This window comes from Amycolatopsis sp. NPDC051903 (assembly GCF_044452505.1).
Taxonomy (GTDB): domain Bacteria; phylum Actinomycetota; class Actinomycetes; order Mycobacteriales; family Pseudonocardiaceae; genus Amycolatopsis.
In genome coordinates this window covers 10,634-68,304 of record NZ_JBITBT010000038.1, presented here as the reverse complement: position 1 = coordinate 68,304, position 57,671 = coordinate 10,634, and the positions used below count along the sequence as shown (strand labels likewise).

General features: G+C 71.3%; 24 protein-coding genes and 1 pseudogene (1 of these 25 cut by a window edge). 10 read left to right on the top strand and 15 right to left on the bottom strand.

Translation table 11 applies throughout. The annotated features are described in order from the left end of the window. The 3 genes and pseudogenes from ACIA77_RS42775 to ACIA77_RS42765 all read right to left on the bottom strand — a co-directional run. Positions 1-2,205 (bottom strand): annotated as a pseudogene (locus ACIA77_RS42775) (SDR family NAD(P)-dependent oxidoreductase); its annotated part reaches 2,829 nt to the left of the window's first position; the annotation flags it as partial. A 118-nt stretch (positions 2,206-2,323) separates the two neighbouring features. Beyond that, a complete protein-coding gene (locus ACIA77_RS42770; protein WP_395891881.1) occupies positions 2,324-12,331 on the bottom strand; it encodes a type I polyketide synthase in 10,008 nt (3,335 codons plus the stop codon). A 37-nt stretch (positions 12,332-12,368) separates the two neighbouring features. Then, a complete protein-coding gene (locus ACIA77_RS42765) occupies positions 12,369-30,467 on the bottom strand; it encodes an SDR family NAD(P)-dependent oxidoreductase (RefSeq protein WP_395891880.1) in 18,099 nt (6,032 codons plus the stop codon). An 838-nt stretch (positions 30,468-31,305) separates the two neighbouring features. Here ACIA77_RS42765 and ACIA77_RS42760 point away from each other — a divergent pair. Further along, a complete protein-coding gene (locus ACIA77_RS42760) occupies positions 31,306-32,760 on the top strand; it encodes an acyl-CoA carboxylase subunit beta (protein WP_395891879.1) in 1,455 nt (484 codons plus the stop codon). 51 nt (positions 32,761-32,811) lie between these two features. Here ACIA77_RS42760 and ACIA77_RS42755 read toward each other — a convergent pair whose 3' ends face one another. Together ACIA77_RS42755 and ACIA77_RS42750 are read right to left on the bottom strand one after the other, a co-directional pair. Further along, the gene (locus ACIA77_RS42755; protein WP_395891878.1) at positions 32,812-33,027 is read right to left on the bottom strand and encodes a hypothetical protein; all 216 of its coding nucleotides are present in this window, start codon (positions 33,025-33,027) and stop codon (positions 32,812-32,814) included. Positions 33,028-33,082: 55 nt separating this feature from the next. Then, complete coding sequence (locus ACIA77_RS42750; RefSeq protein ID WP_395891877.1) at positions 33,083-33,367, bottom strand: hypothetical protein; 285 nt, start codon at positions 33,365-33,367, stop codon at positions 33,083-33,085. A 237-nt stretch (positions 33,368-33,604) separates the two neighbouring features. Here ACIA77_RS42750 and ACIA77_RS42745 point away from each other — a divergent pair, with 237 nt between their 5' ends. Together ACIA77_RS42745 and ACIA77_RS42740 are read left to right on the top strand one after the other, a co-directional pair. Continuing rightward, positions 33,605-35,044 (top strand): NF041680 family putative transposase, encoded by a 1,440-nt coding sequence (locus ACIA77_RS42745; RefSeq protein WP_395891892.1) that lies wholly within the window; start codon positions 33,605-33,607, stop codon positions 35,042-35,044. 130 nt (positions 35,045-35,174) lie between these two features. Beyond that, entirely contained in the window at positions 35,175-36,614 is a 1,440-nt protein-coding gene (locus tag ACIA77_RS42740) for an NF041680 family putative transposase (RefSeq protein ID WP_395891891.1), read from the top strand. A gap of 808 nt (positions 36,615-37,422) precedes the next feature. Here ACIA77_RS42740 and ACIA77_RS42735 read toward each other — a convergent pair. From ACIA77_RS42735 to ACIA77_RS42715, 5 genes are all read right to left on the bottom strand, one after another. Further along, a complete protein-coding gene (locus ACIA77_RS42735; RefSeq protein WP_395891876.1) occupies positions 37,423-38,421 on the bottom strand; it encodes a DUF6454 family protein in 999 nt (332 codons plus the stop codon). A gap of 1,277 nt (positions 38,422-39,698) precedes the next feature. Further along, the gene (locus tag ACIA77_RS42730) at positions 39,699-40,307 is read right to left on the bottom strand and encodes a response regulator (RefSeq protein WP_395891875.1); all 609 of its coding nucleotides are present in this window, start codon (positions 40,305-40,307) and stop codon (positions 39,699-39,701) included. Then, the gene (locus ACIA77_RS42725; RefSeq protein WP_395891874.1) at positions 40,304-41,449 is read right to left on the bottom strand and encodes a sensor histidine kinase; all 1,146 of its coding nucleotides are present in this window, start codon (positions 41,447-41,449) and stop codon (positions 40,304-40,306) included. The genes ACIA77_RS42730 and ACIA77_RS42725 overlap by 4 nt, the downstream gene beginning before the upstream one ends. Then, positions 41,446-41,874: a hypothetical protein gene (locus ACIA77_RS42720; RefSeq protein ID WP_395891873.1), complete on the bottom strand. Its 429-nt coding sequence runs from the start codon at positions 41,872-41,874 to the stop codon at positions 41,446-41,448. The genes ACIA77_RS42725 and ACIA77_RS42720 overlap by 4 nt, the downstream gene beginning before the upstream one ends. A gap of 776 nt (positions 41,875-42,650) precedes the next feature. Then, positions 42,651-43,673 (bottom strand): TerC/Alx family metal homeostasis membrane protein, encoded by a 1,023-nt coding sequence (locus ACIA77_RS42715; RefSeq protein WP_395891872.1) that lies wholly within the window; start codon positions 43,671-43,673, stop codon positions 42,651-42,653. A 770-nt stretch (positions 43,674-44,443) separates the two neighbouring features. On the opposite strand from ACIA77_RS42715, the gene ACIA77_RS42710 reads away from it, so the two are divergent. Then, positions 44,444-44,788: a hypothetical protein gene (locus ACIA77_RS42710; RefSeq protein WP_395891871.1), complete on the top strand. Its 345-nt coding sequence runs from the start codon at positions 44,444-44,446 to the stop codon at positions 44,786-44,788. An 18-nt stretch (positions 44,789-44,806) separates the two neighbouring features. On the opposite strand, the gene ACIA77_RS42705 is transcribed toward ACIA77_RS42710, so the two are convergent. Genes ACIA77_RS42705 through ACIA77_RS42695 form a run of 3 tightly spaced genes read right to left on the bottom strand, consistent with a single transcriptional unit; the run spans position 44,807 to position 47,210 of the window. Next, positions 44,807-45,538 carry a GNAT family N-acetyltransferase gene (locus ACIA77_RS42705; protein ID WP_395891870.1) on the bottom strand — a complete coding sequence of 244 codons (732 nt, stop codon included), beginning with the start codon at positions 45,536-45,538 and terminating at the stop codon, positions 44,807-44,809. Then, the gene (locus tag ACIA77_RS42700; RefSeq protein ID WP_395891869.1) at positions 45,535-46,527 is read right to left on the bottom strand and encodes a transporter substrate-binding domain-containing protein; all 993 of its coding nucleotides are present in this window, start codon (positions 46,525-46,527) and stop codon (positions 45,535-45,537) included. Before ACIA77_RS42700 ends, ACIA77_RS42705 begins: the two co-directional genes overlap by 4 nt. After that, positions 46,524-47,210, bottom strand: a complete 687-nt coding sequence (locus tag ACIA77_RS42695; protein WP_395891868.1) for an amino acid ABC transporter ATP-binding protein — start codon at positions 47,208-47,210, stop codon at positions 46,524-46,526. Before ACIA77_RS42695 ends, ACIA77_RS42700 begins: the two co-directional genes overlap by 4 nt. A gap of 183 nt (positions 47,211-47,393) precedes the next feature. Between ACIA77_RS42695 and ACIA77_RS42690 the strand changes: the two genes are divergently transcribed. Further along, positions 47,394-47,684: a hypothetical protein gene (locus ACIA77_RS42690; RefSeq protein WP_395891867.1), complete on the top strand. Its 291-nt coding sequence runs from the start codon at positions 47,394-47,396 to the stop codon at positions 47,682-47,684. Positions 47,685-47,818: 134 nt separating this feature from the next. Here the strand turns inward: ACIA77_RS42690 and ACIA77_RS42685 are convergent, their stop codons facing one another. After that, the gene (locus ACIA77_RS42685) at positions 47,819-48,904 is read right to left on the bottom strand and encodes an IS630 family transposase (protein WP_395891866.1); all 1,086 of its coding nucleotides are present in this window, start codon (positions 48,902-48,904) and stop codon (positions 47,819-47,821) included. Positions 48,905-49,195: 291 nt separating this feature from the next. Continuing rightward, positions 49,196-51,958 carry a BTAD domain-containing putative transcriptional regulator gene (locus ACIA77_RS42680; RefSeq protein ID WP_395891865.1) on the bottom strand — a complete coding sequence of 921 codons (2,763 nt, stop codon included), beginning with the start codon at positions 51,956-51,958 and terminating at the stop codon, positions 49,196-49,198. A gap of 264 nt (positions 51,959-52,222) precedes the next feature. Between ACIA77_RS42680 and ACIA77_RS42675 the strand changes: the two genes are divergently transcribed. From ACIA77_RS42675 to ACIA77_RS42655, 5 genes are read left to right on the top strand one after another with little or no spacing between them, the layout of a single operon-like run. After that, positions 52,223-53,161 carry a ParB/RepB/Spo0J family partition protein gene (locus tag ACIA77_RS42675; RefSeq protein ID WP_395891864.1) on the top strand — a complete coding sequence of 313 codons (939 nt, stop codon included), beginning with the start codon at positions 52,223-52,225 and terminating at the stop codon, positions 53,159-53,161. After that, positions 53,158-53,988 carry an LLM class F420-dependent oxidoreductase gene (locus ACIA77_RS42670; RefSeq protein ID WP_395891863.1) on the top strand — a complete coding sequence of 277 codons (831 nt, stop codon included), beginning with the start codon at positions 53,158-53,160 and terminating at the stop codon, positions 53,986-53,988. Before ACIA77_RS42675 ends, ACIA77_RS42670 begins: the two co-directional genes overlap by 4 nt. A gap of 21 nt (positions 53,989-54,009) precedes the next feature. Beyond that, the gene (locus ACIA77_RS42665) at positions 54,010-55,233 is read left to right on the top strand and encodes a JmjC domain-containing protein (protein ID WP_395891862.1); all 1,224 of its coding nucleotides are present in this window, start codon (positions 54,010-54,012) and stop codon (positions 55,231-55,233) included. Beyond that, positions 55,230-56,432, top strand: coding sequence for a hypothetical protein (locus tag ACIA77_RS42660; protein ID WP_395891861.1), 1,203 nt, complete (start codon positions 55,230-55,232; stop codon positions 56,430-56,432). Before ACIA77_RS42665 ends, ACIA77_RS42660 begins: the two co-directional genes overlap by 4 nt. Next, on the top strand, positions 56,429-57,499 hold the full coding sequence (locus ACIA77_RS42655) for a JmjC domain-containing protein (protein ID WP_395891860.1): 1,071 nt from the start codon (positions 56,429-56,431) through the stop codon (positions 57,497-57,499). Before ACIA77_RS42660 ends, ACIA77_RS42655 begins: the two co-directional genes overlap by 4 nt. The last annotated feature ends 172 nt before the right edge of the window (positions 57,500-57,671 follow it).

The following is a 57,671-nucleotide window of genomic DNA, read 5'->3' as shown; positions in this document are numbered from 1 at the left end:
AGCGATCCCGCTGATCGCCGCACGGAACTCGGCCAGCATCGGATCCATGAGCGCCGAGTGGAACGCGTGGCTGACGCGCAGCCGCGTGGTCTTGTACCTCCGCTCCCCCAGCACCCGACGGAGGTCCTCGATCGCTTCCCCGGCCCCGGACACCACCACGGACTCCGCGGCGTTGACGGCCGCGAGGTCGACGTCGTGGCCGGCCAGGACACTCGCGAGTTCGGTTTCCCCGGCCGCGACGGCCAGCATCGCCCCACCATTCGGCAAGGCCTGCATCAAATCGGCGCGCGCGGCCACGAGCGTGCACGCGTCCTCCAGCGAGAACGCCCCGGCCGCGTGCGCCGCGCTGATCTCGCCGATCGAATGACCCAGCACGAAGTCCGGCCGGACACCCCACGATCCCAGGAGCCGGAACCACGCCGTCTGCCACGCGAACAACGCCGGCTGCGTATAGCCCGTCCGGTCGAGCGGTTCGGGCTCCGCGAACATCACGTCCCGCAACGGCTTTTCACCCGCCAGCACCGGATCCAGCAGCGCACACACCTCGTCGAGCGCCTCGGCGAACACCGGGAACCGCGCCGACAGCGAACGACCCATTCCGACCCGCTGCGCACCCTGCCCGGAAAAGACGAGCGCGACGCGGCCCACCGCCCCCGCCGTCCCCGACACCACGGCCGGGTCGGGAGCCCCGGTGGCCAGCGCCCGCAGTCCCGACAGCGCCTCGGCCCGATCCGCGGCCACCACCACGGCCCGGTGATCGAAACTCGAGCGCGTGGTCACCGACGACCACGCCAGGTCCGTCACTCCCAGCTCGGGTTCCCGCTCCAGCAACGACGTCAGCCGACCCGCCTGGTCACGCAGCGCCTGCGCCGACCGACCCGAGACGAGCACCGGCTTCGGTGCGCCGTCGTCCGAGGTCGCGGCCGGCTCCGGGACCTCGGGCGCCTGCTCGAGAACCACGTGGGCGTTCGTGCCGCTGATGCCGAACCCCGACACCCCGGCCCGGCGTGGCCGGCCCGTGTCCGGCCACGGGAGCTGCTCGGTCAGCAACCGCACCGAACCGGCACTCCAGTCCACCGCGGTGGTGGGCCGGTCGACGTGCAGCGTCCGCGGCAGCACACCGTGCCGCATGGCCTGGGCCATCTTCACGATGCCCGCGATCCCGGCCGCGGCCTGCACGTGGCCGATGTTGGACTTCACCGACCCGAGCCACAGCGGATTCCCCTCGTCCCGGCCCTGCCCGAGGGTGGCGAGCAGCGCCTGGGCCTCGATCGGGTCCCCGAGCCGGGTCCCGGTGCCGTGGGCTTCGGCGACGTCGATCTCGGGCGCGGACAGCCCGGCGTTGGCCAGCGCGTCGCGGATGACCCGCTGCTGCGAAGGGCCGTTGGGGGCCGTGAGGCCGTTGGACGCACCGTCTTGGTTCACCGCCGAACCCCGCACCACGGCCAGCACCCGGTGCCCCAGCTCCTGCGCCCGCGACAACCGCTCGACGACCAGGACTCCGGCGCCCTCGGCGAACCCGGCCCCGTCCGCCGCTTCGGCGAACGACTTGCACCGCCCGTCGGGCGCCAGTCCGCCCTGCAGCGAGAAGTCGATGAACACCTCCGGCGTGGACATCACCGAGACGCCGCCGACCAAAGCGAGATCGCACTCGCCGAGCCGCAGCGACTGCGTCGCCCAGTGCAGGGCGACCAGCGACGCCGAACACGCCGTGTCGACCGTGACCGCCGGGCCTTCGAGGCCCAGCAGGTAGGCGACCCGACCCGACAGCACGCTCGACGAGCTGCCGGTGAGCAGGTAACCCTCCAGCTCGTCGCGCGCCTTCAGCGAGGTGTGGACGTAGTCCTGCGCGTTCGACCCGACGAACACACCGGTCCTGCTGCCGCGCAGCACCTCGGGCCTGATCCCCGCTCGTTCCAGGGCTTCCCACGTGGTCTCCAGCAGCAGCCGCTGCTGGGGATCCATCGCCATCGCCTCACGCGGCGGGATGCCGAAGAACCCCGCGTCGAAGTCGGCGGCGTCGTGCAGGAAGCCGCCGCGTCCGGTGGCCGACCCGCCCGCACGCAGGCTCGCCGCGTCCCAGCCGCGGTCGGTGGGAAAGGCCGACGTCACGTCGCGGCCGCCGGCCACGACGTCCCACAGCTGCTCGGGGGAAGTCACGTCACCCGGGAACCGGCAGCCCATGCCCACGATCGCGATCGGTTCACGCAGGCCGGATTCGGTCTCATGCAGTCGATCCCGCGTCTCGCGCAGCTCCTCGATCGCCCGCTTCAGGAAGTGCCGGAGCTTTTCCTGCTCGTCGCTCATGCTTTCTCCTCCGAAGTCAGGAAATCCCGAATTCCTTGCCCATCAGTTCGAACAGCTGGTCGTCGGTCGCCTCGTCCAGTGCCGCACCGGACTCCGGCTCCTCCGATCGCCATTCGCTCAGCAGCTGCTGCAGCCGATCGGCGATCAGCGCCCGTTCGGACGCGGCGACCTCCACCGACCGCAGCTCCGATTCCAGCGCCGCCACCTTGCCCAGCAGCACCGAGTTCCCGGGCCGGCCCTCCTCGCCCAGCAGTTCGTCGAGCAGGTGCTGGGCGAGGTCGGTGGGCGTCGGGTAGTCGAAGACCAGGGTCCGGGGCAGGTCCAGGCCCGTGGCCATGCTCAGGATGTTGCGCAGCTCCACCGCCGTCAGCGAGTCGAAGCCCAGATCGCGGAACGCCCGGTTCTCCGGGATCGGAGCCGAGTCGGTGTAGCCGAGCACGGCCGCGAGCTGGACCCGCACGAGGTCGAGCACCGTCCGGATCCGGTCGGCGTGCGCCAGCGCGGCCAGCCGGGTCCGCAGGCGCACGGCCGGGTCGACCGCCAGGCCCGCGTCCACCTGCTCCGCCGACCGGTTCACCTCGGGCAGATCGCCGAGCAGCGCACTCGGCCGGGCCGCGGTGAAGATGGCGAGGAACTGCTTCCAGTCCACGTCGGCGATCACGGCCGTGGCGTCGCCGCGTTCCAGCACGCGCCGCATGCCTTCCACCGCCATGGCCGGGGAAATCCCGATCAGGTCGAAGGTGCGCAGGCTGCGCCGCGTCGCTCCCTCGCCGCGGCCGTCGCACGCGATGGCGGTGGCGGGAAGCCCGTGCGCCCGGCGGTACTGGGCCAGCCCGTCGAGGTAGGCGTTGGCCGCCGCGTACGAGCCGAGCCCGACCCCGCCGACGGTCCCGATGACCGACGAGACCATCACGAACATCGCGAGGTTCAGTCCCTGGGTGAGCTCGTGCAGCACCATGGCGGCATCGACCTTGGGCCGGAACACCGTGGCCAGCTCTTCGCCGGTCACGCCGTCGATGGTGCCGCCCTGCAGCACGGCGGCCGTGTGCACGACCCCCGCCAGCGGGTACTCCGCGGGAATCGCGGCGATCGTCTTCGCCATCGCTTCCCGGTCGGCGGCGTCGCCCGCCACGAAGGTCACCCGCGCGCCGAACGCGCCCAGCTCCGCCTCCAGTTCCCGCGCACCCGGGGCCAGCGATCCTTCGCGGCTCACGAGCACGAGGTGCGGCACTCCGCCTTCGGCCAGCCACCGGGCGGTCTGCGCGCCCAGCGCACCGGTCCCGCCGGTGACGAGCACGCTGCCCTCGGCGGGCATCTCCCACGTCGGGTCCGGCACCGGATCGATCGCCCGGTGGGCCAGGCGCCGGGCCCAGGTCCCGGACGGCCGCACCGCCAGCTGGTCCTCCTGCCCGCCGCCGGACACGAGGACCGCCGCGACCTGCCCGGCGACCGCGTCCGGATCGGCGGTCTCGGGGACGTCGATCAGGCCACCCCAGCGCTGGGCGTGCTCGACCGCCGCGGTCCGGCCCCAGCCCCACACGGCGGCCTGGGCCGGACGCGAAACCTCCCGCGAGTCGTCGACGGCGACCGCGCCCCGGGTCACGCACCACGCCGGCGCCGCCACCGCGGCGTCTCCCAGCGCCTGGACCAGCAGTGCCGTCAGCTTCAGGCCGATCGGCACATGACTGTCCGCATCGGCCGCTTCGTCGTGCCAGGCCAGGAACGACACCACTCCGGCCGGCGCTTCCCCGAGAGCCGTGATCCGCGCGGCCAGCGCTTCCCGATCGACGTCCTCGGCCCGGACCTCCGTCGTGGTCACCGCCGCGCCGGCGTCGGTCAGCTGCCGGCGCAGGCCGGCGATCACCGGCTGGTCGTCGTATCCGGCCGGCACGAACACCCACCACGGAGCGGGCGCCCCGGCCGAGGCCGGCGGCGCGACCGAGGTCCAGGTGACCTCGTACCCGGCCCCGGCCAACGTGGCCCGGTCCTCCTGCCGCCGGCGCCAGGACGACAAGGCCGGCAACAACGGCGCCAGCGACGATTCCTCGAGGGACAGCTCCGCCGCGAGCCGCGTGGTGTCCCCGCCGTTCACCGCCGCCCAGAACTCGGCGTCCACTTCGGACCCCGGGTGGACGGTGGCCGGCTCCGCGGTGATCTCGGGCCAGTAGCGCTGGTGCTGGAACGCGTAGGTCGGCAGGTCGACCTTCCTCCCGCCGGAGAAGACCGCGGGCCAGTCGACGGCCACGCCGGCGGTCTGCAGAGTGGCCAGCGAGGTCAGCAGCCGGTGCGCGGATCCCTGACCCCGGCGCAGGGTGCCGGTCACGACGGCCCCCGATCCGGCCGCCTCGGCGGTCTCCCCGAGGGGAACGGTGGTCACCGGGTGCGCGCTCACCTCGGCGAAGGCGTGGTGGCCTTCGGCCAGCAAGGTCCGCACGGCGGGTTCGAACAGCACGGGCCGCAGTGCGTTCTGGTACCAGTACTCGGCGTCCAGCTCGGCACCGTCCAGCCAGTCGGCCCGGACCGTGGAGAAGAACCGGACGTCGCCCGTGCGCGGCGTGACCGGCGCGAGCAGCTGCAGCAACTGCTCCCGGTACGGCGCCACGCGTTCGCAGTGCGTCGCGATCGAAGCCGGTACCCAGCGGGCCCGGATCCCGTCGGCTTCGCAGTCCGCCATGAACCGCTTCAGCGTCTCGGTGTCACCGGCGACGCCGACCGAGGTGGGCCCGTTGATCCCCGCGATGGCGAGGCCGTCGACGAGCCGCTCCCGCACGTCGTCCGCGGGCAGGGACACCAGGACCACTCCGCCGTCGCCGACCATCGCGGACAGCACCTGACTGCGCAGGGCGATCACCCGCGCACCGTCCTCGAGGGACAGCGCGCCCGCGAAACAAGCCGCGGCGATCTCGCCCTGGCTGTGCCCGATCACGGCATCCGGCTCGACCCCGTACGACCGCCACACCTTCGCCAGCGAGAGGTTCATCGCCCACAGCACGGGCTGAACGACGTCGAGCCGCTCCAGCAGGTCCGCGCCGGCGGGATCGGTGAGCACGTCGGTCAGCGACCAGGAGATCCACGGCGCCAACGCGTTCTGACAGTCCTCGATGGACTCGCGGAACACGGCCGAGGTCTCCATCAGCTCCCGGCCCATGCCGGCCCACTGCGAACCCTGGCCGGGGAACACGAACACCAGGCCGCCGGCTCCGGTGACTTCGCCTGTCACCACGGCCGGTCCGGGCTCGCCCGCGGCCAGCGCCCGCAGCCCGGACAGCGCCTCGTCGCGGTCCGCGGCCACCACGGCCGCGCGGTGGTCGAACGCCGACCGGGTCGTGGCCAGCGACCACGCCACATCGGCCAGCGCCAGGTCGGTGTCCCGTTCGACGAGCTCGACGAGCCGGGCCGCCTGCTCGCGCACCGCGGGAGCGGACTGGCCCGACACCACGATCGGCACCGGCCCGTCGGCGGCCGCGGCGGCCGCCGGCTCGTCCTGCGGGGGCGCCTGTTCGAGGATGATGTGCGCGTTGGTGCCGCTGATGCCGAACCCGGACACCCCGGCGCGCCGCGGCCGGCCCGTCTCAGGCCACGGGATCTGCTCGGTCAGCACGCGCACCGCGCCGGCGTCCCAGTCCACGTGCGTGGTGGGCTCGTCGACGTGCAGCGTCCGCGGCAGCACGCGGTGCCGGATGGCCTGGACCATCTTGATGATCCCGGCGGCGCCGGCCGCGGCCTGGGCGTGCCCGATGTTGGACTTCACCGACCCGATCCACACCGGATGGCCGTTTTCCCGTCCCTGCCCCACGGTTTCGATGAGCGCGTGCGCTTCGATCGGGTCACCCAGGCGCGTGCCGGTGCCGTGCGCTTCCACGGCGTCGATCTCCGTCGGCAGCACCCCGGAGCGAGTCAGCGCGTCCGTGATCACCCGGCGCTGGGAAGCCCCGTTCGGCGCGGTCAGCCCGTTCGACGCGCCGTCCTGGTTCATCGCCGAGCCGCGCACCACCGCGAGCACGCGGTGCCCGCGTTCCCGCGCCGTCGACAAGCGCTCGACCGCGAGAACACCGACGCCTTCGGCGAACCCGGTGCCGTCCGCGGTCTCCGCGAACGCCTTGCACCGGCCGTCCACCGACAGCACCTTCTGCCGGCTCAGGCCGACGAACACCCGCGGCTGCGACATCACCGAGACGCCGCCGACCACCGCCAGGTCGCACTCACCTGACCGCAGCGACTGCGTGGCCAGGTGCAGCGCCACCAGCGACGACGAGCACGCGGTGTCGATCGTGACCGCGGGCCCCTCCAGCCCCAGCGTGTAGGCGATCCGGCCCGACATCACGCTCGACGTGCTGCCCGTCAGCAGGTGGGCTTCCAGCTCGTCGCGCAGTGAGCTCTTCTCGTCCAGGTAGCCGTAGTGGGAGGCGCCGACGAACACACCGGTGCGGCTTCCCTTCAGCGTCCGGGGATCGATGCCCGCGCGTTCGAGGGCTTCCCACGTGGTTTCGAGCAGCAGCCGCTGCTGCGGGTCCATCGCCAGCGCTTCGCGCGGCGAGATCCCGAAGAACCCGGCGTCGAACTCCGCGGCCTCGTAGAGGAACCCGCCCACGAGGGTGTCGGAGTCGCCGTCGCGCAGCGCGCCCAGGTCCCAGCCGCGATCGGTGGGGAACCCGCCGATCACGTCGCGCCCGGACGCGACCAGGTCCCACAGGTCTTCCGGCGAGGTCACGCCGCCCGGGTACCGGCAGCCCATCCCGACCAGCACGACCGGGTCGTCGTCGCGCGGCGCCAGGACCGGTGTCTGCTCGACGGTCGCGGCGGGATCGGCCACCAGATCGGCGAGCAGGGACTCCGACAGCAGTGCGGCGGTGGGGTTGTCGAAGGCGATCGTGGGCGGCAGCCGCAGGCCGGTGAGCTCGTTGAGCCGGTTGCGCAGCTCGATGGACGCCAGTGAGTCCAGGCCCAGCTCCTTCAGCACCTGGGTGGGCTGCACCTCGTCCGGCGTCGCGTGGCCCAGCACAGCGGCAACTTCGGCACGCACCAGCTCGGTCAACCGGCGCAGCCGCTCAGCCGGCGGCATGGCCGAAAGCCGCTGCCCCAGCGAAGTCCCGGCCGTGGCCTTCGCCGCCGCGCGGACGGGTGCGCGCGTGACCAACGCGTCGAGCACGCGGGACGACGGCGCGGACACCGCCGAGCGGTCGAGGCGCGTGGCGGCCAGCACGGGTTCACGGGCGGCCATCGCCTGATCGAACAGGGCGAGCCCCTGTTCGATGCTCATCGGCGGGAACCCGGCGCGGGCCATGCGCTGGATGTCGGCCTCGGACAGCTCGCTGGTCATGCCGGTTTGCTGCGACCACGCACCCCAAGCCAGTGAGACGGCTGGCTGCCCGTGGGCCCGCCGGTGCGAAGCGAGGGCGTCGAGGAACGAGTTGGCCGCGGCGTAGTTTCCTTGCCCGGCCGCGCCCAGGAGGCCGGCCATGGACGAGAACACGACGAACGCCGACAGGCCGGCTTCGCGAGTGAGCTCGTGCAGGTTCCACGTGCCCCGGACCTTCGGCTCAAGCACCCGCTTGACGGCCTCGGGGGTCAGGGACGTGATCGTCGCGTCCGCGAGTACCCCCGCGGTCTGGACGACGGCGGCTACCGGGTGATCAGCCAGCACCGCGGCCAGTGCGGCCCGGTCGGCGATGTCGCAGGCCGCGATGGTGACATCGGCACCCAGTTCGGTCAGTTCGGTTCGAAGTTCGGCTGCGCCGGGGGCTTCCGGGCCGCGTCGGCTGATCAGCAAAAGCCGGCGCGCACCGCGCTCGGTCACCAAGTGCCGCGCAAGGGCGGCGCCCAAGCCGCCGGTCCCGCCGGTGATCACCACGGTTCCCCGCCCCCACGAGTCCGTCGTGGTTTCCGGCGTCGACGCCGGCACGAGCCGGGGCACGGTAACGCGGTCCTCGCGCATCGCGAGTTGCGGTTCCGCGAGGGCCGTGTCCGCCAGCGTGGACATCGGTGCACCGTCGTGGTCGACGAGGACGAACCGATCGGGGTGTTCGGTCTGGGCGGACCGGACCAGGCCCCACACCGCGGCGGCGGCGAGATCCGTCACCAGTCCGGTGCCGGCGGCGTTGCTGGTCAGGAACACCAGCTTGGCCGCCTCCAGCTCCGGCCGGGCGAGCCACGACCGCAGCAGATCCAGCACCGCCGTGGACGCCGTTTCGACGGCTTCGGCGACGTCTTCGCCGCGACCCTGCACCGGAACCAGCACCACGTCCGGGACACCCGCGCCGACCAGTTCGTCGAGGCCGTGCACGACGTCACCCGGCTCAGCCGGGAGCTCACCCAGGTCCGCGTCCAGCGTCACCCAGGTCGCCGAAGGCGCCCCGGAGGCCGGCTGCGTTTCCAGCCATTCCAGGCGCAGCAGCGTGCCCGGCGCCGCATCGGTCAGCCGGTCGGCGGTAATCGGCCGCAGCACCAGAGAGGTCAGGGTGGCCACCGGAGTACCGACCGGATCCACGGCCTCGACGGAGACCGTATCCGGACCGGTCACGGTCAACCGGACCCGCAGGGTGGTCGCACCGGCCGCGCGCACCGCGACACCGGCGAAGGAGAACGGCATCCTGCCGTGCTCGACCGGTGCCAGCGGAGCGAACACGCTCGCTTGCAACGCCGCGTCCAGCAACGCCGGGTGCAGGCCGAACCGGCCCACCTGCTCGCGTGCGGACGGCGGCAACGCGACTTCGGCGAATACCTCATCGCCCCGCGTCCACACCGTTTGAAGACCCTGGAACACCGGCCCGTAGTCGAACGCCGACTCCCCGGCCACACCGGTCTGCTCGTAGAACCCGTCCAGTGCGACCGCGACGGCGTCCGCCGGCGGCCACGCCTGGTCGGCCCAGCCCACCACTGCCTCGGCCGGCGCGGCGGTGACCGTCGCACTCGCGTGCCGGGTCCACGGCTGGTCCGCCGCAGTCCGCGAGTGCACCAAGACCGGCCTGTCCCCGTCTCGCTCCGGCGAGCCCACCAGCACCTGCAAGTCGATTCCGTCGTGTTCCGGCAGAACCAGCGGCTCGTGCAGCGTGAGGTCACCGATCCGCGCGCACCCGAGCGCGGCGCCGGCGTGGCCGACCAGCTCCACGAACGCGGTGCCCGGGAGAATCACCACACCGTTCGCGGCGTGATCGGCCAGCCACGGATGCGTGTCCACCGACACCCGCCCGCTGAACACCTGGCTTTCCACGCCGGGCAGCGAGACACCCGCGCCCAGCAACGGATGGTCGACCACGTCCAGCCCGGCCGCGCCCACGTCACCCGCGGGCACCACCACACCCGGCCAGAACCGCTCGTGCTGGAACGCATACGTCGGCAGCGGTACCCGACGCGCCTGGGCACCCATTCCGGCGAACACCGCCGGCCAGTCGAGCTCGGCGCCGGCCGTGTGCAGGTGGGCGAGCGCGGTGATGGCTCCGGCGGCCTCGTCCTGGTCCTTGCGGACCGCGGGGATCACCGTGGCCGCCTCGGCGTCGAGGGTGGTGTGGATCATTGCGGACAGGGCACTGCTCGGTCCGCCTTCGACGAACACGGCAGCACCTTGGCGGTCCAAGGTGGACACTCCATCGGCGAAGCGCACCGGCTCCCGCACGTGCCGGACCCAGTAGTCCACGGTGGCCACTTCGGCACCGGCCAGTTCACCGGTGAGGTTCGAGACCAGCGGCACGGCCGGTTCCTGGAAGGAAATCCCCGCGATCGCCGCCCGGAACCCGCCTAGCATCGGGTTCATCCGCGCCGAGTGGAACGCGTGGCTGACCCGCAACCGCGTGGTCTTGTACTCCTGATCGCTCAGCACCCGGCCGAGGTCCACGACAGCGTCCTCGTCCCCGGAAAGCACCACGGAGTGCGGGGCGTTGACCGCCGCGATGCCGATGCCGTCGACGTCGGCCAGCAACGACGTGATCTCGGCTTCCTCGGCCGCGACCGCCAGCATGGCCCCGCCTTCCGGAAGAGCCTGCATCAGGTTGGCGCGCGCAGCGACGAGCGTGCACGCGTCTTCCAGAGAGAAGACTCCGGCCGCGTGCGCCGCGCTGATCTCACCGATGGAATGCCCCATCACGAAGTCCGGCCGGATCCCCCACGACCGCAACAGCCGCAACCACGCCGTCTGCCACGCGAACAACGCCGGCTGCGTATACCCAGTCTGATCCAGCAGACCCGCGTCCGGGGTCTCCGCCTCGGCGAACATCACATCCCGCAACGGTTTTTCGCCCGCCAGCACCGGATCCAGCAGCGCACACACCTCGTCGAGCGCCTCCGCGAACACCGGGAACCGCGCCGAAAGCTCACGACCCATCCCGGCCCGTTGGGCACCCTGACCGGAGAACACCACCGCCAGCCGGCCCAGGCCCCGGGTCTCGTTCGAGAACACGGCCGGATCGGCGACATCGTCGGCCAGCGCCCGCAGGCCCGACAGGACCTCGGCCCGGTCCGTCGCCACCACGACCGCGCGGTGCTCGAAACTGGAGCGGGTCGTCGCCGACGACCACGCGAGATCGGCCACCGTCAGCTCGGGGCGGCGCTCCACCCAGGCCGCCAGCCGGTCCGCCTGGTCACGCAGCGCCTGCGCCGACCGGGCGGACACCAGCACGGGTTTCGGCGCACCGTCATCGGGCGTCGCCGCAGGCTCCGCGCCGTCGGGGGCCTGTTCGAGGACGACGTGCGCGTTCGTCCCGCTGATCCCGAACCCCGACACCCCCGCGCGGCGCGGGCGACCTGTCTCCGGCCACGGGATCTGCTCGGTGAGCAGCCGCACGTCGCCGACACTCCAGTCCACGTGCGTGCTGGGCCGGTCGACGTGCAGGGTCTTCGGCAGGACGCCGTAGCGCATCGCCTCGACCATCTTGATGACACCGGCCACGCCGGACGCGACCTCGGTGTGCCCGATGTTCGACTTCACCGAGCCGATCCACAGTGGACGGCCCTTTTCGCGCCCCTGCCCCAGGGTGGCGAGCAGCGCCTGGGCTTCGATCGGGTCCCCGAGCCGGGTGCCGGTGCCGTGGGCCTCGACCGCGTCGATCTCCAGCGGCGACACCCCGGAGCGGGCGAGCGCGTCGCGGATCAGGCGTTGCTGCGACGGGCCGCTGGGCGCGGTGAGCCCGTTGGACGCACCGTCCTGGTTCACGGCCGAACCCCGGACCACCGCCAGCACCCGGTGTCCCAGTTCCTGCGCGGTGGACAGCCGCTCGACCGCGATCATGCCCACGCCTTCGGCCCACCCGGTCCCGTCGGCGGCCTCGGCGAACGACTTGCACCGGCCGTCCTCGGCCAGGCCGCCGTGGCGGGTGAACTCGACGAACACGTCCGGCGTGGACATCACGGTCACGCCACCCACGAGCGCCAGATCACTCTCGCCCAGCCGTAGCGACTGCGCGGCCAGGTGCAACGCGACCAGCGAGGACGAGCTCGCGGTGTCCACGGTGACCGACGGACCTTCCAGCCCCAGCAGGTACGAGATGCGCCCCGACATCACGCTCGCGGTGCCGCCCGTCAGCCGGTAGCCCTCGAGGCCCGGGGCCTTCGCGGTCTTCTCCTCCAGGTAGCTGCGCGTGGTGCCGCCGACGAACACGCCCGTCCGCGTCTCCTTGAGGGAGCCGGTCGGGATCCCGGCGCGTTCGAGCGCCTCCCACGCGGTCTCCAGCAGGATCCGCTGCTGCGGGTCCATCGCGAGAGCCTCCCGCGGCGAGATCCCGAAGAACGCCGCGTCGAACTGGGTGGCGTCGTACACGAACCCGCCGAGCTGGGTGGCCGAGCCGCCGTTGCGCAGCGCGGCCAGGTCCCAGCCGCGGTCGGTGGGGAAGCCCCCGATCGCGTCCCGGCCGGACACCACCACGTCCCACAGGTCGTCCGGCGAGTTCACCTCACCCGGGAACCGGCACGCCATCCCGACGATCGCGAGCGGCTCCCGGCTCGCCGACTCGACCTCGGAGAGCTGCCGGCGGGTCTGGAGCAGTTCTTCGGTGGCCCGCTTGAGATAGTCGCGAAGCTTGTCTGCGTCTGACATGGATCTCCTGCACTCCTGTTCCGATGGCCTCGCGGACTCACTGCCCCAGCTGGTCGTCGAGCATGGCGAAAAGGTCTTCGTCGGACGCCGTGTCCACAGTGGACGCCGGCGTGGTGGTGGTCGTGGTGTCGTCGCCGATCCGGCCCAGCAGCGCCCTCAGCCGCTTGCGCAGCATCGGGTGGGCGGAGGGGTCGAGCGCGACGGTCAGGACGGTCGTCTCCAGCGCGTCCAGCCGGGTGGTGAGCGACCCCGTGACCTCGACGGCCACCGCGGTGGTCCCGATCAGTTCCCCGACCAGGTGGCCGGCGAGGACTTCCGGGTTCGGGTTGTCGAACGCGATCGTGGTGGGCAGCCGCAGCCCCGTGGCCTCGTTGAGCCGGTTGCGCAGCTCGACTGAGGTGAGCGAGTCCATGCCGATGTCCTTGAACGCCTGGGTGGGCTGGACGTCGTCCGGATTCGCGTGCCCGAGCACGGCGGCGACCTGACCGCGGACGAGGTCCGTCATCGTCCGGACCCGGTCGGCCGGGGTCATGCCGGCGAGCCGTTCGGCCAGCCGCGGTCCGGCGTCGGTCTCCGCCGGTGCGCTCGCCGGCTCGGCCCTGCGCACCACGAGGTTCTCGAGCAACCGCGACGGCTGGGCGGCCGCCGCGACCCGATCGACGCGAGCCGGCGCCACCACCGCTTCCTCGACGGTCACGGCCCGGTCGAACAGCGCCAGGCCGGCGTCGATGCTCATGGCCGGGAATCCGGTGCGGGCCAGCCGGCGCAAGTCCGTTTCGGACAGTGCGCTGGCCAAGCCCACGTCGGAGCTCCAGGTGCCCCAGTCCATCGACACGGCCGGCAGGCCGGCCGCCCGCCGTTGCCGGGCGAGGGCGTCGAGGACCGTGTTGGCGGCGGCGTAGTTTCCTTGCCCCGGTGTGCCCAGCACCCCGGCCATGGCGGAGAAGAGCACGAACGCCGCCAGGTCGTCGTCCCGGGTCAGCTCGTGCAGGTGCCACGCTCCCCGCACCTTGGCTTCGAACACGCGGCCGACCGCTTCCGGCGTCAGCGACTCGATCGTGCCGTCCGCCACCGTCACCGCGGTGTGCACGACCGCCGCGATCGGCCGGACCGCGTCGAGCGCCTCGGCCACGCGAGCCCGATCGGCGAGATCGCACGCCGCGATCGTGACCTCGGCACCGAGCTCGGTCAGGTCCGCGAGCAGCTCCGGCGCGCCCGGGGCGTCGAGTCCTCGCCGGTTGACCAACAACAGCCGCGTCGCCTGGCCGCCCGCCGCCAGGTGCCGCGCGAGCGCGGCACCCAGCCCACCGGTCCCGCCGGTGATCACGACCGTGCCCTGGTCCCAGCTCACCGGTGCCGGTGACTCCGGCTCGGCCGCGGGCGCCAGCCGCGGGACTGTGACCCGGTGGTCGCGGATCGCGACCTGCGGTTCCCCGGTGGCCAAGGCCTCGGCCAGCAGACCCGCGGAGAGCGGACGCCGGTCGTGGTCGACGAGCGTGAACCGGTCCGGGTGTTCGGCCTGCGCCGACTTGACCAGGCCCCAGACCGCGGCGCCCGCGAGGTCCGCCGTGGCCTCGGAGCTCACCGCGTCCCGGGTCAGGAACACCAACCGGGTCTCGGCGAACTCCGGCTTCGCCAGCCACCGCTGCAGCAGGCCCAGCGCCTCGACGGTGCGGTCCTCCACGGCGGCGGTCACGGCACCGTCCGCGCCGCCGACCGGCACCAGCAGCGCGTCCGGGACCCGGTCGCCGGTGTCGAGCAGCTTGCCCACCTCGACGAGGTCGTCCACCACCCGCGAGACCCCCAGCTCGGCGGGCAGGTCCGACGCCCCGAGCCGGTGGTCGTCGAGCAGCCACCAGATACCCGCTCCGGCACTCGCCGGGGCCGGCTCCGTGGTCCAGTCCAGGGTCAGCACCAGGTCTTCCACCGGTGACCCCGGCGCGGACCGCACCGCGATCTCCGGCCAGTAGCGCTGACGCTGGAACGCGTATGTGGGCAGGTCGACCGGGTTGCCACCGGCTCCGATGCCGGCGAAGACCGCCGCCCAGTCGAGGTCGATCCCCTCGGTGTACAGCCCGGCCAGCGAGGTCAGGAACCGCTGCGGCGAACCCTGCTCCCGGCGCAGGGTGCCGGTCACCACCGCCGGGGTGCCCGCCGTTTCGGCGGTTTCGGTGAGGGGCACCGTGGTGACAGGGTGCGAGCTCACCTCGACGAACGCCCGATACCCGTCGGCCAGCAACGCCCGCACGGCCGGTTCGAAGCGCACCGTCCGCCGCAGGTTGCGGTACCAGTAGCCCGCGTCGAGCTCAGTGCCGGTCAGCCACTTCTCGTCCACTGTGGAGAAGAACTTCACCTCGGCCGGCCGAGGGCTGATCGGCGCCAGCTTCTCCAGCACCTGATCCCTGACCCGCTCGACCTCCGGGGAGTGCGAGGCGTAGTCCACCTCGATCCGGCGGGCCCGGATGTCGTGGCTCGTCAGGTCGTTCTTCAAGTCGGTCAACGCCGCCGCGTCGCCGGCTACGACCACGGAGGTCGGCGCGTTGACCGCGGCGAGGGTAAGCCGGCCGTCGTAGCGAGCCAGCCATCCCTGGACGTCGTCCTGCGACAGCGCGACCGAGAGCATTCCGCCCTGCCCGGCCAGCACCCGCAGTGCCCGCGCGCGCAAGGCGACCACCCGGGCCCCGTCTTCCAGCGAGAGAGCACCCGCGACGCAGGCGGCGGCGATCTCGCCCTGGCTGTGGCCGATCACAGCACCCGGCTCGACTCCGTGGGCCCGCCACACCTTCGCCAGCGAAACGTTCATCGCCCACAGCGCCGGCTGGACGACGTCGACCTGCTCCAGCAGATCCGCCCGGTCGAGCACCTCGGTCAGCGACCAGGACACCCACGGAGCCAACGCGTCCTGGCAGTCCTGAATGGACGCCCGGAACACCGCTGAGGTTTCCAGCAGCTCGCGGCCCATGCCGGCCCACTGCGAACCCTGACCGGGGAACACGAACACCACTCCCCCAGACGCACGGGCCGCACCGGTCACGACCGCCGGACCCGGCTCACCCGCGGCCAGCGCCCGCAAGTTCATCAGCGCCTCCCCGCGATCGGCCGCCACCACCACGGCCCGATGCTCGAACGCCGACCGGGTCGTCGCCGACGACCAGGCCACGTCCGGCACCACCGCGGCGTCGCGGTCCACGAACTCGGCCAGCCGGGCCGCCTGCGCCCGCACCGCGGCCGCGGACTGCCCCGAAAGCACGAGCGGCACGGGCGCGGTGGATTCCGCCGGCACGACCGCGGGTTGCCCGGGCGCTTGTTCCAGCACGACGTGGGCGTTGGTGCCGCTGATACCGAACCCGGACACCCCCGCCCGGCGCGGCCGCCCCGTCTCCGGCCACGGCATCTGCTCGGTCAGCACCCGCACCGCGCCGGCATCCCAGTCCACGTGCGTGGTGGGTTCGTCGACGTGCAGCGTCCGCGGCAAGACACCGTGGCTCATCGCCTGGACCATCTTGATGATCCCCGCGACGCCCGCCGCGGCCTGCGTGTGCCCGATGTTGGACTTCACCGACCCCAGCCACAGCGGGCGGCCGTCCGCCCGGTCCTGGCCGAGGGTGGCGAGCAGCGCCTGGGCCTCGATCGGGTCGCCCAGCCGCGTTCCCGTGCCGTGCGCTTCCACGGCGTCGATCTCGTTCGCCGACACCCCGGCCCGGGCGAGCGCGGCCGCGATGACCCGCTGCTGAGACGGCCCGTTCGGCGCCGTCAGGCCATTCGACGCACCGTCCTGGTTCACCGCCGAACCCCGCACCACCGCCAGCACCCGGCGCCCCGCCGCCCGGGCCGACGACAGCCGCTCGACCGCGAGGACACCGACGCCTTCGGAGAAGCCGGCGCCATCGGCCGTCTCGGCGAAGGCCTTGCAACGGCCGTCCGCGGACAACGCGCCCTGGCGGGTGAAGTCGAGGAACAGCTCCGCCGTGGACATCACGGTCACGCCTCCGGCCAGCGCCAGATCACACTCGCCGGACAGCAGCGACTGTGCGGCCAGATGCAGCGTCACCAGCGAGGACGAGCACGCCGTGTCGACGGTGATCGCCGGGCCTTCGAGGCCGAGCAGGTACGCGACGCGGCCCGACAGCACGCTGGACGAGCTCCCGGTGAGCAGGTAGCCCTCGAGGTCGTCGCGGACCTGCATCGACGCGTGGATGTAGTCCTGGATGCTCGAGCCGACGAAAACGCCGGTGCGGGTGCCGCGCAACGAACCGGGCTTGATCCCCGCCCGTTCCAGCGCTTCCCAGGAGGTTTCCAGCAGCAGCCGCTGCTGCGGGTCCATCGCAAGGGCTTCCCGAGGCGAGATCCCGAAGAACCCGGCGTCGAACTCGGCCACGTCGTCGAGGAAACCGCCGAGGTGCGTCGTCGACCCGCCGGCGCGCAGGCCCGCCAGGTCCCAGCCGCGGTCGGCGGGGAACTCCACGATGGCGTCGCCGCCGGAGACGACCAGCTCCCACAGGTCTTCCGGTGAGCTCACCCCACCGGGGAACCGGCAGCCCATCCCGACCACGACGATCGGGTCGTCCGAGTGGACCGATGCCGCAGCCGGAACCACGGGTCCTTCGGCATCGGTTTCCGAGAGCTCGTCGAGCAGGTGCCGGGCGAGGTCGGCCGGGGTCGGGTAGTCGAACACGAGCGTCCGCGGCAGGTCCAAGCCCGTGGCCATGCTCAGGATGTTGCGCAGCTCCACGGCGGTCAGGGAGTCGAAGCCGAGGTCCCGGAACGCCCGGTTCTCCGGGATCGGGTCGGAGTCACCGTATCCGAGAATCGCCGCCAGCTGCACCCGTACGACGTCGAGCACCACGCGAACCTGGTCGGCGTGCGCCAGCCCGGCCAGCCGGGTCCGCAGCCGCACCGACGGATCGAGCGCCAGGTTCGCACCGGTGTCGCCGGAGTCCGTTGTGGACTGGCGCGTTTCCGGGAGGTCGCCGAGCAACGCGCTGGGTCGTGCCGCCGTGAAGACCGCGAGGTACTGCTGCCAGTCGACGTCGGCGATCACCGCGGTCGCGTCGCCGCGTTCGAGCACCCGGCGCAGGCCGTTCAGCGCCGGCTCCGGCGCCATGGTGATCATGCCGAACCGGCGCAGGTTCTGCTGGGCGGCGCTCGCGGACGCCAGGCCGTCACCCGACCACGTGCCCCACGCGACGGAGGTCGCGGTCAGCCCTCGCGCCCGGCGGTACTGGGCCAGCCCGTCGAGGTAGGCGTTGGCCGCCGCGTAGGTGCTGAGCCCGACGCCGCCGAGGGTGGCGCTGATCGAGGAGAACAGCACGAACATCCCCAGGTCCAGATCCTGAGTGAGCTCGTGCAGCACGACCGCGGCGTCGACCTTGGGCCGGTACACCGTGGCGCGTTGCTCACCGGTGACGGTGTCGATGATCCCGTCGTCGACCACCACCGCGGTGTGGACGACCCCGGCCAGCGGGTACTCAGCAGGGATCGCGGCGATCACGGCCGCCATCGCTTCCCGGTCGGCCGCGTCGCGGGCCACGATCGTCACGCGGGCGCCGAGTCCGGTCAGCTCCGCCTCCAGTTCGGCCGCGCCCGGCGCGTCCGGGCCCTGCCTGCTCACGAGCACCAGGTGCGGGACCCCGCCGGTGGCGAGCCACCGGGCGACGTGGCCGCCCAGCGCACCGGTCCCGCCCGTGACGAGAACGGTGCCCTCCGCCGGCATCTCCCACTCGGGGCTGTCGGCCGGGGTGAGGGCGCGGCGTGCGAGCCGCCGGGCCCAGATCCCGGACGGCCGCACGGCGAGCTGGTCTTCCGCGCCACCACCGGACATCAGGATCTGCGCCAAGCGGGCGGCCGCCGTTTCGTCGGCATCGTCCGCAGGCACGTCGATCAGACCACCCCACCGCCGCGGGTACTCCACCGCCGCGGCGCGGCCCCAGCCCCAGATCGCCGTCTGGGCCGGGCGGGACACCTCCGCGAGGTCGGCCACGCTGACCGCGCCGCGGGTCACGGCCCACAGCGGAGCCTGGATCGACGCGTCGCCCAGTGCCTGCAGGAGTGTCGCCGTGAGCGCCATCCCGAGCGGAACCTCGGAGCCCTCCTCGACGGGCGTTTCGGTCCAGGCCAGGAACGACACCACTCCCGTCGGCGCGGGCAGGTCGCCGAATCGCGCGGTGAGCGCGGCCCGCTCGGTCTGCTCCGGGGAGACCAGGACCACGTCCGCCGTCGCGCCGGCGGCGGCCAGTTCCCGGCGCAGCCCGGAGATCGACGGCGACTCCTCGGAGCCGGCCGGCACGACCAGCCACCACGAACCGGGCGGTGGGGTCGAGGCCGGCTGCGGTGCCGGCGTCCAGACGACGTCGTAGCCCCAGCCGGTCAGTGCGTCCGCCGGTGCGGACGTCGGCCAGAAGCGCTGGTGCTGGAACGCGTAGGTGGGCAGTTCCACGCGGCGGCCCGCGGTTCCGAACACCCGGGGCCAGTCCACCTGCACACCGGCCGTGTGCAGCGTCGCCACCGAGGTCAGCATCCGCCGCCACGAGCCCTGGTCGCGACGGAGCGTCCCGGTCACCACGGCGTGTGCTCCGGCGTCCTCCACGATCTCGGCGAGCGGGACCGTGAGCACAGGATGCGCGCTCGTCTCCACGAAGGCTTGGTATCCGTTGGCCAGCAGTTTGCGGATGGCCGGCTCGAACCGGACTGTCCGGCGGAGGTTCCGGTACCAGTAACCGGCGTCCAGTTCGGGGCCGTCGTACCAGCAGGAGTCCACTCCGGACAAGAACTTCACGTCGGTGGTGCGCGGGGTGATCGGCGCCAACGCTTCCAGCACCCGCTCCCGGACTTGTTCGACGTGGGGAGAGTGCGACGCGTAGTCCACCTCGACGCGTCGAGCCCGAATCCCCTGGTCGATCATCTCGGAGCGCAGCCGTTCCAGCGCCGTCGCGTCGCCGGCGAGTACGACGGACCTGGCGGCGTTGATCGCGGCGAGCGACACTCGGCCTTCTTCGCGATCGAGCCAGCCCTTGACTTCTTCCGGCGACAGGGCGACCGAGAGCATGCCACCACGTCCGGTGATTTCCCGCAGTACCTGCGAACGCAGCGCCACGACCCGCGCTCCGTCCTCGAGCGACAGTGCGCCGGCGACGCAGGCCGCCGCGATCTCGCCTTGGCTGTGGCCGACCACCGCCTCGGGATGGATGCCGCAGGAGCGCCACAACCCGGCCAGCGAGACCATCACCGCCCACAGCACCGGCTGGACCACGTCCACCCGATCGGCCGGTTCGGTGCTGTCACCGGTGAGGACGTCGGTCAGCGACCAGGTCACCCACGGCGCCAGCGCGTCCTCGCACTTCAGGATCCACTCCCGGAACGCGGCTGAGGTCGCCAGCAGCTCGCGGCCCATGCCCGCCCACTGGGAACCCTGGCCGGGGAACACGAACACGAGCCCGCCGGAATTCGCTGCGACGCCGGTCACCACGGCCGGGTCCGGCTCACCGGCGGCCAGCGCCCGCAGCTTCGGAGCCAACTCGGCACGGTCCGCGGCCACCACCACGGCACGGTGGTCGAAGCTCGACCGCGTGGTCGCGAGCGACCACGCGAGGTCCGCCACGGCCGGCGCGGGAGCACCATCCAGCAGGCTCACCAGCCGCGCCGCCTGGTCGCGCAGCGCCGGACCGGACCGGCCGCTCACCAGGACCGGCACCGGCGTCTCGGTGTCCACTGTGGTCGGTGGTTCGGCTGCGGCGGGCGCCTGCTCCAGGATGACGTGGGCGTTGGTCCCGCTGATCCCGAACCCCGACACCCCCGCCCGCCGCGGGCGACCGGTCTCCGGCCACGGCACCTGCTCGGTCAGCACCCGCACGGCACCGGACGTCCAGTCGACGTGGGTGGACGGCTCGTCGGCGTGGAGGCTGCGCGGCAGAACCCCGTGCTCCATGGCCTGGACCATCTTGATGATCCCGGCGACCCCGGCCGCGGCCTGCGTGTGCCCGATGTTCGACTTCACCGACCCCAGCCACAGGGGCCGGCCGTCTTCCCGGCCCTGGCCGAGCGTCGCGAGCAGCGCCTGCGCCTCGATCGGGTCGCCCAGCCGCGTCCCCGTGCCGTGCGCTTCCACGGCGTCGATCTCGGTCGGCCTCACTCCGGCACGGGTGAGCGCGGCTTCGATGACCCGTTGCTGAGACGGCCCGTTCGGCGCGGTCAAGCCGTTCGACGCGCCGTCCTGGTTCACCGCCGAACCCCGCACCACCGCCAGCACCCGATGCCCGGACACGCGGGCGGCGGACATCCGTTCCACGACGAGGACGCCGACGCCCTCACCCCAGCCGGTGCCGTCCGCCGACTCGGCGAACGGCTTGCACCGGCCGTCGGCGGAAAGCCCGTCCTGACGGGAAAATTCCTCGAAGATGTCCGGGGTGGACATCACGGTGACGCCGCCGACCAGCGCCAGCTCGCACTCGCCGGACCGCAGCGACTGCATGGCCCAGTGCAGGGCAACCAGCGACGACGAACACGCGGTGTCCACGGTCACGGCCGGGCCTTCCAGCCCGAGCGAGTACGCGATCCGGCCCGACAGCACGCTCGACGTGGTGCCCGTCAGCAGGTAGCCGCCGAGCTCGTCCCTGGCCGCGGTCCGCTCCCGGAGGTAGTCCTGGTGGTAGGCGCCGACGAACACACCGGTCCGCGTGCCGCCGACCGAGGCGGGCGCGATGCCCGTCCGCTCCAGCGCCTCCCACGAGACTTCCAGCAGCAGCCGTTGCTGCGGGTCCATGGCCAGTGCTTCACGCGGCGAAATCCCGAAGAAGTCCGCGTCGAACTCGGGCGCCTCGTGGAGAAAGCCGCCCTGCTGGGTGGCCGATCCCCCGCCGCGCAACGCGGCCAGGTCCCAGCCCCGGTCCGCCGGGAAATCGGAGATCGCGTCCCGCCCGGACGCGACGAGGTCCCACAGGTCTTCCGGAGAAACGACGCCGCCGGGGAACCGGCAACCCATCCCCACGATCACGATCGGGTCGTCGTCGGGGACCACAGCCGAGGCCACCGGCGCACGCACGGCTTTCTCCCGCAGGAGGCCGAGCTCGATCCCGATCCGGTCGCTCAGCTGTGCCGTCGTCGGGTGGTTGAAGATCTCTGTGGCCGGCAACCGGGTCCCGAACACCTTGTTCACGCGATTGCGCAGCTCGACCGACGTCAACGAATCCAGGCCCAGGTCCTTGAACGCCTGGGCGGGGTCGATGTCGTTCGGGGCCGCGTGGCCGAGCACCGCGGCCACCTGCGTGCGGACCAGATCCGTGACGGCCCGCGTCCGGTCGATCGGCGTCATGGCGGACAGGCGCCGCACGACCGAGGCTTCCGAGGTGTCCGTCGCCGCGCCGATCCGGGCCGGGCGCCGGGCGGTGAGGGCGTCGAACAGCCGCGACGACCGTGCCGACACCGCCTCGCGGTCGAGCCGGGTCGCGACCAGCATCGGCCGGTCCGCGGCGACGGCGCGGTCGAACAGCCCGAGCCCCTGCTCGACGGTCATCGGCGGCAGGCCCGACCGGGTCAGCCGGTCGAGGTCCACTTCGGACAGCGCTCCGGTCATCCCCACCTCCGGGGACCACGCACCCCACGCCACCGACACCGCCGGCCGGCCCTGCCCGCGGCGGAGCGACGCCAGCGCGTCGAGGAACACGTTCGCCGCGGCGTAGTTGGCCTGCCCGGCGGCGCCCGTGACGCCGCCGACTGAGGAGAACACCACGAACTCCGCCAAGTCGGTGTCACGGGTGAGCTCGTGCAGGTTCCACGCGCCCCGCACCTTGGGCGCCAGCACGCGGCCGATCGCCTCGGGGCTCAGCGACTCGACAGTCGCGTCCGCCACGACGCCCGCGGTGTGGAGCACTGAGGTCACCGGTTGTGCCGCGGCCAGCACCTCGGCCAGCCGGTCGCGGTCCGCGACGTCGCACTTGGCGATCGTGACCTCGGCGCCCAGCTCGGTCAGCTCGGTCCGCAGCTCGGCCGCACCCGGAGCCGATTCCCCGCGCCGGCTGACCAGCACGAGCCGGCGCACGCCCCGCGTTTCGGCCAGGTGCCGGGCCAGCACGGCGCCCAGTCCGCCGGTGCCGCCCGTGATCACCACAGCGCCCTGAGGGTCCGGCGGCCGCGGGATCGTCAGCGCGACCTTCCCGACGTGCTTGGCCTGGCTGACGAACTGGAACGCTTCGCGGGCGCGCCGAACGTCCCAGGTCGTGACCGGCAACGGGGTCAGCGCACCGGTGGCGAACAACCCGGAGAGCTCGACGAGCATCCGGTGGATCCGGTCCAGGTCGACCTCCATCAGGTCGAAGGCCTGGTAGAACACGCTCGGATGGGCCGCGGCGATCTCGGGCGCGGCGCGGAGATCGGCCTTCCCCATCTCCACGAAGCGGCCACCGGGCGCGAGCAGCCGCAGGGACGCGTCCACGAACTCGCCCGTGAGGGAGTTGAGGACCACGTCCACCCCACGACCCCGGGTGGCCGCCGAGAACTGTTCTTCGAAGTCCACGGTGCGCGACGAGGCGAGGTGGTCGTCGGGCAGGCCCAGGGAACGCAGCACGTCCCACTTGCCCGGGGCGGCCGTCGCGAACACCTCGGCGCCCAGGTGCCGGGCCAGCCGGATCGCCGCCATCCCGACCCCGCCGGCGCCGGCGTGGACCAGCACCGACTCACCGGCCCTCAGCCCGGCGAGATCGCGCAGCCCGTGCCACGCGGTCAGGAACACCACCGGTGCCGTCGCCGCCTGGGCGAACGACCACTGGCGGGGCATCACGACGAGCGACCGCTCGTCGGCCACCGCGACCGGACCGAACGCTCCGGTCGCGATGCCCAGCACCCGGTCTCCGGCCTTCAGCCCGGCGACGTCCGGGCCCACTTCGGTCACCACGCCGGCGACTTCGAGGCCCAGCGGAACCGGGTCGCCCGGGTACATACCGAGCGCGTTGAGGACGTCCCGGAAGTTCAGTCCGGACACGCGCACCGCGATCCGGACCTGTCCGGGGTTCAGCGGTTCGGCCAGGTCCGGCGCCGCCCGCAGCACGAGGTTGTCGGCCGTACCCTGCTCCGACACCTCCAGCCGCCACGTGTCGTCGGCGTCCTCGGGGACGGCCAGCACCTCGTCGCCGGACGGCACGCTCAGCCTCGGGACCAAGGCCTGGCCGTCGCGAAGGGCGATCTGGGGTTCGGCGGTCGCGAGCTGGGCCGCGGTGACGGGCCGGTGATCGTGGTCGAGGAGCGTGAACCGGCCTGGATGCTCCGTCTGGGCTGACCTGACCAGGCCCCACACCGCAGCGGCCACGAGGTCCTTGACCGGCTCGGTTTCCTTGGTACCGACTGCGTTGCGCGTCAGGAACACGAGCCGGGTCTCGGCCGGCTCGGAGCGGGCCAGCCACGCCTGCAGCAAATTGAGCACGGCGACGGTCATCGCTTCGGCTTCTTCGACGACGTCCCCGCCCGCGCCCCCGACCGGGACCACGACGTTCTGGGCTCCGGCGAGCTCGGCCAAGCTGCCCGCGACTTCCAGCCCCGCCGGGATTTCCCCGTGGTAGCCGTCCAGCGCGTGCCAGGTCGCGGGGGTGCTGTCGGTCGCCTCCGGTGCGGGTGTCCATTCGAGCCGGAGCAGCGTCTCCGGAGCACCCTGCACCGCGGCGCGGGTGAGCAGTTCGGGCACGAACGGCCGCAGCACCACTGAGTCGAGGACGATCACCGGGGACCCCGCCGGGTCGACGGCCTCGATGCGAACGGTGTCGGCGCCGGTCGCGGTCAGCCGGACCCGCAGCGTGGTCGCGCCGGTCGCGTGCAAGGCGACACCGCTGAAGGAGAACGGCATCCTGCCGTGCTCGGCCGGAGTCAGCGGGGCGAAGACGTTGGCCTGCAACGCCGCGTCCAGCAGCGCCGGGTGCAGGCCGAACCGGTTCACCAGCTCGCGCGCCGCCGCCGGCACCGTGACTTCGGCGAACACCTCGTTGCCGCACGTCCACACCGCTCGCAAACCCTGGAACATCGGCCCATACTCGAACGCCGACCCGCCGGTGCGGTCGTAGAACCCGTCCAGTGACACCGGAACCGCGTCTCGGGGCGGCCAGGACAGGTCACCGGTCGGCTCGGCGCCGGTCGCGGGTGTCACCGTGCCGCTCGCCTGCCGGGTCCACGGCCGGTCCTGCCCGGCGGGCCGGGAGTACACCGTGACCGGTCGTCGGCCGCCGTCGGCCTCCGGACCGTCGACCAGCACCTGCAGGTCGACGGCGTCCTGCCCGGGGAGGACAAGCGGCTGGTGCAGGGTGAGGTCGTCGATCCGGCCGCACCCGACGGCGTCGCCGGCCCGGATCACGACCTCGACGAACGCCGCCCCCGGAACGATCACGGTCCCGTCGGCCGCGTGGTCGGCCAGCCAGGGCTGGGTCGCCACCGACAACCGGCCGCTGAAGACGTAACCGTCGGCGCCGGGCAACGGAGCGGCGGCGCCGAGCAGCGGGTGGTCCACCGCGTCCAGCCCGGCCGCGGCCACGCCCTCCGTCGAAACTGTTGCGGCAGGCCAAAACCGCTCGCGCTGGAACGCATATGTCGGCAGCGCGACCTTACGGCCTTCGACGCCCAGCCCCGCGAACACGGCGGCCCAGTCGACGAAGGCCCCCACCGCGTGCAGCCGGCCGACCGCGGCAACGGCACCTGTGACCTCGTCCTGGTCCTTGCGGACCGCGGGAATCACCGTCGTGCGCTCGGCCTCGAGCTCGGCGCCGATCATCGACGACAGCGTGCTCGCCGGTCCGGCCTCGACGAACACGCCGGCGCCCCGACCATCCAAAGTGGATACTCCGTCGGCGAAGCGCACCGGCTCCCGCACGTGCCGCACCCAGTAGTCCACAGTGGCCACTTCGGCGCCGGCCGGCTCGCCGGTGAGGTTGGAGATCAGCGGGACAACCGGCTCGTGGAATTCGATCCCGCCGATCGCTGCCCGGAACTCCGCCAGCATCGGATCCATCCGCGCCGAGTGGAACGCGTGGCTGACCCGCAACCGCGTGGTCTTGTACCCCTGTTCGCCGAGCACCCGGCCGAGGTCCGCGACAGCGTCCTCGTCCCCGGAAAGCACCACAGCGTGACCGGCGTTGACCGCCGCGATCCCCACGGCTCCACCGTGGTTTTCCAGCAGCGGCAGGAGGTCACTCTCCGCGGCATTCACCGCCAGCATGGCGCCGCCGCTCGGCAACGCCTGCATCAGGTTCGCCCGCGCCGCCACCAGCACACACGCGTCCTCCAGAGAGAAGACTCCGGCCGCGTGCGCCGCGCTGATCTCACCGATGGAGTGCCCCATCAGGAAGTCCGGCCGGATCCCCCACGACCGCAACAGCCGCAACCACGCCGTCTGCCACGCGAACAACGCCGGCTGGGTGTACCCGGTCTGATCCAGCAGGCCCGCGTCCGCGAACATCACGTCCCGCAACGGCTTTTCGCCCGCCAGCACCGGATCCAGCAGCGCACACACCTCATCGAGCGCCTCCGCGAACACCGGGAACCGCGCCGAAAGCGCACGACCCATCCCGATCCGCTGCGCACCCTGCCCGGAAAAGACGAGCGCCAGCCGGCCCCCGTTCCCGGCGACCACACCCGCCTCATCGCCCTCGGCCAGTGCCCTCAGCGAGGACGCCAGCTCGGCCCGGTCCGCAGGCACGAACACGGCGCGCCGGTCGAACGTCGACCGCGCGGTGGCCAGGGTCCAGGCCAGGTCCGCCTGCGACACCTCCGGCGTGTCTCCGACGAACGCCGCCAAGCGAGCCGCCTGCTCGCGCAGCGCCGGCTCCGACTGGCCGGACACCACGATCGGCACCGGAACGTCGACGCCCGGCCGCACCACGGCGGCACGCTCCGCGGGCGCTTGTTCGACGATGACGTGGGCGTTCGTGCCGCTGATGCCGAACGCCGACACCCCCGCGCGGCGCGGGCGGCCGGTCTCCGGCCACGGCACCTGCTCGGTCAGCACCCGCACCGCGCCGGAGCGCCAGTCGACCCGGGTCGTCGGCCGGTCGGCGTGCAGGCTCCGCGGGAGCACGCCGTGGCGCATCGCCTCGACCATCTTGATCACGCCCGCCACGCCGGCCGCGGCCTGCGTGTGCCCGATGTTGGACTTCACCGAGCCCAGCCACACCGGTTCGCCCTCGCCGCGGTCCTGTCCCAGCGTCGCCAGCAGGGCCTGAGCTTCGATCGGGTCGCCGAGCCGGGTGCCCGTACCGTGCGCCTCGACGGCGTCCACCTCGGCAGCCGACAGGCCCGCGTGGGAGAGCGCGTCGCGGATTACCCGCTGCTGCGCGGCGCCGTTGGGCGCGGTGAGGCCGTTGGAGGCGCCGTCCTGGTTGACCGCGCTCCCGCGCACGACGCTCAGGACCCGGTGGCCTCGCGCCCGGGCCGTCGACAGCCGTTCGACGACCAGGACCCCGGCGCCCTCGCTCCAGCCGGTGCCGTCGGCCGTGTCGCCGAACGGCTTGCACCGGCCGTCGGGCGCCAGCCCGCCCTGGCGGGAGAACTCTTCGAAGATGTCCGGCGCCGACATCACCGTCACGCCGCCGACCAGCGCCAGATCGGATTCACCGGTCCGCAGGGACTGCACGGCCAGGTGCAGCGCGACCAGCGACGAGGAACACGCCGTGTCCACCGTGACGGCCGGGCCCGCCAGCCCCAGCGTGTAGGCGATCCGGCCCGACAGCACGCTCGACGACGTTCCGGTGAGCAGGTAGCCGGCCAGCTCGTCGTCGGTCCGGGTCCGCTCCTGCAGATACCCCTGCGGGTAGGCGCCGACGAACACCCCGGCGCGGGTGCCTTTCAGCGACGCCGGCGTGATGTTCGCCCGTTCCAGCGCTTCCCAGCTCGTTTCGAGCAGCAGCCGCTGCTGCGGGTCCATGGCCAGCGCTTCGCGCGGGGAGATCCCGAAGAAGCCGGCGTCGAACTGGGGCGCGTCGTGGAGGAAGCCGCCCAGCTGGGTCGCGGAACCGCCGTCGCGCAACGCGGCCAGGTCCCACCCGCGGTCGGTGGGGAAGCCGGAGATCACGTCCCGGCCGGTCGCGACCACGTCCCACAAGTCCTCGGGGGAGGCCACGCCACCCGGGAACCGGCACGCCGTACCGACGATCACGATCGGGTCGTCGTCGGCGGCCATGGGGCGGGTGGGCCCGGCTTCCCCGGTCCGGAGACCGAGGTCGAGCTCGACGCGCTCGCTGAGCTGCGCCGCGGTCGGGTGGCTGAAGATCTCGGTGGTGTCGAGCCGCGAGCCGAGCGCCCGGTTCACGCGGTCGCGGAGCTCGACCATCATGATCGAGTCGAACCCGAGGTCCTTGAAGGTGCGGCGGTCGTCGACCTGACGCCAGTCCCGGTGTCCCAGCACGGCCGCGGTCTCGCGGGCCACGACGTCGCGCACCGCCATCGCCGGTTCCCGCGGCGGTTGGCTGGAACTGCTCACGGATGGCGCCGCGGCGACCGGTGCGGCTGCCGGGTTCTCCACCTCGTCGAGCCAGTGGCGCTCCCGCTGGAACGCGTAGCTGGGCAGACCGACCCGTCGGCCCCGCACGCCGAGCCCGGCGAACACCTGCGGCCAGTCGAGCTCGACGCCCCCGGTGCTCAGGGTCGCCAGCGACATCAGGAACCGGCGCGGCGAATCCTGGTCGCGGCGCAGAGTCCCGGTCACCACGGCCGCCGGCACCTCAGCCGCGTCGACCGTCTCCGCGATCGGGACCGTGGTCACCGGGTGCGGGCTCACCTCGACGAACGCCCGGTGGCCCTCGGCCAGCAACGTCGTGACGGCCGGTGCGAAGAGCACGGCCTGGCGCAGGTTGCGGAACCAGTACCCGGCGTCCAGCTCCGTACCGCGGAGCCAGCCGGCTTCCACCGTGGAGAAGAACGGCACCTGCGCGGGACGAGGCTCGATCGGCGCCAGTGCTTCGAGCACCTCGGAGCGGACCTCGTCGACCTGCGCGGAGTGCGAGGCGTAGTCGACGTCGATCAACCGCGCCCGGATGTCCCGCCCGATCAGCTCCGCCTGCAGGCGCCGCAACGCACCCGGGTCACCCGCGACCACCACGGAGCCGGTGGCGTTGACCGCGGCCAGGGCCACCTGCCCGGCGTACCGGCTGAGCCACTCCTCGAAGTCGTCGCGGGACAGGCCGACCGACAGCATCCCGCCGCGGCCGGCGAGGGCTCGCAGCGCCCGGGCCCGCAGCGCCACCACGCGGGCACCGTCCGAAAGGGACAATGCGCCGGCAACACACGCCGCGGCGATCTCGCCTTGGCTGTGGCCCACGACCGCGTCGGGCTCCACACCGCAGGAGCGCCACAGCCGGGCCAGCGACACCATGATCGCCCACAGGGCCGGCTGCACCACGTCGACCCGGTCCAGCGCCGCGCCGTCGGCACCGGCGAGCACGTCGATCAGCGACCAGGACACCCACGGCGCCAGCGCTTCCTGGCATTCGAGCATCGCCTGCCGGAACACCGGTGAGGTCTCCAGCAGACCCCGGCCCATGCCCACCCACTGCGAACCCTGGCCGGGGAACACGAACACCACACCACCGGACGGCGCCGCCGACCCGGTGACCACCGCCGGATCCGGCTCGCCGGCCGCCAGCGCCCGCAGCCCCGCCAGCACCTCGGCCCGGTCACCGGCCACGACCGCGGCTCGGTGGTCGAAGCCTGACCGGGTGAGTGCCGAGGACCACGCCAGATCCGCCACCGCCAAATCCGGGTCGCGGTCCAGTGCGTCGGCGAGCCGGGCCGCCTGGTCACGCAGGGCCGGCTGCGACCGGCCCGACACGACGACCGGTACCACCGCGTCCGGCGTGAGCGTTTCCGCTGGCTCGGCCGGAACCGGGCTCGGTGACGAGAGGACGACGTGGCAGTTCGTTCCGCCCACGCCGAACGACGACACGCCGGCGAGCAGCGTTCCGCCGGCTTCCGGCCACGCCTCGGCCGACCGCACGACCCGCAGGTGCCAGTCGTCGAACCGGATGTCCGGGTTGGGCTGCTCGAAGTTCAGGCTCGCGGGCAGCTGCCGGTTCCGTACCGCCAGCGCCGTCTTCAGGAGCCCGACGATACCGGCTGCGCTTTCCAGGTGTCCCACGTTGGTCTTCGCCGAACCCACCCGCAGCGGGGTGGTCCGGCCCTCGCCCAGTGCGGCGCCGAGCGCGCGGGCCTCGACCGGGTCGCCGACCTTAGTGCCGGTCCCGTGCAGCTCCACGTACTGCACCCGGCGCGGGTCCACGCCGGCCCGGCGGTAGGCCGCGCGCAGCAGCGCCTCCTGAGCCTCGGAACTCGGCCGGGTGAACGACTCCCCCGGGCCCTCGTTGTTCACCGCGCTGCCCAGCACCACGGCATACACGTCGTCGCCGTCCGCCAGGGCACGGGAAAGCGGCTTGAGCACGACGAAGCCGCCGCCCTCGCCGCGCACGTAGCCGTTCGCGCGAGCGTCGAACGTGTAGCAGCGGCCGTCCGGGGACAGGCCGCCGAACCGCGCGGCGGTGACAGCGTTGTCTCCGGCCAGGTTGAGCTGGATCCCGCCCGCCAGGGCGAGTTCGGACTCACCGGACCGGATGCTCTCGGCCGCGAGGTGCACCGCGACCAGCGAGGACGACTGCCCGGTGTCCACGGCCAGGCTCGGCCCGGTGAACCCGAACGCGTACGACATCCGGTTCGGGATCATCCCGTTGCGCAGGCCGGTGAGGCTGTGGTGACTGATCGCCGCCAGGCCCCGGCGCAGGCTGAGCAGCTCGTAGTCCGACGCCATCGCGCCGGCGAAAACTCCGACCCGGTGCTCGCGCAGGCCGGCCGGCACGATCCCGGCGTCCTCGAGCGCTTCCCAACCCAGTTCCAAAGCCATCCGCTGCTGCGGGTCCACGGCCGCGGCTTCCCGCGGCGAGATCCCGAAGAACTCCGCGTCGAACCGGTCCACGTCGTCGACGAAGCCGCCGTGGCGCAGGAGCCCGGCATCCAGTTCGGCGACGTCCGTCCAGCGGCCGTCCGGCACCGGCGTGACACCGCTGCCGCCGGAGCGGAGCAGCTGCCAGAACGAACGCAGGTCCGGCGCCTTCGGCAGCCGGCACGCCATGCCGACGATGGCGATCGGGTCGTCCTCGACGTCCGGCCCCGACGAATTCACCACGAGTTCTCCTGATCAGACTTCACTGGTCGACGTCGGCGACCGGCACCCGCGGAGCACAAGGTGCCGGTGAATTCCCCGCGCACCACCGGGGAAACGCCCGGATTTCAGCCGGTCGAATCGCTCACCGATACGAACTTCGGCACCTCGGCGGCAACCGCCGGGTACTGTCAGGCAAAGGGGTCGCCGGTTCCGCGCAACGCGCTGAGCGTCACGTCGTCCCGACGCGGTTCTTTCTCTCTCAGTCAGCGAAGAAGCCGGTCTGCCGACCGGATTCCTTGCCGTACGGGAAAAACTCCTCCACCGAGCCGCCTGAGCTCGCCGTCCCCACCTCCCGCAGCACGGGCCTTCCGGCCCGGACCCCCGACGTCCGCAAGACTGCTCCGTCGCGCGCCGGCGATCTCCACGCCGTCGGCGACCGACTTCAAGCTGTACCAAACACCTGACCCCGGAAAGGCACCCAGTGATCCACATCATGATTCGGCCGGAATGACTAAGGGTTAGCTGCCGTTCCGGCATCACATCTCGAAAGAACGCTGTCACCCGCATTGCTCTCCCGGACGCCGGAGACCCCCGCTCACGCAACGTGAATGATGCTAGGCCGATCGGGTGGCCGAGGCGGCGTGGTTTCCCTTACAGCGCACCATCGGGCTTGTTCCCGGTCGTACTCCCGCGTTGCCCTTTCAGCCCTCGCCCTTGGCATTCACCCGGCGGCGTCAGTAACTTGAAGATCGTCACGCGTCGAGCCGAGGGTTCGTCCGTTCGATTCCGTGCCGTACCAGGCGATTGCGACGAAGTCGCGCACGATCCGCCCGGACCACGTCGAGGGTGAAGGACCACCATGGTTGCCGAAAGTTTCAGTGTGGCGAACAAGAACTGGACGTCGGACGCGATCTCCACGATGGTCGATCTCCGGGAATCCGCGCGGGCCCGGACGGAAATCGCGGCGGCCGGCCAGCACGCCCGGAACAAGCTCACCGCTCGCGAGCGTCTCGACCTGCTCCTGGACCCCGGGTCCTTCCTCGAGGTGGGTAGCTTCGTCCGGACGCGGTCCACCAGCCTCGGCCAGGGCCGCGACCGTCCGCTCGGTGACGCGGTCGTCGTGGGGCAGGGCACGGTGCACGGCCAGGAGGTGTGCGTCTTTTCCCAGGACTTCACCGTTTTCGGCGGCAGTCTCGGGGAAGTCGTCGGCGAGAAGATCGCCAGGGTCATGGACATGGCCATGCAGGCCGGTGTCCCGATGATCGGCATCAACGACAGCGCGGGCGGCCGGATCCAGGAGGGGGTGGTCGCGCAGAGCCTCTACGGCGGGATCTTCCGGCGCAACGTCCGCATGTCCGGGCTGGTCCCGCAAATCTCGCTGATCATGGGGCCGTGCGCGGGTGGCGCGGTCTACTCCCCCGCGATCACCGACTTCGTGGTCATGGTGGAGAAATCGGCGCAGATGTTCCTCACCGGGCCGTCGGTCCTGCGCGAAGCACTGGGAGAGCGGGTGTCCGCCGAAGATCTGGGCGGTGCGTCGGTGCACCACACCCGGTCGGGTTCCGCCCACCACATCGCGCCCACCGAAGCCGATGCCATCGCGTACGTCCGGAACCTGCTCACCTATCTCTCCCCGGCACGCCTGCACACCCAAGCGCCGGCGAGGCGCGGCGAAGACCACACCCTCGACCGAATCATCCCCGACGCGGACCTGGCCTACGACGTCCGCCGAATCGTCGCCCGCGTACTCGACGACGGAGAGCTGCTGCAAGTACACGACCGGTACGCACCCAATGTCCTCACCGGCTTCGGCCGCCTCGGCGGCCGCAACGTCGGCGTCGTGGCCAACCAGCCGGCCGAAGCCGGCGGGCGGCTGGACGAGAAGGCCAGCATCAAGGCAGCGCGGTTCGTCCGTACCTGTGACGCCTTTGACGTACCAGTGCTCACTTTCGTCGACACCCCGGGTTTCGCCGCGACCCCGAACGAGGAACAACACGGCGCGGTTCGCCGCTTCGCGGCGCTGCTCCACGCCTACGCTGAAGCAACCGTTCCCCTCCTCACCGTGGTCACCCGCCGCGCGGAAGGCATCGGCTACGTCGCGATGGGCTCCCGGCACTTGGGCGCCGACGCCTGCCTGGCCTGGCCCACAGCCCTCATCGACGGCAAGCCTCCGTACGAAGCCGCGGAACGCGGACTCATCGACGAGGTCATCGACCCCGCCACCACCCGCGAACGGCTGCGGCGGGGCCTCCGGCTGTTCGAGACGAAGAAGACCGGAGCCCCGATCCGCAAACACGAGAACCTGCCGCTCTAGCATCGTGAGCCGGGCACTTGATTCGCAACCACAGTGCCAGGCGCCAAGAAGTCACCGGCGCAAGGAGTAGCACCGGACCTGGTCCCGCAGATGGCCGATCACCGACGCCCGCACGTCAGCGTCGTCCTCTCCGGCGGACGCGCCACTGCCGGTCACCGCGCCGGACTCCGCGGGCGCCGGCCGCGACGCGACCGCGCGGATCACCCGGACGATGATCGCCGCGATTGCCTGGGCCATCGCCGAGACCACGATCTCAGACGCCGTCACCCCAGTCTGCACCAGACAGGGCAGCCCGGGTCACCAGCGCCTTGTCGTGGCGTGGCTAGTCGCGCGTGGCGAGCACGGACTGCGGAAACTCGCGGCTCGGCGTCTCGGCGCGCGAGAGATCAGAACGAGGCCCGGTCCCGAGCGCGAGATCGAACCCGCGCGCCAGCGCCGCGAGGTCGACCCACGCCGATCCGGTCGTCGCCGGGTCGAGGGCGAGGAACGGCGCCACGTCCACCGGGTAGCGCACAACCCGGCCGCGGCGCTCGACGAAGTGCGCGTGCGGACCACTGAGCGCCGCTCGCGCCGGTTCGTCCAGAACTGACTCGTCCACTGTGGTCACGAGTTGTCCATCGGGAGCCCCGACGGGTTCACCGCGGCCCGCCGCACGGTCTCGTTCTCGAGCCCGTAGAGAGATGGGCTGTAGGTCTTGTGCAGCAGGAAGAACATGTCCGTGGCTAGCTTGAGTTTTAACGTCTGGGTGTGGGGATCGACCCCAGTTGATCATGGATGAAGCCCTTGGTTGATCATTCTTCTTGCGACAGAAAGACGATCGAACCAAGGGCTTCAGTTGATCAGTGTGCACGACCCGGGCGTGGGCAGGGCGTCGGGGGACCTCGCCGGCTTCCGACACGAGTTCTATCGATGCTTGACCGGTCGCGCGGACGCGTTGTTCGAGCTGACCGACGCCGTGTTATGTGCCGAGGGACCGGTCCGGTCCCTGCCGGAGTTATCGCTGCTCGCGGAGCATCGCCGGGGCCATGGCGGGCTGTATGCGGGCCTGGCCCACGGCCGGATCGATGTCGATCGGCTCCGCGACGCCATTGTGGCCGGGCCGCTGCCGCGAGCGGCCGACAGCCGGTTGGTGCTGGCCGTGGACATCACCTGCTGGTTCCGGCCCGAGGCACACCCCGCACCAGAACGGGTCATGTGCCACGCCTACGGCCGCAACCGCAACCAGCATCTGGCGATTCCCGGCTGGCCCTACTCGGTCGTGGTCGCGCTGGAAACCGGCCGCAGCTCCTGGACCGCGCCGGTGGATATTCAACGCCTGGCACCCGGAGCCGACGCCGCCACGGTCACCGCCGAGCAACTGCGCCGGGTCGTGACCGGACTGATCACCCATGGGCACTGGCAGCCCGGCGATCGCGAGATCCTGATCGTGGCCGACGCCGGCTACGACGGACCACGCTTAGCCTTCCAGCTGACTGACCTGCCCGTCGCGGTGCTGGTGCGGATGCGGTCGGACCGGGTCCTGCGCCGCTCGACCCCACCCCACACACCGCACACGGTGGGCCGGCCACGCCGACACGGCAGAGAGTTCGCCTTCGGCGATCCAGCCACCTGGGGCCAACCCGATATCGCCATCGACGCCGACACCCGTCTCTACGGTCCCGCCATCGTCCGGGCCTGGAACCGGCTGCACCCCCGGTTGACGCACCGCACCGCCTGGACCACCCACGTCGGACACCTGCCGATTCTGGACGGCACCGTGATCCGTTTACAGGTGGACCGATTACCGTCCGGGGCGATCCCGAAACCGGTGTGGTTATGGCATTCCCGCGTCGATCTGGACAGCAGGACGGTCGATCTGCTCTGGCAGGCATTCCTGCGCAGATTCGATATCGAGCACACCTTCCGACTGTTCAAACAGACCCTCGGCTGGACCCGCCCGAAACTGCGCACACCCGAACAAGCCGACCGGTGGGGCTGGCTGGTCCTGGCCGCCTACACCCAACTCCGACTGGCTCGCCGGTTAGCCGTGGATCTACGGCGCCCCTGGGAGAAACCCGCACCACCAGACCGGCTCACCCCCGCCCGGGTCCGACGCGGATTTCGGCACCTACGCGCACAAACCGGCTCTCCCGCGAGCGCACCGAAACAAACACGGCCCGGTCCAGGGCGGCCAACCGGCCGTCCCAACGACCGGCCAGCCACCCGCCACGACGTGCACGTCGTCACCCCGGCCACGTCCAAGAAGACCAAGCCGAGCACGCCTCGACCGCGCCGAACAGGTTAAAACTCAAGCTAGCTTGAGTTTTAACGTCTGGGTGTGGGGATCGACCCCAGTTGATCATGGATGAAGCCCTTGGTTGATCATTCTTCTTGCGACAGAAAGACGATCGAACCAAGGGCTTCAGTTGATCAGTGTGCACGACCCGGGCGTGGGCAGGGCGTCGGGGGACCTCGCCGGCTTCCGACACGAGTTCTATCGATGCTTGACCGGTCGCGCGGACGCGTTGTTCGAGCTGACCGACGCCGTGTTATGTGCCGAGGGACCGGTCCGGTCCCTGCCGGAGTTATCGCTGCTCGCGGAGCATCGCCGGGGCCATGGCGGGCTGTATGCGGGCCTGGCCCACGGCCGGATCGATGTCGATCGGCTCCGCGACGCCATTGTGGCCGGGCCGCTGCCGCGCGCGGCCGACAGCCGGTTGGTGCTGGCCGTGGACATCACCTGCTGGTTCCGGCCCGAGGCACACACCGCACCAGAACGGGTCATGTGCCACGCCTACGGCCGCAACCGCAACCAGCATCTGGCGATTCCCGGCTGGCCCTACTCGGTCGTGGTCGCGCTGGAAACCGGCCGCAGCTCCTGGACCGCGCCGGTGGATATTCAACGCCTGGCACCCGGAGCCGACGCCGCCACGGTCACCGCCGAGCAACTGCGCCGGGTCGTGACCGGACTGATCACCCATGGGCACTGGCAGCCCGGCGATCGCGAGATCCTGATCGTGGCCGACGCCGGCTACGACGGACCACGCTTAGCCTTCCAGCTGACTGACCTGCCCGTCGCGGTGCTGGTGCGGATGCGGTCGGACCGGGTCCTGCGCCGCTCGACCCCACCCCACACACCGCACACGGTGGGCCGGCCACGCCGACACGGCAGAGAGTTCGCCTTCGGCGATCCAGCCACCTGGGGCCAACCCGATATCGCCATCGACGCCGACACCCGTCTCTACGGTCCCGCCATCGTCCGGGCCTGGAACCGGCTGCACCCCCGGTTGACGCACCGCACCGCCTGGACCACCCACGTCGGACACCTGCCGATTCTGGACGGCACCGTGATCCGTTTACAGGTGGACCGATTACCGTCCGGGGCGATCCCGAAACCGGTGTGGTTATGGCATTCCCGCGTCGATCTGGACAGCGGGACGGTCGATCTGCTCTGGCAGGCATTCCTGCGCAGATTCGATATCGAGCACACCTTCCGACTGTTCAAACAGACCCTCGGCTGGACCCGCCCGAAACTGCGCACACCCGAACAAGCCGACCGGTGGGGCTGGCTGGTCCTGGCCGCCTACACCCAACTCCGACTGGCTCGCCGGTTAGCCGTGGATCTACGGCGCCCCTGGGAGAAACCCGCACCACCAGACCGGCTCACCCCCGCCCGGGTCCGACGCGGATTTCGGCACCTACGCGCACAAACCGGCTCTCCCGCGAGCGCACCGAAACAAACACGGCCCGGTCCAGGGCGGCCAACCGGCCGTCCCAACGACCGGCCAGCCACCCGCCACGACGTGCACGTCGTCACCCCGGCCACGTCCAAGAAGACCAAGCCGAGCACGCCTCGACCGCGCCGAACAGGTTAAAACTCAAGCTAGGGCGTGTCCTCAAAGTGGTGAAGGTGACCGGCTTTGATCTTGGGTTGTGGTACGTAGGCATGAGTTGACCGATGAGCAGAGGCAGGCGATCGCGCCGTTGCTTCGCATGTCGGGTGGGAAGGGGCGTCGGCGGGTTGATGACCGTCGGGTGCTCAACGGGATGTTGTTCAAGGCCAAAACCCGGTGTGGTGTGGCAGGAATTGCCCGAGCGGTATGGGCTCTGGAAGACCGTGCCATCACCACCGGTTCGACAAGACCGCCACCTCCTACCAAGGCATGCTTGGACCTGGCCATCCGACGCCTCTGCCAGTGCGGCGGCTCGTGGACCGACCGCGCGCCAGGCCGAGTTGCCCCTGTCGCTCTCAGCGAGCGACCTGACGATCGTCGCGCGGGTGTGACAGAGATTCCGACCGGCTGTCCCGACTGCCCATTGTGCTTCCTCGATCCAGGCTGCGGCTCGACGTCCCGCCTGCAGCCATGCGTTTGGCGCGAAGTCATGGTCGTACACCGCCGCCGGGCTCACTGCCATCATCGACGCCGCCGGCAACAAGCACATACAAGGCATTGTGCCGATTCCGCCGCACTGGGCCGGCACCTGCCTGCCATCCGGAACCAGCGCCAGGCCCGAGCCGAGCCCGTTTGAGGGAATGTTCCGGCCTCGGCGGCGGCCCGGCGCGAGCCGGGCACCGTCCTCGGTGCCGCGGGGTAGTCAGTTCCGACGGTGCCCGTCGGCGGGCCGTCTCCCGCGGTTGGGAGACGGCCCGCCGACGGGCTTCCCGGTGGCGCCGGGATCGGGCTAGACCGTCGCCTCGAACGTGAACACCTGCGTCCCCTTCACGTCCTCGCCGTTGTCCGGCGCGGCCCACAGGGTGAGGTGGTGGCCGTCGGCTGCCACCTTGAGCGGGTTGCGGGTGACGACGTGGCCGGCGGCCGACCACTTCTGGAACGGGATCTCGTGCAGGATGTCGTGCGAGCGCAGGTCGATCAGCGCGAGGCCGCCGAGCTCGTAGCTCGCGGAAGTGCCGCCGGCGGCCGGGTTCTGGCCGAACGTGGTGAGTCCGCTGCAGAGCATGCGTGCGTCGGGAACGTACTGGCAGTCCTGGAAGTCGACGATGTGGTTCGGGTTGTCCCAGGTGGCCACCGTCCGGCCCTGGGCCGTCCACTCGTAGAAGCGCCGCGAGCCCCAGTTGTTGCCGACGAGGTGCCCGGTGGTCCGGTCGTAGACGATCCCGCCGATGTGGTCGTGGACCTCGAACTCCTTGTGCGCCTGCAGGGTGGTGGCGTCCACGCGGTACATGATCGCGCTGCTGCCGGGCCGGTACTGCGCCAGCGGGACCCAGATGTTCCGGCCGTCGAAGTCGATTCCGCCGGGGTGGTACATGTCACCCTCGCCGAGGACGATGTCCTTCAGCAGCTTTCCCTGGCGGTCGATCACGAACAGGTGGCCGATCCCCTTGCCGGGCGTGCGGTCGTAACCGTCCTGCGGCGTCGGGTACATCTTCGTGGGCTCGATGATCTGCGTGGACGACAGGAACATCCGGTCGCCGACCACGGCCAGCCCTTCGGGGTGGTAGGTCGGGAACTTGAGGTCCAGGGTGTTCGTCAGGTTCCACGCGGTGGTGCGATCGACCGCGGTGAAATCGTTCGCCAGCACCCCACCGCGCGTCGCGGCCCGAGCACCGGATCCGTTCGCGGCGCCGCTGTCGGCGCCGGCCGCGTGGGCCGTCACCAGAGAGCCGAGCACCGCGGCGATGGACAGCGCGGCCACCACCAGACGCGACCTTGGTTTCTTCATGTCTCGCTCCTTGTCCGGCCCCAGAGCAACGGAGGCTACGGAGACGAGGTGAACGCCCGACGACGGCAACAAGTACGTCGTCCGACCTCCAGCCGAGACGATGTCCCTTCGGTGTGACGCGGATCGCGCCAGCTCGATCCACAGTGGAACGTGGGTGCGGTGTCGGAGCACACGACGGTGCCCTCGGCGGCGCGCTTCGCGGGTCGCAGCTGCCGTATCACCAGTGTTCCCTCCGGGAGCTCGAGCGCTTCGGCGTCCTCCACGGCTGGCGGCAAGTTCTCGACATTCGTCACTGGCCAAGCAGCGGTGCCGGCGTCGCATTCACCTTCGCCCGGTCTGGCTGCGCGGACGAAGCGATCCACGTCCACCGCGGTCAGACCGCGCGCCTGGGCAACGAGTTCAGCTTGCCGCGAGAGAGCCGCCCATACGCCGGTCCGCGCGAGAGTGATCGCGTCGCCGCACGACGTAGGGCTTGTGCGGCATCGCGAACACACCGTCCGGGCGGCGGCGGATCACGACGGAGGTCTGCACGAGCGTGATGAGGAGCCGGTCACCGGTGCCCCATCCGAGCGCCCACCGCCCCACGATCCTGCAAACGCCCGGCGGCGTCCATCACCGCGATGGACAGCCGCGGACCGGCATCTCCGGAAGACGCCGCCAGCCTCGGCAGCCCCCAGCGGTACCGGCGCCAAGATCGCCGGTGCGGGCGAAGGCCCGACAGCGCCCGCATCGGGCAGGCACAAGGAGGTCACGGGACCGCTCATGACGTGCCTCCCCGAACCACTCCACGCGAGGAGGACATGACACCGCAGAGCCTACTCGAGGCGCCGTGACGATGAACGCGAGAACGCCCCGCCGTAGCGGATCCCTTACTCTGTGGTGTGGGAGATTTCCCGTGAATATGTGCCCGAGACGATCTTGCACACATCTACAAGCCTACTACTCCCGGTTGACCTGCAGGTTCTCTCACTGGTTGAACCCGAAGCCACCCCGAGCCCCATGGGGTAATTGAGTGTCCGACACTAACCACACGCATGAAGCTGCCCAGTTGAGATTCGAGACCTCGATGCCGCGCGGCGTGGCAACCCGAGGTCGAGACTCGCTGACGAGACTGAAGCGTGCCGGTCCGACCTGGGATATTTCCCGCGAACGCGTGCTCAATGGGGGACTTGAACCCCCACGCACAGGAGATCTCCCAAGATTCGGGAGAACCTGGCACCACAACAACTGACGCCAACGTGCTGCACGTACTCCCCCAACACCCGTCCCCGAAACGGTCACAACCAGCCGCGCTCGTCGGCCACCCGCAGGGCCTCCATCCGGTTGCGCGTGCCGGTCTTGGTGGTGGCCCCGGACAGGTAGTTCCGCACGGTGCCCTCGGCGAGGTACAGCCTGGCCGCGATCTCGCTGACGGTGGCGCCGGAGCGGGCGGCGATGAGCACATCGCGTTCGCGGGCGGTGAGCGGTGACTCGCCCGCGGCCAGGGTGGCCGCCGCCAGCGCCGGGTCCACCACGCGCTCTCCGGCCGCCACGCGCCGGATGGCGTCGGCGAGAGTGTCGGCCGGAGCGTCCTTGACCACGAACCCGACGGCGCCCGCCTCCATCGCCCGGCGCAGATAGCCGGTGCGGCCGAACGTGGTCAGGATGACCACACGGCAGGCGGGCACTTGTGCGGCGAGCACGGCCGCCGCCGCGAGGCCGTCCAGCCCGGGCATGTCGATGTCCAGCAGCGCGACGTCTGGGCGGTGTTCCAGCGCCATGGCCGTCACCTCGTCGCCCCGGCCGACCGAGGCCACGACCTCGAAATCCGGTTCCAGGCCGAGTAGCGCACGCAGCGCCTGCCGGATCAGCTCCTGGTCGTCGGCGAGCAGCAGCCGGATGGTCATCGCGGCGTCTCCACTCGCAGCAACCACCCGTGCGGCCGCGTCGGGCCGGCTTGCAGCACCCCGCCGGCCGCGGCCACCCTGGTGCGCAGGCCGTCCAGCCCGGACCCGGCTCCCGCCGGCCCACCGGTCCCGTCGTCGCGTACCTCCACCGAGGACGCGGTCAGCTCGACCGTGCACCGCCTCGCCCGTGCGTGTCGGACCACGTTCGTCACCCCTTCCCGCACGACCCAGCCGAACAGCTCCTGCCGCTCCGGCGGCACGCCGTCGTAGGCGGTGGGCAGATCGGCGGCGACCCCCGCCGCTCGCAGCAGCTCCCGGCTGCGGGCAAGCTCGCCGGCGAGCGTCACGTCCCGGTACCCCGACACCGCGGCCCGGACGTCGGCCAGCGCCTGGCGGGACAGTTGCTCCACCGACTCCATCTCCTCCAGCGCCGGGGGCGGTGCGCCGACCGCCAGCCGCCTGGCCAGACCGCTCTTCACCGTGATGGCGGTGAGCGAATGGCCGAGCAGGTCGTGCAGGTCGCGGGCGATCCGGTTGCGCTCGGCCTCCGAGGCCAGCCGGGCCACTTCCGCTCTGGCCTCGCGCAGCTGCTGGTTGGCCGTGGCGGTACTGCTGAACGCGTGGACCAGCAGCGTGGTGAACACCACGGCCACCGCGAAGTACCAGGCCGGGCCGGTGCTCCAGCCCGGCACCACCATCGGCACCACGACACACCCCGCTGCACCCACCGCCACAAGCGCGAGCGCTGTCCGGCCGGCGACGCGCGCTGCCGCCGCCGGCACGATCATCGAAGCAAGGATCAGCACGTTCTCGTGCGCAAGCGGCGCCACCAGCACGGCCAGCACCGTCATCGCCGCCAGCAGCCACCAGTAGGCCCGCCACCACGTCCGCATGGAGGCCACCACGATGGCCAGGTAGCAGGCGGAAACAGCCACCAGCAGCAGGTAACCGACCACAAGGCCGGCGCCGCGCGCGTGCTGGGCGACACCGACGGCGGCCAGGAACGGGTAGCAGAGCATGCCCAGCGAGAGCAACAGCCGGCGCCACTCGTCCAGGCCACGCGATTCCTGGGACCTCAGCCCGTCGTCCACGTCGCCGACCGTACCGACACCCAGGTGGACCTGCACGGATCCGGTGGTCAACGAGCCACGAAAGCGGAGCGCACGGTCCGCGCGAAGGTCAGGAAGACAACCAGGACCAACAACGCACCGCACACCCCGTTCTCGATCTTGAACCAGATCGGGAACGCGCCGGGCACGCACTCGATCACGACGATCGCCACCACCTGGGCCAGCGCGATGATCTGCACCCGGCGGTAGCTGCTGCGCGAGCCCTTGGCCATGGCCACACCGATCGCGAACGTGACCAGCGAAGCACCGGCGAGGATCGAGCCACGGACCCACACCGCACTGGTGACGATCGCGGGGTCGCCGCTGAACACCACGATCGCCAGCAGGGTCAGCGCGCTCACCACCGCGTATCCACCGAGCAGCGCCCGGGCAATACGCAGCTTCTCGCGAGCGTCAGGGTCGGTCACGGTCACAGTCGAGTCATTCTCGTTCGTCATACCCGCAATGCTGATCAACTGCCCATCCCGCCGGTAGCGACGTTGTCCACCACCTGGCCGTGACATCTGTCAGAAACCAGGCATCCAGCGCGCCATGGTCCATGACGCGGCCGGCCACCGCCCCGCATCAGCCACGGTCACTGCCCTGCGTGGGTGCTGCCGATTCCGGCGACATTCGTCTTCGATCAGGACGAGATCGTTCGGTTCCACAGACTCGACGAGGACTCCCCCACCGGCCGTCCATCGACGTGGTGGTCGCGGCAGTGGCCGACCTACCTCATCGCTGCGCCCCAGGGTGCGTTCCACCAAGGCGCGGCTCTTGCCCGAATCGGTGTACTGACCATCACGGCGAATCCGGCCCCAGTCCCCAGCCAACCGACGTCATGTGGCGCAAACGCGTGTCGGAGCGAGTAGGCAGCTCGCCGGTACCCGCAAGCTTCGGCCGAATCGCGACCGACAGGGCATGATCGCCGAAGCGTCCGCTGCGGTGTACGACCAAGGCAAGCCTGACGCCCGCCCGCATACCCTGCGTCCGCCGATCACTTGCGCGACAGCGGTAGGCGCGGTCGGTCGATTCGCCTGATTTCGACTCGCGTGGCGCGATTTCGGACGTGCCCTCGCAGAAGTGCGTGAGAGCGTCCGGAGTGGACAGCAGGGTCACGGACGTGGTCCGCGAGGCGGGATCAGCGCGGCGCAGGTGATCGTCAGTGCTGCGACGACGAGCAGGGTGATGAACAGTTCGATCAGGGCGTTGATGATGAGTGTGGTGAGCACGGTCAGTCCCCCGGTGTGGTGGTCCGCTCGCGGGTGTGGTCGGCGAGATCGGCATCCCGGCGCCCTGCGCGCAGGCTGGTCAGGGTGACCGTGGCCAGGATGGTGACGATCACGGCCAGAGAAGCCGGTGTGGGGATCTGCGGCACTGCCGGCCAAAGCCCGTGGGCCCAGTGCAGGACCAGTTTCAGGCCGATGAACGCGAGGATGATCGCGAGGCCGTGGTTGAGGTGGACGAGTTTGCTCAGCGCGGTGTGCAGGACGAAGTACAGCGCGCGCAGGCCGAGCAAGGCGAAGGCGTTGGTGGCGAACACCAGGTAGGGGTCTGCGGTGATGCCGTAGACCGCGGGTACCGAGTCGACCGCGAACACCACGTCCGTCACGAACACGGCCACCACCACGACCGCCAGCGGCGTGAGCGCCCGCCGGCCGAGCTCGCGGACGGTCAGCCGCGCGTCGTGGTAGTCGTCGGCGACAGGCATCAGCCGGCGCAGCAGCCGCACCGACCGCATCCGCGAGGTGTCCGGTTCGGTGTCCGCACCGGTCACCGCCTGGTGCAGGATCTTCAGCGCCGAGACGAACAGGATCACCCCGAACACGAGGAACGCCCACGTGCCGGCCGACAGCAGGGCGGCGCCGGCGGCGATGAACACGCCGCGCAGCACCAGCGCCCCGACGATGCCGTAGAGCAGTACTCGTTGCTGCACCGCCGGCGGAACCGCGAACGCGGCCAGCAGCAGCATGAACACGAACAAGTTGTCCACCGACAGAGACTTCTCCACCACGAAGCCCGTCAGGAACTCCAGCGCCTGGCCACCACCGAACGCCGCCCACAACCAAAGCCCGAACAGCACCGGCAGCGTCAGGTAGAACACCGACCACCCCACGGCCTCCCGCATCGACACCTCGTGCGGGCGACGCGTCACCACGAAATCGGCGACCAGCAGCCCCAGCAGAACCGCGATACTCACGGCCCACAGTGCCGGTGAACCCACGGACGCGGCCGGCACGACAGGCGAATCGGGCATCAGGACCTCCTCGAACAACAACGCGTTCGAGGTCTCCTTCACCCATCGGGGCGGCTACCCGAGGACACCACACGGGATGTCCGTACTGACCGGGATAACCCTGCGGAAGTACTCCCCTCACACCCAGTATGACCACACCGTCCGGGCACAAGTAAAGAAGCGTCAGGCACTTTCCGGAGTGTTCGTCATTCCGTCATAGCCCCACGACCGGGCGTCGGGATGAGGTCGGGAAGTGGGCGCATTCGCTGGGGGCCGGTGGCGGCGGGCCGCCGCGTACCGGAGGCCGTCGCGGATGGCGGCCAGGTTTCGATCCGCCCATCGCGCCCGACACGACCTTGTGCCGCACGTCGTCGAGGTAGCGGAGGGGTCCCTTCGGCCTGAGGACCTCAAGCGAGGCCGACGCAGCCGACGGACGGTGCACCAAACCAGGCCGATCAGCCCTGCTTCCCGAAATTCGGCAGCACCAGCGTGGGTCCCGGCCCGGCGATTGAGCTGACCTCGCAGCGCCCAGCTGCTTCGACGTTGCCGGAGAGGTGGCCCACAGCCGCCCGTGGCTCACCGGCGGTAAGTGCGCACGACGTCGAGCGGAAAGCCCACGACCCAGGACCGAACGAGTTGAGGACGGCGGTGACAAGGCGAGGCGGCTTCCGCATCCAACGCGTTCACCATGGCTGGTTCCGCCCTGCCCCGGACAGACCTGACGGCATGCGAACAGCTCCCGTTGCTGCCCGGATGAGCGGTCCCGCATTCTGGGCGTCTGCAAAGGACCGGTGAGGACTCGCGGCCGGTCTTCGGCAGAACGGGCCGGCCGCCCCGCACCGCGGATCGTCGCCTTCGTCGCCGGCACCGTCACGGCCGACGTCGAAGGCGGCCGCGAAAAATCGTTGCGCGACATGGCGTTCTATGACCAGGTGCCCTCCTACCAGCGCGTGGTCTCCCTCGCGGGAGCACGCAGCGCCGGCGAGCTCGCGGTCGTCGGCGACGAGGCGCTCGTCGCCGACGCCGTGCGTCGCTACTTCGACGCGGGCGCCACCGAAGTCGTCTTCACCCAGACCGACCTCGGCAGCCCCGAGGACCAGCGCCGCACCTTCGACGTGCTCGGCGGCCTCGCCTGAGGGCCGGACCGCGGCCCGTCACGCCGTCGGCTTCAGCTGTGCGGCGGGCACCGCGGGACCGCCGGGCGCGGGTGGCACGCGGATCTGGCCGAACACCGTGCGGTGCCGCAGCCGGAAGCCGAGTGACTCGTACAGCCGGATCGCGGTGTGGTTCTGAGCCGCGGCGTGCAGGAACGGGGTCTCCCCGCGGTCGCGGATCCCGGCAGCCACCGCGAGCACCAGCCGGGTCGCCAGGCCGCGGCCCCGGTAGGCGGGGTCGGTGCACACGGCGCTGATCTCGGTCCAGCCGGGCGGGTGCAACCGCTCGCCGGCCATGGCCACGAGCGCGCCGCGGTGGCGCAGCCCGAGGTAGGTGCCCAGCAGGACGGTGCGCGTGCGGAACGGGCCGGGCTGGGTGCGGGCGACCAGGTCCAGCATCTCCGGTACGTCGGCCTCGGTCAGGCGCACCGCCTCCGGGTCGGGGGCGGCCGCGACACCGCCGTCGACCAGCTGCACCCCGGCGGCTTCCCGCAGGATCTCCCAGCCGGGCGGCGGATTTCCGGCCCGGGCGAGGAACGGCACGACCTCGCCCGGGCCGGCGAGCGCGGCGAGGTCGTCCCACACCGGTCCGCTCGTCGCGGGGTCGACGGCGAGGAACGGTGCCACGTCGACCGGGTAGCGCACGATCCGGCCGCGCCGTTGCGCGAAGCGGGCGTGCGGGCCGGTCAGCGAGGCCCACGCGGGCTCGTCCAAAACGGACTCCGCGGTCACGAATTGTCCAGCGGGAGCCCGGGCGGGTTCACCGCGGCCTGCGGCACGGCCTCGTTCTGCAGCCCGTAGGCCGCGAGCCACTGCTTGTACTGGCCGTGCTGGATGAGGTAGTCGATGGCGGCCGACAGCGCCTCGACGAGTCCGTTGCCCTTCTTGGTGGTCGCGGCGATCAGGCCCTGCAGTGTCGCGCCGGCACCGGAGTACTTGCCCGCGCTGCGTGTCGGGTTCGGTGTCTTCGCCGTTTGCGCGGCGTGGTAGGCGATGCCGGGGTTCGGCGCGAAGTAGGCGTCGATGCGGCCCGAGTCCAGCGCCAGGTACGTGCTGTTCTTGTCCGCGAAATTGCGCACGTCGAGCCTCTTGCCTTCGCCTTGCAGCCGCTTCTGCCACTCCAGGAGGATCTGCTCCTGGTTGGTCCCGGAATCGACAGCCACGGTCTTGCCCGCCAGGCTTTCGTAGGTGCCGTCGAAGTTCCAGGGGTTGTCTCGCTTGACCTCGAAGCCCAGGTTGTCTTCGCGGTAGGCGGCGAAGTCGAAGCCCTGCTGCTTGCGCTGCTCGGTCACGGTGATGTTGGAGAACCCGGCATCGAACTGCCCGCTTTGCAGGCGCACGAACAGGTTCTGCCACGAAGCGTTCTGCACGTCGGGCTCCAGCCCGAGCACCGCGGCGACCAGCCGGCCGAGGTCGGGTTCAGCCCCGGTGAGCGTGCGCTGATCGGTCCCGACGTAGGCCAGCGGCGGGAAACCCGACGGCAACGCGCCCACGCCGATCACGAGCTTGCCCCGGTCGAGGATCGCCTTCGGGACCTTCGCGCGGATCTCGGCGACGGTCGGCACGGTCAGCGTGACGGGGTGCTCGTCGGTGGTGTTGGCGGCCACGGCGACGGAGTGGGTGCCGTCGGCGTTCGCCGCTGCCTGGGGGGTGCCGCCGCACGCGCTGGTCAGCAAGGCGGCGGTGACGGCGGCGAGGGGTAGGAAGGTGCGGCGCCTCATGCGATTCCTGCGCTTTCGGTCCGGGTGACCTTCCCGAGGAATTCCCGGGTGCGGTCGTGAGCGGGGTGGTCGAGGACTTGTTCGGGCGGCCCGGTTTCGACGACGCGGCCGCCGTCGAGGAACACGACGTGGCCGGCGATCTCGCGGGCGAAGCGGATCTCGTGGGTGACGACGATCAGCGTCGTCCCGCTGCGGGCGAGGTCACGGATCACCGAGAGCACCTCGCCGACGAGTTCGGGGTCGAGCGCCGAGGTAGGTTCGTCGAGCAGGATCAGCTCCGGCTCGAGCGCGAGCGCGCGGGCGATCGCGACCCGCTGCTGCTGGCCGCCGGACAGCTGGCGCGGGAAAGCGCTCTCCCGACCGGCGAGCCCGACCCGGGCCAGTAGGTCCCGCGCCCGAGCTTCGGCCTGCGCCCGCGGGACGTGCTGCGTGACGATCGGGGCCTCGACGAGGTTGTCGAGGATCGTCAAGTGCGGAAACAGGTTGAAGTGCTGGAACCCGAACCCGATCCGGGAGCGCTGGCGCAGGATCGCGCGCTCGCTCAGCTCCTTGAACCGGTCACCGTGCACCCGCACACCCACCAGTTCCCCACCGACGCTCACATACCCGCTGTCGAGCCGCTCCAGGTGGTTGATCGCCCGCAGCAGCTTCGACGAACCCCTGCCGACCGACACCTTCTCCACGGAGGAAACGCTGGAGGTCGGTGGTGTCCGGCTGGAACTGGCCTACAAGGGCGAGGACCGCAGCCCCGGCAACATCTACATCTACGCGCCGGCGCAGAAAGTGCTCACCAAGATCGACATCGTGACTCCGGGCAGCGTCGGGTTCATGCACATGGACGCCACTCGTCGCTCATCAGTGGCTTCGTGGAGGCGCACGACAAGATCCTCGAGTACGACTTCGACGCCCTGATCGGCGGGCACATCACCCGGTGGGGCACGCGGGAGGACGTGCTGACCGCTCGCGAATACTTCAACGACCTTCGCGACGCGAGCTTGGAAGCGCTGGTCACCCTGACCAACAGCCAGGATTCCGTGACGGCGTTCATAGCTCCGTTCGGGCAGGAGCTCGCCCTGGTCGGCGCGGAGAACTGGATGAACTCGCTGGCGAACTACGCCACCGAGAAGACCTTGACCAAGGTGACGTCGAACGGTTAGACCTGGCCGGAACGGCTGGCCGGCGCGACCCCGTTCACCAAGTACCACGGTTATTCGATGGTGGCGGGTCTCCGCTTCGAGGGCACGCACCAGGGTTACCAGCAGCAGGGCACCGGCGGTCCCGGCTTCATCTTCTAGCGTTGTGAGTCGTTGATTCGGCCGCAGTAGGCGGCGAGGGTGTCGAGGATGTCGTCAGCGGTCTTGGTCCATACGAACGGTTTCGGGTTGGCGTTCCACTCGTCGGTCCACTGTCGTAGGTCTTTCTCCAGTGCGGTGACGCTGCGGTGGGCGCAGCGGCGGAGTTTCCGGTTGGTCAGCTCGGCGAACCAGCGCTCGACCAGGTTCAGCCACGAACTGCTGGTCGGGGTGAAGTGCACGTGGAACCGGGGATGGCGCAGCAGCCAGTTCTTGACCTGCGGGGTTTTGTGGGTGGCGTAGTTGTCCAGCACCAGGTGGAGAACGAGTTCCTTGGGGACGGCGTCGTCGATCAGCTTCAGGAAGCGGAGGAATTCCTGGTGGCGGTGGCGACGATAGTGCTGGGCGATCACCGACCCGCTGGAGACATCGAAGGCTGCGAACAAACTGGTGGTGCCGTGGCGGACATAGTCATGAGTCATCCGCGCAGGCGTGGTCGGCATGAGCGGCAGGATCGGTGCGGTCCGATCGATTGCCTGCATCTGGCTTTTCTCGTCCACCACCAGCACCAGGGCGTTCTCCGGTGGGGCCATATACAGGCCGACGACATCACGAACCTTGTCCACGAACTGGGGATCAGTCGAGAGCTTCCAGGTCTCGATCGCGTGGGGTTTCAGTCCGAACGCCCGCCAGATCCGCGAGACCGCTGTTTGCGACAGGCCCGTGGCCGAGGCCATCGACCGTGTCGACCAATGCGTGTCCTTGCCCGGTGTTTCTTCCAGGGTCTTGGTGATCATCTGCTCGACCCGGTCATCCGTGATCAACCGGGGCCGCCCAGGACGCGGTTCGTCCGAGAGGCCCTCCAGCCGCTCAATCAGGAACCGCGACCGCCACTTGGAGACCATGTCCCGGGAGACACCCAGATCCGCGGCAGCCTGCCCGATCGTGCCGCCTTCGGCGCACCGCAACACAATCCGTGCTCGCGCCGCCAGCGCCTGCGCTGTTTTCCGCCGCCGGCTCCAACCCAGCAGAACCTGCCGCTCCTCCTCCGACAGCACGACCGGGACAACCTTCGGGCTCGGCATACCACACCATACCAACTACAGCCGAACTAACGACTCATAACAGCGGGGTGTGTTCACGCTCGTGCAGGCGACCGCGGTGACGGACCGGTGGGGCAGCGCCCATTACGGCAGGCTCAGCGGGCTGTTGTCGGCGCCGCTGATGATCACGCCGCGTTCGCGCCGTAGGTGGGTTCCGCGTTGGCTGGGGTGTTGGGCGGCTATCCCGGTGTGTTCGGGGTGCTGGCTGGCGCGGGTGGTGGCGGCGGTGCTGTCGTTGGCCGGGGTGCCGAGGTCACCTGCTCGCTGACATGGTCACGCTTCAGCGGGCCGGCCGTCCATCAGTCGCCGTACCTGCCGCGCTTCGGTCTCGCGGCCAAGCTGCTCGTACAGCGCCAGCGCCTGCTGCCAAGCCTTACGGGCCTCGTCGAGCTGGCCGAGTGCGGCGTGGGGATGGCCGAGTTGGTGGAGCGCGTCCGCTTCCAACGGCATGTTGCCGATCTCGCGCAGGAGCGTGATCGCGGTTCGGTAGTGGTCGATCGCGTCGGTGTACCGGCCGGTGTGGTGTGCGATGTAGGCCAGGCTGTCCAGGGTGGTGGCCTGGCCTTCGACGTTCTCGCGGCGCAGGTAGAGGTCGTACGCCACCTGGCAGTGCTCGCGACCTGCGGCGTAGTCACCGGACTTGGCGGCGTACCAACCAACCGCGTTGAGGGCTCCGGCCTCCCACAGCGGGTCGTCGAGGGTTCGGACGATGCGCAGCGCGGCCTCGGCGTGCGTGCGGGCCTGGTGGCTGTCTCCCCGGGACATCGCGGCACCGGCGAGCGTCCGGTGGATGTGGGTCTGGTTGAGGTGATCGTGGTGCTGCTCGGCCAGCGCCAGCGCGTTGCGCAGGGACTGGTCGGCTTTGTCGTGCTGGCCGAGGTCGCCGTACGCGCGGCCGAGCAGGCGGTGGGCGATCAGGTGCGCGGTGGGGTCGGCGAGGTGGGCCACGGCGTCCACCCCGGCCGTCCACACGGCGAGCTTGTCCCGGAAGTGGCCGCGACGGCGGTGGTAGGTCTCCATCGTGGCGGCCAGGCCCCAGGTGACCCTGTGCATCTTCCGGTTCGCCGCCGCCTGCTGGACGGCGAGCAGGTTGTCGTGCTCGGTGTTGAACCAGCGCATGGCTGCTTTGTCGTCGTCGATCGCGAGCGGCGCGCTGCCGGCCGCCGGCGGTGTCAGGCCCAGTGACGGGCGGGTCGGGTTGAACACGGCGTCGGCGTTGCCGGCGGTGTGGAGGTAGAAGTCGACCACCCGGCCCAGCGCTTCCGTTCGGACACCGTCCGGGAGGTCGTCGGCGGTCTCGGCGGCGTGCCGGCGGATCAGGTCGTGCAGCTGGTAGCGGCCGGTGTCGGTGCTGGTGAGCAGGGAAGCCTGGGCCAGGCCGCGGAGGATGTCAGCGGTGTTCTTCTTGGTCAGGCCGAGCAGGCTGGTGGCGGCGTCGAGACCGATGTCGTGGCCGGGGGCGATGCCCAGGAGGGCGTAGGCGGTGGCCTGTTCGGGGGTGAGCGTGGTGAGCGAGAGGGACAGCACGGCCGGGAGGCTGGCGGCGGGGTCCGTGTCGGCGAGCGCGTCCAAGCCGAGGTCGCGCAGTTCGGCGGCCAGCCCGGCGAGGGTGAGCTGCGGACGGGTCAGGGCCTGGGCGGCGGCGAGGCTCAGCGCCAGCGGGAACCCGCCGCACAGCTCGACGACGCGGGTGAGCGCGTCGGGTTCGGCCGCCACCCGGTCGGCGCCGATCCGGTCGGTGAGCAGGTCCCGTGCCTCGTCGGGCGAGAGCACGTCCAAGGACAGGTGGTGGGCGCCGTGGCGGGCGATGAGGCTGGTCAGCGTAGTGCGGCTGGTGATCAGGACGGTGCACGTGTCGCTGCCGGGCAGCAACGGGGTCACCTGGCCGCTGTCGGTGGCGTTGTCGAGCAGGATGAGCATGCGTCTGCCGGCGATGAGGTTGCGGAACAGCGCGGCTGCGGCGTGCGTGTCGGTGGGGATCCGCGCAAGGTCGACGCCCAGCGCGTCGAGGAAACCGTGCAGGGCGGCGGCAGCTGTCATGGGGGTGTCGTCGGGGCTGAAGCCGCGCAGGTCGACGAACAGCTGACCGTCGGGGAACCGGCTGGTGTGCCGGTGGGCCCAGTGCAGGGCGAGCCAGGTCTTGCCGATCCCGCCCGCGCCGGCGATGGCGGAGATGACCACTGGTGTGCCGGTCAGCGCGGTGTCCAAGCGGCCGATGTCCATGTGGCGGCCGACGAACCGCCGGGGCGCGGACGGTAGCTGGCGCACCGGGGCCGCGGGTGTGGAAGCGGGAGTGGGCGCCGGTGCCTGGTGGGTGGCCAGCAGGGTCGCGTGCAGCTGTTGGAGGTGGGTACCGGGTTCGGTGCCGAGTTCGTCGACGAGGCGCGCGCGGATGCGCAGGTAGTGGGCCAGGGCGTCGGCGGTGCGGCCGGCCTGGTGCAGGGCGAGCAGGTACTGGCCGGCGAGGCGTTCGTCGAGGGGCCGGTCGGCGAGCTGGCGGGCCAGGTCGGCCAGGAGGTGCTCACCGGCTCCGGCGCGAAGCCGCGCGTCGGTCAGGTCGCGTTGGGCGGTGGTGCGTTCCTCGACGAGCGCGGCACGTGCCACCGTGGCCCAGTTGCCGGTCAGGCCGGTCAGTGCCTCGCCGTGCCACAGGTCCAGCGCCTGGGTGAGCATCCGGGCGGCTTCGGCGGCGTCCGGTTGCTGGCGGGCGGTCGCACAGAGGTCGCGGAAGGCCTGGACGTCGATGACGGGTGCGGTGCCGGTGGTGGCGAGGGTGTAACCGCCGGGCCGCCGGGTGATCCGCAGGGAGTCGAACCCGGCGAGCGCCTGCCGCAGCCGGGAGAGGTAGCTGTACAGCGTCGCACGGCCGCGGCGGGGCACGTCCTGCCCCCAGACCCGCTCGATCAGCTGGTCCACCGGCACCACCCGGCCGGCGTCGAGGGCGAGGGCGGCGACGACGCACCGTTGCCTGGCGGGCCCAAGGTCGACCCGGTTTCCGTCGGTGTGCACCGTCACTTCACCGAGCAGCCGCAACATGCCGCCGAGTCCTCCCGTTGCCAACCCCGACCTGCGGAATGCAGAAATCGCGCAAGAAATCCGCAGAGTCCGCCGTCCAGTATGGCCGCACGGTCACGACCCGACGACGTCCCGGGTGGTGGCCGGCGCCGGAGCAACGCTTCCCCACGTACGGGGCTGACATGGGCATGGCCGGGGGTCCGCTCAGAGCGGCTTTTGACAGACGCATAGCTCGGCGGATCAGTCTCCCCCTGGTGGGAGTCCGACTTGACGGGGGGAGGCGGCATGAGCGCCGACGAACTGGCCGCGCGGCGAACCCCGCACCTCGCCGTGGTCGAGGCCGGGGACGCGGTCTGCCGGGTGCCGATCGACCGGTTGACGATCGGCGACTCGCCCCGGCTGACCGGACAGGACGAGGAGCACGTCGCCCGCCTGGCCGAGGCGGACACGCCGATGCCGCCCATCCTCGTGCACTACGACACGATGCTGGTGATCGACGGCGTGCACCGGATCCGCGCGGCGCAGCTGCGCGGTGAGGACACCATCGCCGTCGAGTTCAAGCACTGCGAGCTGAGCCAGATCTTCGTGCTCGCGGTGAGCACGAACATCTCGCACGGGCTCCCGTTGTCCCTCGCGGACCGCAAGGCCGCGGCGGCGCGGATCCTGCGGTCGCACCCGGACTGGTCGGACCGGGCCATCGGGGGCGTCACCGGGCTCGACCACAAGACGGTCGGCCGGGTCCGGCGCGACCGGCCCGGCGGGTTGGCCGCGGTGCGGGTCGCACGTGCGCGCAGGAGCGCGCGCCGGGGGGTGGCCGAGGAGATCATGGCGAGGCAGCCGAACGCGTCGTTGCGCCAGGTCGCGAAGGCCGCAGGCATCTCCGTCAGCACCGCCCACGACGTGCGCAAGCGGATCACCGCGGCCCGGCCGGAAGGGGAGCAGCCGACGCCGGCCCGTACCGCACCGCGCGGTTCGCACGGCAACGCCGGCGCCGTGCTGAGGAAGCTGGCCACCGATCCGTCGCTGCGGCACACCGACGGCGGGCGGACGTTGCTGCGGCTGCTTAACTCGCACCGGCTCACCGAGGACGGCTGGCGACAACTCGCCATCAGCGTGCCCGCCCACTGGACGGCAGCGGTCGCCGACCTCGCCCGTGAGCACGCGATGACGTGGCTGGACTTCGCCGCCGCACTCGACCAGGCGGAAGGCGGGGGCCAGGCATGACCGAACCGTTCGTTCGGGGACGTTCCCCACGCCCCGTCCGCATCGCCGTGCAACTGCACCCCCAGCACGCGCCGTACCGCCTGCTCCGTGACGCGGTCCGCCGGGCCGAGGCGCTCGGGGTCGACGCGGTCTTCACCTGGGACCACTTCTTCCCGCTGTACGGCCCGCCGACCGGGCAGCACTTCGAGTGCTGGACCACGCTGGCCGCGTGGGCGGAACAGACCACAACGGTCCACATCGGACCGATGGTGTCCTGCGTCGCATTCCGCAATCCGCACCTGCTCGCGGACATGGCGCGGACGGTCGACCACGTGTCCGGCGGCCGGCTCGTCCTCGGTCTGGGCGCCGGCTGGTCCGAAGCGGACTTCACCGGGTTCGGCTACCCGGTCAAGCCCGCCGGCGAACTGATCGACGACCTGGCGACCGCGCTGCCGGTCATCCGGGAGAGGCTGCACGGGCCCGACCGCGGCCCGGTGGGGCACGTGCCCGTGATGATCGGCGGCGCGGGCGAGCGCAAGACGTTGCCGCTGGTGGCGCGGCACGCCGACATCTGGCACAGCTTCTCCGTCAAGGATGAACTCGTCCCCCGGATCACCCTGCTGCGCGGGTACTGCGCGGAGATCGGCCGCGACTTTGACGAGATCGAGGTGGCCGTGGCGGTCGGCGGAGGTGGCCGCGACTGGCGCGCGCCCGGGGCGCCCGACCGCTGGGGCGAACCGCTCCGGCAGGCCGGCGCGAGCCTCTTCACGCTCGCGGTCGGCGGCGCGCGGTACGACCTCACCGAGGTCCAGGCATGGCTCGACTGGCGCGACCGCGTCTCAGGCTGACCGCCCACGAAAGGGGGAACCTTGTACACACCGACGTTCGCCGACCTCGTCGGCGACGAGGCGGCGTTCTTCGAGCGGTACTTCAACCACGCGCCGCTGCTGCGGCGGGACGCGCTCCCGGTCGACCCACGGGAGGTGCTGGCCGTCGCCGACCTCGACGAGTTGCTGAGCCACGACGCGATACGGCTGCCGTACTTGCGGATCGCGAAGGACGGCTCGTCGGTCCGTGAGGTCACATACTCGCGCACGCACGTCGTGCAGAACGAGACGGTCGCCGACGCCGTCGATCCCCGGCGGGTGCACGAGCTGTTCCGCTCCGGCGCGACCGTCACCTGGAACTCGATCAACCACGTACGGCCCAACCTGCGTGACCTCACGGCGATGTTGAACGAGAAGTTCGCCACCCGCAGCGACGCCATCGCGTTCCTGACGCCGGCGGGCAAGAGGGGGTACGCCCCGCACCACGACCCGGTGGACGTGTTCGTCGTCCAGTTGGCGGGAACCAAGGAATGGCAGCTGTGGCCCACGCGGCCCGACCGCCGGGACGACACCGGGCACTACAGCCTCGACGAACTCGGTGAGCCCGCGCAGCGGACCGTGCTGCGGCCCGGTGACGTGCTGTACCTGCCGTACAGCACCCCGCACGTCGCGGCGGCGCAGAACGAGATGTCGCTGCACCTGTCGATCGTCGTGGAGCCACGGTTGGTGCGCGACCTCGTCGCCAACACGGTCGCCGCGCTGCTGGACGACGACCCCGAGTTCGCCGACTTCCCCCTCCTGGACGACACGACCGAGCCACGGCTCGCGGCGGCGCTCGTGCACCTGGCGAAGAGGCTGGGCGAGGTGGACACCGCCGAGGAGGTCCGGCGGCTCCGGCGGGCCGGCCGCGCCGACGGCGCGGACAGCAGGCGCACCACCACGTTCGTGGACCTCGCGCGGGTCGACGGTGTCGGCCCGGACGCGCGGCTCACCCGGGAACCGGGCCAGGACCTGGCCTTCGGCGACAGCGTGGACGGCCGTACCACGCTCGTGCTCGGCTCGCACGCGGCCAGGGTCCGTACGGCCAAGACCGCTTCGACGGCCGCCACGTTGACCGTTCCGGACGCGGTCGCGGACCGGCTGCGCGGGCTCGCGCCCGGCGAGATCGTCCTGGCGAGCGAGCTGTACCCGGGGGTGACGGCCGAACGTTCGGTCGCGGCGGCCAAGAGCCTGGCCCGGCTCGGTGTGCTGGCGGTGGTGTCGTGACGGTCGTCGACCAGGACCGGTGGCGGGCGTTCGGCCACTCCGAAGGGCCGGGTTTCCCCTCGGTGCGGCACATCCCAGGTCTCGTACGGCGACCGGAAGCGCTCGAGGCGGGCCTGCGGGACGCGGTCCGCGGCGCGACCACACGCGCCGGCCCCGAGGACGTCTCCGCACCGCGGTTCCGCGTCTACAGTGGACACCGGTTGGACTACCCGGCGGCGGAGGGGCTGACGCACTCGGCGTTCGACGGCGGGGACCTCGGCGCGTGGTTCGACGAGCAGTGCCCGGCCGACGAGATGTGCCTGGCGTTCAACGAGGTCGACACGTGGTCGCCCGCCATGGCCGACCTGCTCGCCGCCGAACTCACGCTGCCGCTCGTCGAGTCGGCCGGTGAGCCGCGGTCGGGTCTCGAGTGGTACTCGTTCGTCGGCCGGTCCGGCTTCACCCCGTTCGGGCTGCACTCGGACCCCGAGCCGTCGATGATCTTCCACCTCGGGCCCGCGCCCAAGGAGGTCTGGGTCTTCGACCGGGCCACGTTGCCGAAGCTGCCGAACGGCCGCCAGATCACGTTCGACTTCACGCACCTGCTGCCCACGGCCCGGCACTTCGTGTTGCGGCCAGGGGACTTCCTGCTCATCCCTGCGTTCGACTTCCACGTCTTCCGCAACATCGGGTACTCCGCGTTCCTCGGGCTGACGGTCTACCCGCGGGACCTCCGGCAGGAGCTGGCCAACGTCGTCATGCACCTCGCGCCGCACCCGGACGACCAACGTCTCCCGGCGAGCGAGGCGATCCGGGTCTCGGCCGCGGACCTGGTCGGGGACTCGTTCGAGAAGGAGCTCGCCGTCGCGCTCGACGACGCGGAACGACGGCTGCGGTCGGCCGCGTGGACGAAGAAGACCGCTGTGCCACTGCACCCCACCAAGGCGGACGAGATCGGCGTGGCCGAGTTCGTGGTGACGACCCGGCCGGTAGTGCCCGCCGCGCACCGGGCCGCGTTGTTCGTGGGCGGCCGGACCATCACCCTGCCCACCGGGTGCCAGCCGGAGGCACTGATCGACGTGCTGACCTCGGACCGGCGGTTCAGCGGGCCGGAACTGCTCGACGCGCTGAGCGCGGCCACGGCGGAATCTCTCGCGTACGGGCTGTTCAGCGCATTGGAAACCTGCGGCGGCGTACGCCGGATCGGAGCGCGCCCATGACCACCACGATCGCGTACGAACCGATCATGACCGACGTCCTGGACGCCTTGGGCCCGCGCGAGCGGCTGTCCCGTGCCTGCCTGACGGGCCGGGTCGATCCGGAGCGCGCCCGCGCCGAGCTGGGGTGGTCGGTGGTCGAGGAGCTGCTGGCGACGTCCACCTTCGACCCCGGCATGTTCCGGATCATCACCGAGCACGGCCACACCGACCCGGAGCTGTACCTGGCGTCCACGCTGAACGGTCTCAGCGTGGTCAAGCGAACGATGCGGGCCAACGTGCTCGTGCACGAGCTGTCGATCGGCTCGACCCTGAACGTCAACGGCGCCGACCGGCTCCACAGTGGACTACAGGCGGACCGGGAGCTGCTCGAGTACGCGGTGGGCCGGCTCGCCTGGTGCAACGGGTTCGTCAGCCACACCGGCAGTTCCGCGTTCGGCCGGCACCACGACAACCACAACGTGGTCGTGGTCCAGGCCGAGGGGAGCAAGCACTGGCGGGTGTTCGCCCCGGACCAGGACGCGCCGGTCTTCGACACCGTGCTGACCGCGGGTGACGTGCTGCACGTGCCGACCGGTTGGGACCACGAGGTGACCGGCCTCGGCGGGTCGAGCGTGCACTGGACGTTCGGGTTCTGCGTGCCGTCGGACCACGACATCGTGCTCGCCGAGCTGGCCCACCGGGCCAGCCGGGGCGAGGACCTGGTGGTGCCCGACGGCGACCTCGCCGACCTCACCGACCTCGACACGGCGGCCAGGGCCCGGTCGCTCGACCGGCGCGCGGGCGCCAACCTGCCGTGGTCGCTCGGCGATGACCTGCCGGAGCTGGACGAGCTGCTGGTGCGCTGGGCCGCGCGGCTGCCACCGGCGGTCACACGTTCCGGTGACACGCTCCTGGTGGCCTCGCTGGGCAGCCGGTACCGCATCGACGCACGCTTCGACCAGGCGATGCGGCTGTTGGCGCGCGGTGGCCGGGTGCGGGCCTCCGTACTGGGGTCCGAGGCCGAGGTACGCACGTTCCTCGCCTTTGCCCTCGAACAGCGGCTCGTGCTACTGGAACGGGACAGCTGACCGGCTCGCCACGTCCCGCCCGCCCGCACCCCGCGAGGAGAACCATGACCCACGAACCCACCGCGACCGCCGCCGCGGCGGCGGCCGGGGCGGCCCCCCCCCCCACCCTCCCGGGGGAAGTCGCCGGGCCGGCGACCCCGCATGTGGGGGGTTGGCCCCGCGCCCGCACGTA

Excerpts from the sequence above, each read along its gene's own strand:
- ACIA77_RS42670 (WP_395891863.1), top strand. The coding sequence starts at position 53,158 with ATGACCGAACCGTTCGTTCGGGGACGTTCCCCACGCCCCGTCCGCATC.
- ACIA77_RS42680 (WP_395891865.1), bottom strand. The coding sequence starts at position 51,958 with ATGTTGCGGCTGCTCGGTGAAGTGACGGTGCACACCGACGGAAACCGG.
- ACIA77_RS42770 (WP_395891881.1), bottom strand. The coding sequence starts at position 12,331 with ATGTCAGACGCAGACAAGCTTCGCGACTATCTCAAGCGGGCCACCGAA.
- ACIA77_RS42675 (WP_395891864.1), top strand. The coding sequence starts at position 52,223 with ATGAGCGCCGACGAACTGGCCGCGCGGCGAACCCCGCACCTCGCCGTG.
- ACIA77_RS42715 (WP_395891872.1), bottom strand. The coding sequence starts at position 43,673 with ATGCCCGATTCGCCTGTCGTGCCGGCCGCGTCCGTGGGTTCACCGGCA.
- ACIA77_RS42720 (WP_395891873.1), bottom strand. The coding sequence starts at position 41,874 with ATGACGAACGAGAATGACTCGACTGTGACCGTGACCGACCCTGACGCT.
- ACIA77_RS42700 (WP_395891869.1), bottom strand. The coding sequence starts at position 46,527 with ATGAGGCGCCGCACCTTCCTACCCCTCGCCGCCGTCACCGCCGCCTTG.
- ACIA77_RS42655 (WP_395891860.1), top strand. The coding sequence starts at position 56,429 with ATGACCACCACGATCGCGTACGAACCGATCATGACCGACGTCCTGGAC.
- ACIA77_RS42730 (WP_395891875.1), bottom strand. The coding sequence starts at position 40,307 with ATGACCATCCGGCTGCTGCTCGCCGACGACCAGGAGCTGATCCGGCAG.
- ACIA77_RS42760 (WP_395891879.1), top strand. The coding sequence starts at position 31,306 with ATGGTTGCCGAAAGTTTCAGTGTGGCGAACAAGAACTGGACGTCGGAC.
- ACIA77_RS42735 (WP_395891876.1), bottom strand. The coding sequence starts at position 38,421 with ATGAAGAAACCAAGGTCGCGTCTGGTGGTGGCCGCGCTGTCCATCGCC.
- ACIA77_RS42685 (WP_395891866.1), bottom strand. The coding sequence starts at position 48,904 with ATGCCGAGCCCGAAGGTTGTCCCGGTCGTGCTGTCGGAGGAGGAGCGG.